Origin of the sequence: Intrasporangium calvum DSM 43043 (genome assembly GCF_000184685.1) — a bacterium.
Taxonomy (GTDB): domain Bacteria; phylum Actinomycetota; class Actinomycetes; order Actinomycetales; family Dermatophilaceae; genus Intrasporangium; species Intrasporangium calvum.
Map to the genome: position 1 here is coordinate 113,905 of NC_014830.1, position 56,553 is coordinate 170,457.

Below are 56,553 nucleotides of genomic sequence, written 5' to 3' on the forward strand. Positions count from 1 at the left end.
CGGTCCCGACGGGGAGCGCCGCGGCGAGGGGATGCGCGTCTTCGTCCAGAGCCATGCGCCCAAGCCCCGGATGCTCGTCTTCGGTGCGATCGACTTCGCCGCGGCCGTCGCACGGGTCGGGAGCTTCCTCGGCTACCACGTCACCGTCTGCGACGCACGACCGGTGTTCGCCACGAGGTCCCGCTTCCCCGACGCCGACGAGGTCATCGTCCGCTGGCCGCACGACTACCTCACCGAGGAGGTCGAGGGCGGCCGGGTCGACCCACGGACCGTCGTCGCGGTGCTGACCCACGACCCGAAGTTCGACGTGCCGGTCCTCGAGGTCGCGCTGCGCCTCCCGGAGGTCGCCTACATCGGCGCGATGGGATCCCGTCGCACGCATGAGGACCGCCTGCGACGGCTGCGCGAGGCCGGCCTGACGGACGAGGAGCTGGCGCGCATGTCGTCACCGATCGGGCTCGACCTCGGCGCGCGGACCCCGGAGGAGACGGCCATCTCCATCGCGGCCGAGATCATCGCACTGCGCTGGGGTGGTCAGGGTGAGCGGCTGAGTGAGCTCGGCGGTCCCATCCACCACCACGAGCACCTCGATGTCCACGCCGACCACCCTGACGTGCCGTCACCCTGACCACCCGAGTCCGCAGCAGGCATCTGTCCCGTAGGTGTCGGTGGGCCCGGACCCGGCGTGTGCGTCAGAGGCCCGTCGCGAAGCCGACCCGCCACGTCGGGTACTGCAGCGTCCAGGCGAGCTCACGCTTGGCCTTGGCATTGGAGGAGCCGCGGATCTTGGTCATCAGGTTGACGCCGTGCTCGCCGAGCAGCGGGCGGGACAGGCACAACGGCAGGCGTCTCGGAGGTGTGGCCCCGAGAGCCTCGGCGAGGGCCGGCAGCCACTTCGAGACGAGGGTCTGACGCGCCTCGGGCGCAGGATCAGGGTCGTACCCGCTGGTCTCGTCGGCGAGGCCGGGCCCCGTGCGCGGGTTGGTGAAACCGGTGAAGCTCTGCGCGAGCACCCGCCCCACTCCGAAGGTGCGTGCCGCCTCGAGGGGGTGGTCCGTGCCTTCGGTGCGCAGGCGGTTCGTCGTCGCGAAGCCCGTGTCGAAGTGCTTGGGATCGATCCCGGTGCGCAGTGCGGTGAGCTGGTGGATGATGACGTCCGGCTTGGCCTCTTCCACCGCCTGCAGGACCGAGGTCCGGTCGAGGCCGTCCATGGTCAGCGGGGTCGCCCCGGCGGCCGTGATCGGGCCGGGGTTGCCCGTCCGGGTCGTGCCGAAGACGTCGTGACCCGCCGCGACCAGGGCGGGCGTCAGGGTGCGGCCGAGGGCGCCGCTGGCGCCGGCGCTCGCGAGGCCGCTGCACGGAGCGGTGGCCGGGGCGCGGTTCAGGGCCGGGCTGGCGCGCCGGGGCGGGCCTCTGGGCATCCGTCTGGAACAGGTGGCGGTCAACGGCGAGCCCGGCCTCCTCACCTTCGGCCGGTCCGGTGAGCTGCTGGGCGCACTCTCCATCGAGCTCGACGACGAGGGCGGGATCACCGGGCTGCGCAACCAGATCAACCCCGACAAGCTCCGCCACCTCGGTGAGGTGGGAGACCTGGGCGCCCTTCTGCGCGGGGACGCCTGATCGGTTCGTATGCCGCTGGGCTGGGTCCCCCCGCTCAGCCGGCCAGGCGGTCGGTCAGGAGCTGCTCGAGCGGGCTGAGGGGCTCGTCGAGGTGGGCGAGGTCGAGCGCGCTCCCCTCGGTGGGCTCGCGGTGTGCGGGGAGGACGGGAGGAGCCACCGAGGTGTGCTGGTGCCCGGTCGGTGTCGTCAGGCGGACCGTGTGCGCAGGGACCGGGTGCGCAGGGACCGGCATCGGCAGCGGTCCGGGGTGGACGACCCGGGCTCTCCAGCCCGGTTGCTCCTTGACCTGGTTGCACCGCACGCACAGTCCCTGGCCGTTCTCGGCCGTCGTCGGACCGCCCACGGCGAAGGGGGTCACGTGGTCGGCGTGCCGGATGGGCGCATCGCACCACGGCATCCGGCACACGCCGTCGCGGGCGACGAGAAAGCGTCGCAGACCTGGTGGGAACAGGCGGCGCTTCGAGTCCATCGCGACCAGGGTCCCGCTCGCCGGATGGGTGTAGAGCCGGCGGAGCCAGGTCCGCGCCCGCGGAGACCATTCGGGGCCGTGGGCGCCCGACCGGTCCCCGCCAGGCGGACCGAGGTCAGCGGTGAGCAGCTCGCGGACCCAGCCGGCGGGCACCGGCCCGTAGCCCGGGACCTGCGCCGGAGTGTCGTCACCGTCGAACAGTGCGCGGTCGGTGATGACGACCTGCACCTCCACGGGCACGTCGCCGAGGATGCCCGGCTCACCCGCGGCGCCGGACAGGACCCGGTCGACCAGGGTGTCGGCCATGACCTGTCCCTTGCTCCGGACGTCACCCGTTGCCTGCGCGGTCGAGGCCGCAGCCGTGAGCGCCGCGTAGAGGGCGACGGCCTGCCTGACCGGCAGGACCGCGGTCACCAGTGCCATGGTGTCGGGGATCGGCCGGATCGTGACGCGGCGCTCGGACTCCGCCGTCCTGGCCCGCGCGACCGCCCCTGCCGCGTCGATCCGGTCGGCGGCAGCGCGCACGGCACCTTCGAGCTGGCGGTCCCCCCACGTCGCGATACCGGTCAGCCCGGGGTCGGTCGGGTCGCTGCGGTGGGCGCCGACGACCTCGGCGTCGACCGCGGTGCGGTCCTCGGCAGTCAGGTGGCTCGTGAGGCGGGCGACCAGCTCGGCCCGACGCTCGTTGAGCTCGCCAGTCGTCAGCGCGTCGAGCGTGTGCGGAAGGTCGCGGACCAGAGCCAGCGCGGTCGTGGCGAGTCGCGCACCGCGGTGCGGTGACTCGTGCCGGGCCAGGCCGACCTGTGCGGCGATGCCTGCCTTGTCGTGGGCGCCCGTGCGGCGGCCGCGTGACGTCGAAGCCCGCTCGTCCCCAGGCCCGCGCCCGTTGAGAGCCGCAGGGGTGAAGTCACGGCGCCGCACCTCGTCCTTCGCAGCGCGGTAACCCTCGAAGTCGTTCGCGTCCAAGCACTCTCGCGCGCGGTCCGTCCAGTGAGCGGCCTCAACGGCCTGGGCGTCGACGAACGCCGCGGTCACCTTGGCCTGCGCTGCCGCACAGGCCGCCTTGGCCCGCTCCAGCGTGTCGAGCAGGTCGACGAGCTCGCTCGCGCCGAGGCCGCTCCCGTCCGTCTCCGAGAGCCGCGGCAACAAGGCCACCACGTCGCAGGCAGCCAGGGCCGCAGGCACCCGAACGGAGCCGGCGGACGCCGGCTCCGGGAGCACGCGAGGACCCTCGATCACGTGTTCGAGTCTACCTCGTCCAGCCTCGCCTCGCAGGAGATATCCCCAGCGAGTCTGGTTGATCGACAAACGAATTGGCGGTCCTGAGGCAGTGTCACCAGCACGCCGTAGAGTGCCGTCGGGGAGCTCGTGGGCACCCGCCTCCGCGAACTCGGAGAGCGAGCCCAGCGGCATACGGAAGGGTCGGACGCCGCTGGGCTGGGACCGAGCTCGACGCTCAGTGGGTGCTCGAGCGCTTCCAGAGGTTGATGCCCGCCTCGACCGCGTGCTCGTCGATGCGGTCGAGCTCCTCCTGAGTGAACTCGAGGCGGTCCAGGGCGCCGAGGCTGTTCTCCAGCTGGGCGACGCTCGACGCGCCGATGAGGACCGAGGTGACCCGGTCGTCACGCAACGCCCAGGCCAGCGCGAGCTGGGCCAGCGACTGGCCGCGGGACTGCGCGACCTCGTTGAGGGCCCGGACGTGCCGGAGCGACTCGTCCGTCAGCAGGTCCGGGCTGAGCGACTTGCCCTGGCTGGCGCGCGATCCGTCGGGGATGCCGCCGAGGTACTTGTCCGTCAGCATGCCCTGGGCCAGCGGCGAGAAGGCGATGCACCCGACGCCCTCCTCGCCGAGCGTGTCGAGCAGGTCCTCCTCGATCCACCGGTTGAGCATCGAGTAGCTCGGCTGGTGGATGAGCATGGGCGTCCCCATCTCGCCGAGGATCTCGATCGCCTCCTGGGTCCGCTGCGGCGAGTAGGACGAGATGCCGGCATAGAGGGCCTTGCCGCTCCGGACCGCCGTGTCGAGCGCCCCCATCGTCTCCTCGAGCGGGGTCGTGTCGTCGAAGCGATGGCTGTAGAAGATGTCGACGTAGTCGACGCCCATCCGCTCGAGCGACTGGTCGAGCGACGCCAGCAGGTACTTGCGGGAGCCACCGCCCTGGCCGTAGGGGCCCGGCCACATGTCGTAGCCGGCCTTCGTCGAGAGGATCAGCTCGTCGCGGTAGCGCCTGAGGTCCTGGGCGAAGATCGTGCCGAAGTTGCGCTCGGCGCTGCCGTAGGGCGGGCCGTAGTTGTTGGCGAGGTCGAAGTGCGTCACGCCGAGGTCGAAGGCCCGGCGGAGGATGGCCCGCTGCCGGTCCATGGGGACGTCGTCGCCGAAGTTGTGCCACAGCCCGAGAGAGACCGCGGGCAGGTCGAGGCCGCTCGCTCCGCAGCGACGGTAGGTCATCGAGTCGTAGCGGGTGCGGGCAGCCTGGTAGTCGTCCACGTGGTGCGTCATGGGCCCAGTCTGCCGCGCGGCGCCGACCGGAACGGAGCCTGGGGGCGTCCGTCACGCCGCCGGCTCCACCGCTCCGACCTCGGTGACGCCGGGCGACGCGTCGGCTGGTTCGCCGTGTCCGGCCCAGGCTCGCCGTCCCCGAGCCAGCAGGAGCACCGGCGCGACCGTGACGGTGAGCAGCCCGGCGCCGACGAAGACCGCCCGCGGTCCGTACCAGCCGGCCGCCACCCCGGCGACGAGGAGGGAGACCACCGACCCGCCGCGGATCGTCCCCATGGCGGCAGCCAGCACCCGGCCCCGCGCCGCGTCGGCGGTGCGCCCCACGACGAGCGCGAACCCGAGTCCGTTGATGAAGCCGTTGGCGAGACCGGCGACGACGAAGAGCGGGTAGAGCCACGCCACCGAACCCACCAGCCCCGCCGCCGCGATCGTCAGGCCCAACGTGCCGGCGGCGGCGGACAGGACCGCGATCCGCCGGCGGTCCCCGTCGATCCTGGTGCACAGCACGGAGCCGACGGTCACGCCCGTGCCGAGGCAGAGGCCGAGCAACCCGTACGCCGCGGGTCCGGCGCCGAGGACGTCGATGACGAGGAAGGCCTCGACGACGTTGGTCCCCTCGAGGGCGACGACGAACAGCACGAGCCCGGCCACGACGAGGCCCGAGACCCGGTCGCGATGCAGGATCCGCCAGCCCGACTCGAGTGCGGGCGCCGGGGTGGGCGCCGGGGTGGGCGCGGGGCAGCCGGCGCCGGCGCCGGCCCGGTGGGTCCGGACGGCCAGCGCCGCGCCGACGAGCGAGCCGAAGGCCAGCGTGTCGATGAGGATGACGCCGTGGAAGCCGACGGCCGCGAAGGCGAGTCCCCCGAGGGCCGTGCCGGCGAGCCAGGCTGCGGAGCCAAGGGCCTGCTGCAGCCCGATCGCCCGCCCGACCTTCTCCTCGCCGACGATCCGCGGCAACAAGGCCCCCCACCCCGGTCCCGCCACCGCCTGGCCGGACTGGATGACGAGGATGCAGCCGACCTGCCAGCCGAGGGAGGTCGAGGCGAGCAGGCCCGCGGACCCGGCCACCTGCACGAGCGCCGCCGCAGTGAGGAGGTGCCGCGAGTCTCGGGTGTCGACGAGCCGACCGGCCCACGAGGAGAGGGCGACGACCGGTGCCGCGAAGGCGACGAGGAGCACGGTGAGGTCGAGGGGCTGCCCGGTCTGGGCGATGAGGATCGACAGGGCGATCAGCGTCATGGCGTCGCCCAGCTGCGACAGAGCCCGCGCACCGAGAGCGATGCGCGCGTCCCGGATCCGAAGCAGTTCCTTCATAAATCGTGAAGATAGTGCTTCACAACTCCTGAAGTCAATCCTTCACGTCCGTCCTAGGATGAGGGTCATGGCCACCCTGCGCCGTCCCACCGAGGCACTCGAGGTCGACGACCCCCGGGCCCTACGGGCTCTCGCCCATCCCGCGCGACAGCGGATCATCAACGAGCTGCTCGCCGGCCGCGTCATGACGGCGACCGAGGCAGCCGAGCTCGTCGGACTGTCCCCCTCCGCCGTGAGCCACCACCTGCGGGCGCTCGAGCGGTACGGGATCGCTGAGCGGGCGGAGACGGGCGGAGACGCACGGACGAGGCCGTGGCGCTCGCGGTTCACGGAGCTGAGCTACGTGCCCAGGTCCCCGGGCGGCGTCCAGGTCGCCAACGCCGTGGTCCGGGGCGAGCTGGCCAAGCTGGCGCGCAACATCGCCGTCGTCGTCGAGGCCAACGAGGCCGCGCAGCAGGCGGGCGAGCGCCCAGCCCCGAGGGACAGCGTCGGGATCAGCGTGAGCGAGAGATGGCTGACCGACGAGGAGCGCCGCGACGTCGTTGCCCGGATCGAGGAACTGCTCCGCACCCTGCCCGAGCGACACTCCGGGAACGCGCCGGAGGGTTCGGTCCGGATGTCCCTCGTCCTGTCGTTCGTGCCTGTCGCGGGCGACTGACCCGGCCCGGGCGATCCTCTGAGCCACTCACCCCTTGCCTCCGGAGGCAAGGTCGGACAAGACTCCGGTGGGGGACCCCCAGACCAAGCCACGTTTCTCACTGCAGTGCGGCAGGAGGCCGAGGAATGACCCGTATCACCGTGAAGGTCGACGGAGTCGAGTACTCCGACGACATCGAGCCCCGGACCTTGTTGGTCCACTACCTGAGGGAGACCGTCGGCAAGACGGGCACCGTCGTCGGTTGCGACACGAGCAACTGCGGCGCCTGCACCGTCCACCTCGACGGTCGCAGCGTCAAGTCCTGCAACGTCCTCGCGGTCCAGGTGGACGGCCATGAGGTGACGACCATCGAGGGGCTGGCCGACACGGCCGGGACCGACGGGACGCTCCACCCGATGCAGGTCGCCTTCCACGAGGCCCACGGGCTCCAGTGCGGCTACTGCACGCCCGGCATGATCATGCAGGCCTGCGACCTGCTCAAGGAGAACCCCGACCCGACCGAGGCAGAGATCCGGGAGGGGCTCGAGGGCAACCTCTGTCGCTGCACCGGCTACCACAACATCGTCAAGGCGGTGCAGCAGGCGGCGGCCGCGATGGCGGGCAGCCGGCCCGAGCCCACCCGCGAGGAGGTGACGTCGTGACCATGACCGAGGACACCCCCACGACCGAGGCGCCGACGGGCGAGGTCGGTCGGGCCCGCAAGCGCAAGGAGGACCAGCGTCTCATCACCGGTCGCACCCGGTGGACGGACAACATCACCCTGCCCGGCATGCTCCACATCGCGATGGTCCGCAGTCCCTTCGCGCACGCACGGGTCACGGCCATCGCCACCGCCGAGGCCAAGGCCGCCCGCAACGTCGTGGCCGTCCTCACCGGCGAGGACCTCAAGGAGGTCCAGGGGGTCAACGCCAACGCGTGGCCGATCGCCACCGACCAGGTGACGCCCACGCACCTGCCGATGGCGGTCGACCACGTCGCCTGCGCCGGCGAGATCGTCGCCTGTGTCGTCGCCCGGTCTGCCGCGGAGGCGCGCGACGCGGCCGAGCTGGTCGACGTCGACTACGACGAGCTGCCCGCGGTCCTCGACATGAAGGAAGCCCTCAAGGACGAGGTCCTCGCACACCCCGACCTGGGCACGAACAAGTCCGCCTTCTGGCAGCTCGACTCCAAGGAGGCGGGCAGCGGCGACGACGTCGACGAGGCCATCGAGGCGGCCCGGTCCGACGGCATCGTCATCGAGCGCGAGTTCCGCCAGCAACGGCTCATCCCGGCCTTCATGGAGCCGCGCTCCGTGGTCGTCGACCCGACCGGCGAGCAGATCACCATGTGGTCCGCGACCCAGATCCCCCACATCCTGCGCTTCCTGCTCGCGGCGACCACGGGCGTCTCCGAGTCGAAGATCCGGGTGATCGCGCCCGACGTCGGCGGCGGCTTCGGCGGCAAGCTCCAGACGACGCCCGAGGAGTTCGTCGCGTTCGCGGCGGCGCGCCGGCTCGGCAAGCCGGTCAAGTACACCGAGACCCGCTCCGAGTCGCTCGTGTCCGGACACCACGGTCGCGACCAGTGGCAGAAGCTGACGCTGTCGGCCCGAAGGGACGGGACGGTCACCGGGCTCAAGGTCGAACTGCTCGCGGACCTCGGCGCCTACGTCGCGCTCGTCGGCGGGGGCGTCCCCGTCCTCGGAGCCTGGATGTTCAACTCGATCTACAAGTTCCCGGCCTACCGGTTCAACGTCCAGACCATCCTGACGAACAAGACCTGGGTCGACGCCTACCGCGGGGCCGGCCGTCCCGAGGCGACCTTCGGCATCGAGCGGATGATGGACGAGCTCGCGGCCGAGCTCGGCCGGGACCCCCTCGAGGTCCGCGAGCAGAACTGGATCACGCACGAGGAGTTCCCGTTCACCACGGTCGCCGGGATGACGTACGACTCCGGCAACTACGAGGCGGCGACAGCCCGGGCCCGTGAGCTCTTCGACTACGACGCGCTGCGCGCCGAGCAGCAGCGCCGCCGTGAGGCGAACGACCCGGTCCAGCTCGGCATCGGGGTCTCGACCTTCACCGAGATGTGCGGCCTGGCGCCCTCCCGGGTGCTCGGCTCGCTCAGCTACGGCGCCGGCGGCTGGGAGCACGCGAGCATCCGGATGCTCCCGACCGGCAAGGTCGAGGTCGTCACCGGCACGTCACCGCACGGCCAGGGCCACGAGACGGCGTGGAGCCAGATCGTCGCCGACCGGCTCGGGGTCCCCTTCGAGGATGTCGAGGTCCTCCACGGCGACACCCAGATCAGCCACAAGGGCCTCGACACCTACGGGTCCCGCTCGCTCGTCGTGGGGGGTGAGGCGCTCGTGCTCGCCGCCGACAAGGTCATCGAGAAGGCCCGCCCCATCGCGGCGCACCTGCTCGAGGCGAGCGCCGACGACCTCGAGTTCTCGGCGGGCCGCTTCGGGGTCAAGGGCACCGACCAGGGTCTGACGATGGCGGAGATCGCCCTCGCCAGCTTCGCCGCGCACAACCTTCCGGACGGGGTCGAGCCGGGCCTCGACTCGGACGCGACCTACGACCCGGTCAACTTCTCCTTCCCGCACGGCACGCACCTGTGCGCGATGGAGGTCGACACCGAGACCGGCGCGTCGAGGATGCGCTCCTACGTCTGCGTCGACGACATCGGCGTCGTGGTCAACCCGCTCATCGCCGATGGTCAAATCCACGGCGGGTTGGTCCAAGGCATCGCCCAGGCGCTCTGGGAGGGCGCGGAGTACGACGAGAACGGCACGCTGGTCACCGGCTCGTTCGTCGACTACACCCTCCCGACCGCGGCTGACACGATCAGCTTCGTCACCGACTACACCGTCTCCCCGTCGACGACGAACACCTTGGGCACCAAGGGAGTCGGCGAGGCAGGCACCATCGCCTCGACCCCTGCGGTCGTCAACGCGATCGTCGACGCGCTGCGGCCGATGGGCGTGCACGACGTGCCGATGCCGTGCACTCCGGAGCGGGTGTGGCGCGCCATCCAGTCCGGTGGGTCCGACCGTCAGGTCGAGTCGTCCGGGGACGCGCAGCCGCACTTCGACCCGGCGGCTCCCAACCAAGACACCCCCGAGACGGAAGGCGGTGCCCGGTGATCCCCGCATCGTTCGACTACGTGGCACCGACCACCGTTGCCGAGGCGCTCGCGGCGCTCGCGGAGCACGGGGACGAGGCCAAGGTCCTCGCCGGCGGTCAGTCCCTGCTGCCGATCCTGCGGATGCGCCTCAACGCCCCGAGCGTCGTGATCGACCTCGGGCGGATCGCCGAGCTCCAGGGGATCTCGGAGGAGGGTGACGTCATCGTCATCGGTGCCATGACGCCGTATGCCGCTGTGCTCGCTTCCGAGGTCGTGTCCACTCACGCCGGGCTGCTGTCCAAGGCGGTCGCCACGGTGGCCGACCCGCAGATCCGGCACCGGGGGACCGTCGGTGGGGCGCTCGTCCACGCCGACCCGGCCGGTGACGTCGGCGCGCCCGTGCTCGCGCTGGGGGCGCAGGTGGTCGTGGCCGGAGCCGGCGGGCAGACCCGCACGGTCGCCGCGGACGACTTCTTCGAGGACCTGTTCACGACGGCGGTCGGTGAGGGTGAGCTGCTGACCCAGATCCGGATCCCGAAGCACACGGGCTGGGGCTCCCACTACGAGAAGTTCGTCCGGGTCAGCCACCAGTGGTCCATCGTCGCGGTCGCGGCCGCGGTGCGGGTCGAGGGTGGCTCCATCGCCGAGGCCCGCGTCGGTCTGACCAACATGGGCGCGACCCCGTTGCGGGCCCGGTCCGTGGAGGCCGCGCTGGTCGGCCAGGCGCCCACCGACGAGGCCGTCCGGGCGGCGGTGGCTCAGGTGGCCGACGGCACGAACCCGCCGTCCGACCTCAACGGCGGCGCGGACTACCGTCGCCACCTCGCGACGGTGTTGACCCGCCGCGCGGTCCTCGCGGCGGCAGGGGCGTGATCGTCGGATGGAGCTCACCCACTCGTTCACCGTGCCGACCTCCGTCGACGAGGCGTGGGTGCTCCTCACCGACCTGAGACGCGTCGGTGACTGCTTCCCGGGGGCCACCGTCACCGAGGTCACCGGCGACGAGTTCACCGGAACCGTCAAAGTCAAGCTGGGCCCGATCTCCCTCGTCTACGGGGGCTCGGGCTCGTTCGTCGCCAGGGACGACGAGAACCACCGGGCGGTGATCGAGGCGAAGGGGAAGGACAAACGGGGCAACGGCACTGCGGGGGCCACGGTCACGGTCGAGCTGACGCCCGACGGTGACGGCGCCCGGGCCGACGTCGTCACCGACCTCGCCGTGACGGGCAAGCCGGCTCAGTTCGGCCGGGGAGTGATGCAGGACGTCTCCGACAAGCTCCTGGGCCAGTTCATCGCCTGTATCGAGAAGCAGCTCGGCGGCGGCGCGCCCGTGGTCACCGAGGCGGACGCGGCGCCGGTTCCGCAGGCGACGGTCCAGGACGCCGGGGAGGCCGCCCAGCGACCCGAGATCGTCACGGACGCGGTGCCCGACCAGGTGCACGACACCGGCGAGCCGCTGACCTTGCCCGAGGAGGTGGAACGGTCGAAGTCCGCTGCGGCCGAGGCCGCAGCGGCGGCTGCCGCACTGCGAGGTCCCACCCCGGGCGCTCGGTCGGCCGCTCCGTCGGGCGGTGAATCTGCCGATGATGCGCTCGACCTCGGTGCGACCGTGCTGCCCGTCCTCATCCAGCGTTACTCGGGCTTCGCGGTCGCCGCGGTCGCGGGAGCTGTCGTGGGCTGGCTCCTCGGACGACGGCAGTCCCACCGCTGACCGAGAGAGCAGTTCGCGCCATGCACGGTGTCGCGAACTGCTCTCCCGATCGGTCAGGCGCGCGCCACCCCGGCCGCGATGACGAGGTCCTCCCAGGACATGCCGACGCTCTTGAAGACGTTCGGGCGGTCGGTGGCGCGCCCGACGGCACCGGTGACCAGGTCCTTCAGCGGATGCAGGTCCGCGGTGCTGAGCACTCCTTCCCCCATCGCCAGCACGACGTCGCCCGCCTCGCGCAGGGCCGTGCCGATGTCCTCGACGACGACGAGCGAGCGACCCAGCAGCGCTGCGTCGAGCTCGCGGCGGTCCGGCTCATGCGAGCCGATCGCGACGACGCACGCGCCGTCGGCGACCCAGGAGCCGTCCAGGACGGGAGTGCCTGCGGACGTCGCTGTGACGACGACCTCGGAGCCGCCGACGGCGGTGCGCACCCGCACGTCCTCGGCGGCGAGAGCCGTCGTCTCGACTCCGAGCTCGTCGATCCGTCGGGCCGTGGCCCGGGCCCCGTCGAGGTGGCGCGTGACGATCACGACCCGCTCCGGCTGCCGGACGGCGAGCACGGCCTCGACGTGACCCAGTGCCTGCGGCCCGCCTCCGAAGACGGTCAACGTCCGAGTTGTCGGCGGGGCCAACGCGTCCACGGCCACCGCTGACACCGCCGGAGTCCGGAGCGACGTGATGGCGCTGCCGTCCAGGATGACCGACGGGGCGAGGGTGTCGGCGTCGAAGAGGACGTAGAGGGCCTGGATGCGCTCGAGCCCCCGCACCGGGTTGCCCGGAGCCACCGACAGGACCTTGACGCCGACCGAGTCCCCCGTCGACGAAGGCATGATGAGCAGCTGGCCGCCCGGGACCACGGGTGCCAGTCGAGCCGGGTCCCCAGCAGGGTCGAAGTCGCCCTCCAGCGCCTCGCGGATGAGGCGCCGAGCCTGCTCCGGTGAGAGGGCCCGGCGGATGTGCGCCGCATCGATCCAGCGGGGCGCCTCCATCACGCGTCCCGGACGCGAGATCGGGCGACCTCCGCGAGCCGTTCCACCTGGCGCACTGCCTGGTGGCGCAACAGCCACTGCGTCGGCTCGTGAGCGAGCCGGGCCAGCCAAGCCGGCCCAGCGGCATACGAGATGGTGTGGATGGCGAGCGCTCCGGCACCTTCGGGACGGAATCGCCACGCTGCTCGCACTGATCGGACGTGCGGGGGAACGCGTGGCCTCGCCGGGGGGAACGACTCGGCGACGGCCGCGGCCGCGTCGGGCGGCAGGGGGACGTGGGCGTCGGCGCTGACCTGCGGCATGAGTCGACCCTATGCCGTCAGCCCCGGCGGACCGGGGTCGCGACGAGCAGGCTGATGTCGTCGTAGTTCTGCGTGACGCTGTTCCAGCTGCCCCCACACGTCGTCAGGAAGAGCCGCTCCGGGCCCTCGAAGTCATAGAGGTGCTCCGAGACGACGATGCGCGGGTAGTCCCGCGCCGCATCGACCTCGCGCCACACGCGCGAGACCGAGTAGGAGCACGTCGACCCGTTCCGCTGCCGGACGTGGATCAGCTGGCCCACCGCGATGCGCTCGGCGAAGTCCTCCTTGAAGATGGCCGAGTTGTCGCGGTAGGTGTGCCCGTTGGTCAGGACCGTACCGGTCCCGGTGCCGGGGCGGGGTCCGTCGGCGTACCAGCCGGCCCTGGTGCGGTCCTTCGGGTTGCCGAGGGGACGGCGGCCCTCGGTGTCGGGCTCGGCGGTCTGGTCGAGCCCGATCCGCTCGAAGGGCGCGTCGACGCCGAGGGCGGGGATGACGAGGCGGGCGGGTTCGCCCGCGCGGCACGTCGACGCGCGCGAGGGCGTGCTCGACGGGGAGCCGGCGCGGGACGACGGTGGGGCCCGGTCGGCCGGTGCGACATCAGCTGCTCCGGTCGTCCCGGCCACGCGAGCGCCGGTGCCGCCCTGGGCGGGCTCCGGCTGGAACGGCTGAGCGAGGAAGACCCAAGCGGCGACGACCAGCACGAGTGCGGCCGCGACGAGGGCGGTCACACTCCGCGGGGTGGGCGTCACGGTCCCTCCTGCTCGACTCGTTGGCGGATCGGGCCGCCGGCATGACGCAGGGGCCGACGGTCATCCGACCGGCGGCCCCTGACGATGACTCAGCCGTCGGCGACCACGCGGCGGCGGCGGACCGCCTCGGAGGTCAGGATGCCCGCGGCGCCCAGCAGCAGGCCCGTGCCGATGAGGCCGTTGACCGGGACGGAGTCGCCTGCGCCACCCGCCGGGCCGCCGCCGGTGTCCGGCGCGCCCGGTCCGGGCGTCACGCCGCCACCCGCACCCGGAGGGGTCGTCCCCGGCGGCTGCTCAGGCGGGGTGGTGCCCGTCGTCGTCTCGGTGGTTGGAGGTGTGGTCGTCTCCGTGGTCGGCGGGGTCGTGGTCTCGGTGGTTGGAGGTGTGGTCGTCTCCGTGGTCGGCGGGGTCGTGGTCTCGGTGGGAGGCGGGGTCGTGGTCTCGGTGGGAGGCGGCGGGAGCTCCGGCGGGCACACCGGCTCGGGCTCGCCCTCCTGGCCGCCGCCCGGCTCGCCGTACCCGATCACCACGGAGCGGCCCTGAGCATCCTGGAACGGCGCTCCGATGACCGGGGGCCCGTCGATCGCGTTGACCGACACGAGGATGGGGTTCTGCCCGGTCTGCAGACGCTCATCCACCCCCGGTGTGCCCACGTACTTGCAGACGTAGACCCACTGGTTGTGCTCGTCGGCCGTGGCCGACGTAGCGCTCGAGAGGGCGAGTGCACCCGTTGCGGCGAAGGCGACGGACGTGATGAGCCAGACCGCTCTTCGACGCATACCGATCGTGGTCGTCATGACAGATCCCCTAACTCCAAGTTTTCAGCGCCTGTTGGCACCCCCGACGGCGCCGGTCGCGTGAGCCCCGTCCGTGGAGGGAGGGCACAGGTCAGTCCTACCCACTTTCGGGGAGCGGCACCACCCGCGGGCGCCGGACGTCACCCGGTCGTTACGTGGCACGCGGTCGCGGGCGCTGCGGGGACGGCGGAACGGGCCCGCACTCGTCAGGCGAGCGACCGCCCGCGCCACTCCGGCAGGGCGAGCGACGCCACGGCGGCGAGGGCGAAGGCGACGCCGAAGACGGTGAAGACGAGACCGGAACCACCGAGGTCGAGCAGCCACGGGACGGAGAGCGGCGCGAGGATCGAGGCGATCCGGCCGAAGGCGGCCGCGGAGCCGGAGCCGGTGCCGCGCAGGAAGGTCGGGTAGACCTCCGGGGTCACGGCGTACAGCGCTCCCCACGCGCCGAGGTTGAAGAAGGACAGCGCGCACCCGGCGGCGATGATCGCGCCCTCGCTGCCGGCCTGACCGAAGGCGTAGGCGGACACGGCCGACCCGACGAGGAAGGTGGCCAGGGTGGCGCGTCGGCCCCAGGCCTCGATGAGGAACGCTGCGACGCCGTAGCCGGGCAGCTGGGCCAGCGTGATGATGAGCGTGAAGCCGAAGGACCGCGTCAGGGAGAAGCCTTGGGACACCAAGAGGCTGGGGATCCAGATGAAGGCCCCGTAGTAGGAGAAGTTGATCCCGAACCACGCCGCCCAGAGCGCCGCGGTGCGGGTGCGCAGGCCGTCGGACCAGAGGTCGGACCAGCGCGGCCTGGGGGCGGGTGGTGCCTCCGGCGACTCGACCGCCGCCACCCCGGACGGGGCCTCGAAGGTGCGCACGGCCTGTTCCGCCTCCGCGGTGCGCCCCCGGCCCTCGAGGAACCGCACGGACTCCGGCAGCCGGGCCCGGACGTAGAGCGCGTAGAGGGCAGGCACGATGCCGATGAAGAGAGCCCACCGCCACCCGTCGTCGGAGGCGGGGACGACGAAGTAGCCGACCAGGGCAGCGAGGATCCACCCCACGGCCCAGAACGCCTCGAGGATCACGACGACACGGCCGCGGATCCGAGCCGGCGCGTACTCGCTGACGAGGGTGGAGGCGACGGGCAGCTCCGCCCCGAGACCGAGCCCCACGACGAAGCGCAGGCCGATGAGCATGGCCAGGCCGGTGGAGAGACCGGCGGCTCCGGTCGCGAGACCGTAGACGAGCAGGGTGAGCGCGAAGACGTTGCGCCGGCCGATGCGGTCAGCGAGCAGGCCGCCGAGCGAGGCGCCGATCGCCATCCCGACGAAGCCGATCGACGCGACCCAGGACAGCTCGGTCGGGCTGATCAGCCACTGCTTGGCCAGGGCCGCCATGACGAAGGAGATGAGACCGACGTCCATCGCATCGAGGGCCCAGCCGATGCCGGAGCCGACGAGGAGCCGTCGGTGCTGCGCGTTGAACGGGAGCCGGTCGAGGCGCTCGCTGCGCGTGGGACGGGGGCCGACCTCAGTGGGTGTCGTCATGGGGCTCGTCATGAGTGTGGGGTCCCTCATCCGGGGTGAGCTGGATCGCTTCGACCCAGTCTGGCCCATCCATCTCGATGGCGGCAGCGGGGAAGAGCCCGTTGTCCTCCTTGTCGATGTGGTCGCGCAGCTCGTCGTAGAAGGTGTTGACCAGCGCGGTGTCGCCGCCTCGGATGCGCTCGGCGAGGTCGTCAAGCCGGGCGTGCTCGGCGCAGAGACCATCGATGTGCTCGGTGAAGTCGGGGTTGCGCCGGAGAACGGCGAAGAGCCCCCGCTCCTCCGCCGTCGTGTGCGGGTGCAGGTGCGCGAGCGTGTGCCCGAGGGCCTCAGCGACGGAGTCCGGGCCGTGGCCCTCGACGGCACGGTGGAGGACCCCGGCGACGTTGACGATCTCCTCGTGCTCGGTCATGAACCGGCCGATCAGGGAGATGTCGCGACACCCGCAGTAGCTGCACATCGCCGGGGGCTCCTCTCGTGCGTCGCGGCCCGTCAGGCCGGGCGCGTCAGCCGCAGCGTCCAGGCCTCCGGGCCCTCAACAAGGTACTCGATCCCGATCTCGCCGAACTGCTGCTGCAGCTGGGCGAGCAGCGGGAGCGGGTTGTGGGGTGCCACGAGGTCCATCGCCCCGCCGGCCGGGATGGCGCTGAAGGCCCCGAAGACGGTGGCGTGCCGGATCGCGTGGGGGATGACGGTGACGTCGAGCGTCGGCACGCCCTCGTCGCTGCAGCCGCAGCCGCAGGAGTGCTGGCTCTTCTCGGTGAGGGACAGTTCGGTCACGGGATGCTCCTGGTTGAGTGGGTTCCAGTCGATGGTCGACAGGCCTGGTGGTGGCCGGCGTTTGGCGGACCGGCCGGCCGCGAGATACATTTTAGACGGTGATCAACGTGGAAAAGGACGAGGGGTGGGGCCCGAGGCCCTCCCGGCGCAGCGCAGCAGACGCTGTCGCCGGTCTCTCCGCGCAGCGCAGACGCGTCTTCGAGGTCCTCGAGGCCGAGCCGAGATCCATCGCCACGGTCGCCCAGACCCTCGACCTCCACGTCAACACGGTGCGTGAGCACCTCGACGGGCTCGTCGACGCCGGGCTCGCGCAGCGCTCGCGACTGACGCCGGCCGGTCGCGGTCGCCCCGGGTGGGGCTACTCGTCGCGGCCCGGTGTGGCCGCCCCCTCGATCGGTGAGTACGCCTCTCTCGCAGCCGTCCTCGCTGACCACGTCGCGGCCCAGGGTGGCGACGTGGCCGCCGACATGGCCAAGCTCGGCGTCGGCTGGGGGCGTGGGCTCGTCGAGTCGCACGGCGAGGTCGACGACCCCAACCGCGCCATGCTGGGCGTCCTCGAGACGCTCGGGTTCGATCCCGACGAGCGCGGGGACGTCGTGCGGCTGCGCCAGTGCCCCATGCTCGACGTGGCCCGCCGCCACCCGGAGGTCGTCTGCCAGGTGCACCTCGGACTCGTCCGGGGCGCCCTGGAGGCCGCGGGTGGCACCGCGGAAGGCGTCGGCCTCGAGGCCTTCGCCGAGCCGGATGCGTGCGTCCTCCACCTCAGTCGCGGCGCCGAGGCGGTCCGGGGTGCCCGCGCCGACGTCACGACCGGGAACTGAGGGCACCGCGCACTCCCCCGATGGGCGTGGGCCAGAATGAGCCCGTGCCCCACACCTCCGTCGCCGAGCACCGCATTGCCCTCCGCCACGTCATCGGGGCCGCGGCGACCGAGGTGATCCCCGTCGACCGGCACGCCCTCGGTCGGCGGCTGGCGGAACCGCTCCTCGCTATCGACGACCTGCCTCGCTTCGACAGCTCGGCGATGGACGGCTACGCAGCGGTCCCCGAGACGCCTGACCAGCGGGTCTTCCTCGTGGTGGGTGACGTCGCGGCCGGTGACGCGGCCGGTTTCGTCCTCGAGCCCGGCCAGGCCGCCCGCGTCATGACCGGCGCCCGGCTGCCGACGGGTGCGGTGGGCGTCGTGCCCGTCGAGCAGACCGACGCGGAGCGGACCGGACCCGCCCCCCGGCAGGTGACTTTCGCGGCGCCGGTCGCGCCGGGTCGTCACGTTCGGAAGCAGGCCGAGGACATCGCGGCCGGAGTCCCGGTCGCGGGGACCGGGGCCCCGCTCACTGCTGCGGTCATCGCGCTGGCCCGCTCCGCCGGCTGCACCGAGGCGGTCGTCCACGTCCCGACCCGGGTCGCGGTCGTCGCCACCGGTGCCGAGCTGACGGTCCCCGGCGTGGACCCCGGCCGGGGCGGCATCCACGAGTCGAACTCCGAGATGGTCGCCGCTCTGGCGTCCGCCGCCGGGTGCAGCGTGACCCGGGTCGCCACCTGCACCGACGACCCGGGTGCCCTGGAGGGTCTGCTCACCGAGCTCAGCGCAGCCCCCGACGTCGACCTCGTCATCACGACGGGCGGTGTCAGCGCGGGCGCCTACGAGGTGGTGCGCCAGGTCTGCGAGCCGCGCGAGTCGTTCAGCTTCGTCCACCTCGCCATGCAGCCGGGTGGACCGCAAGGTCTGGGCCGCTGGGATGGCATGCCGGTGGTCTGCCTGCCCGGCACACCGGTGGGCGCCTTCGTCTCCTTCGAGATGCTGGTGCGACCGGCGCTCGACGAACGCCATGGTGCCCCGGCGCGCGGAGCCAGCTCAGCGGCATACGTCGGAAGGCCCCGGCACACCCGGGCCGGCATGGTCCAGTTCATCTCCGGAGTCGTCGCTCCCGACGGGACCGTCAGCGCACCCGACGCGCGTCACCTGTCGGCGCTCGCGGGCTCCAACGCGCTCATCGAGGTGCCTGAGACGGTCGAGCAGATCGTCCCGGGAGACATCGTCACCGTCCACCCGCTCTGACCGCAACACACCCGCTTACCGCCTGACCCTGACGCCTGCAGACGGCAAGGTCACGCGGTAGGCGGGTGTGTTGCGGAAGGGGTGCGACGGAGGGCGCAGCGGTCAGGCGTTGCCCTGGCTCGCGTCGGCGACCCACGGCCCCAACGGCGGGTTCCACTCGCGCACGACCCGGCGCAGCACGTAGCCGCCGGCCCAGTACGGGTCCTCCTCGAACGTCGCCAGCACGTCGGCGAGCGAGTCCGCCTCCACGATGATGAGCGCGCCGTTGGGTGGCTCCTCGACCGTCACCTCACCCTCGGAGAACTCGTCGTGCCCGGCCTGGTACATCCCCGCGGCGCGGAGCCCCGGCAGCCCGGTCAGCCAGTCGCGGTGGTCGGGCCGGATCTTGAGCTGCTCAGTCATGTCCTCGGGATAGGTGTACTGGATCGCGAAGATGGCCATGGCTGGACTGTAGTCAGGGAAACCGCAATCGGTCACCGCGGGAGTACACGTTGAGCGTCGCCCCGCGGACGAAGCCCAGCAGCGTCATCCCCGCGTCGGACGCCGTCTCGACGGCAAGGGACGACGGCGCGGACACCGCGGCCAGGCACGGCACCCCGCCCATCAGGGCCTTCTGCGTCAGCTCGAAGGACGCCCGGCCGGAGACCATGAGCACGCACCCGGTGGCCGGGAGGCGCCCGGAGAGCAGGGCCCACCCGAGGACCTTGTCGACGGCGTTGTGCCGGCCGACGTCCTCGCGCACCGCGAGGAGCTCTCCGCCCGGGCCGAAGAGGCCTGCTGCGTGCAGCCCCCCCGTCTTGTCGAACGACCGCTGCTCGGACCGCATCCGCTCGGGCATGGCCGTGATCACGGCGGCCGGCCAACGGGTGGCGTCGTCCCGGACCGGCCACTGAGTGCGCGCGCGGAGCTGCTCGATGGAGGCCTTGCCGCAGACTCCGCAGGACGACGACGTGAAGAAGTTCCGCGCCAGCTCCGCGGCCGGTTGGGCCACCCCTGGAGCGAGGGTGACGTCGATGACGTTGTAGGTGTTCTCCTCGAAGCCGCTCTCCCCGGAGACGACGGCTCCCTCGCAGTAGCGGGCGAGGCTGACGTCGGCGGCGTCTCGGATGATGCCCTCGGTGAGGAGGAAGCCGTGGACGAGCTCGATGTCGTGGCCGGGGGTGCGCATGGTGACCGTGAGCGGTGTGCCCCCGACGCGCAGCTCGAGCGGCTCCTCCACGGTGACGGTGTCGGTGCGCGACCGGCTCGTCGGTCGGTCGCCCGACACGTCAACGACCGTGACCTTGGTGCGCTGCGTGACACGTCCCATGCGGCAAGCGTGCCAGACTCCGACCGTGCAGCCGTCCCTCGCCCGAGCCGCCGCCGTCGTCCTCACTGGTGGGGCGTCGTCGCGGATGGGCCGCCACAAGCCGGCCATCCACGTCGCGGGCCGCGCCATCGTCGAACGGGTCGTCGGGGCGGTGGGCGGGTGGCCCCTCGTCGTCGTGGGCAGCGGTGCCGCCGTTCCCGAAGGGACGCGAGTCGTCTCGGAGGAGCCCCCGGGTGGGGGGCCGGTCGCCGGGATCGCCGCTGGGTGGGCTGCCCTCACCACCGGGACGGATGCCGCTGGGCTCGCTCCCAGCGGACCGGACGTCGTCCTCGTGCTCGCTGGGGATCTGCCCTTCCTCACCCGGGCCCACCTCGAGGCCCTGGTGGCCGCTGCCGAGGGCTCGGTCGCCGTGACGTGGTCGTCGACCGGCCCCAACTGGCTGTGTGCCGCCTGGCCCGCCGAGCTGCTCAGGGAGCGGCTGGCGGCCGTCGGCTCGCCCGCCGGGGTGAGTGTGCGGCGCCTCCTGGGTGACGTCCCGCGGGTCGAGGTGCGGGACGAGGCGGACGTCGCCACGGACGTCGACACCCCGGAGGACCTGGAGGCGGCGCGACGCCGCGCTGACGGGTCGGAGGCGCCCGGGTCCTGACGGGGGACGTGTCCTGAGGCTCAGGGGTCGACCCGGGCGGTGGACCGCCTCAGGTGGCGGGTGCGGGGACCGGGCTGGTCGGAGTCGTGCACCGGGTGGTGGCGGGCGACGACAGGGTCACGTCGGCGACGAGCGCCCCGACGAGACCGGCCACCTCACCGAGCGAGGGGTCGCGCAGGTCGAGGGGGCGCAGCTTGTGGTCGGTGATGTTGATGAGGATGGCGTCGTTGGACGTCTGGTCGTCGCCCTCCGGCGGGAGGGGGACCGTGGCCGCCGTGGAGCCGGCGGTCGGAACGCTCGCGTCGACGAGCCGCAGCGTGTTGAGGAGCGAGAGGAGGTGCTTCTGCTCGGGACCGGTCAGCTGGCAGACCCTGCCGTGCACGGAGCGGGTGTCGACGAGCACCTTCCCGTCGGCGTGGAGCACGACGGTGTCGTCGTAGCCCGCGATGCCGCCGGTGCGGCGCAGGGTGAGCGGGAAGAGCGGCGTGGTCAGCGGCTCGGTCGAGTCGCCGATCGGCCCTCCGGCGAAGGTGCGCGTGGCGGGCTGCGAGTCGATCGGCGCGGGAGTGCCGCTGCTGCCGCGGTCGGCCCCGGCGCACCCGCCCAGACCGACGGCGAGACTCATCGCGACGACCGCGAGTCCCGTCCTCCCCATGCCGACCACTATGCGCCCTTCAGGTGCCAGGATGCGCGCCGACGTGCGCGCAGGATTGCAACACTACGGTGAACTTTTCCCGCGCCACCTCGCCACCGGCGTCCAGCTGGTGGGCGGGTCAGCCGGCGTCCTCGGCGTCGTAGGACCTGAGGAAGTCGATGATGAAGGGCGCCGCATGGGTCGTCCCGCTCGGCCCCTCCTCGTGGTACGCCGCGATGGCGAGGTCACCCCGACCGGCCACCATCCACGCATGGGTCCGGGGCGGGTTCGTCGTCCCGAACTCGGCGGTGCCGGTCTTGGCATACTCGACGCCGACCGTCCGGAGCACCGTGCCGCTGCCCTCCGTGACCACGGCTCGCAGGGCGCGGCGCAGCACCTCGGCCTCCTCCTGCCGCAGCGGGGTCGCCGGGGCCGGGAGCGCCGTGTCGGTGACGACCAGCCGCGGCCGGACCGTCTCTCCCCGCATCACGGAGGCGATGACGAGCGCCATGGTGAGCGGCGAGGCCTCGACGCGTCCCTGGCCGATGAACGACGCCGCGCGCTCGACGACGTCGTCGGTCGGCGGCACTGACCCGAGGAAGCCGGTGAAGGGCAGGTCGAGCTCCTCGCCCATGCCGAGGGACTCCGCCGCGGCGATGAGCTCGTCCTGGGAGACCTTCTCGTGCTGGCTGATGAAGGCGGTGTTGCAGGAGTATGCGACGGCCCGCTCGAGCGGGATGTCGCCGAGCTGGGAGGACGGGTACCTGCTGTAGTTGCCGAAGACGCGCCCGTTGACCGTCAGGGTGTCCGTGCACGGGAGCTTCGTCTCGGCGGTCGCCCCCTTCCGGATGAGGGCGAGCGCGCTGGCGATCTTGAAGGTGGAGCCCGGCGCCTCCTTGCCGGCCAGGGCGAGCGGGGCCTGCTCGGCCCCGGGGCCGACCGCGGCGGCGAGGACCTCGCCGGTCGAGACCTTGACCGCGACGAGGGCGGTCGGGCGCTTCGTCTGCTCCGCGAGTGCTGCCTCGGCCGCCGTCTGGGCCTTCGCGTCGAGCGTCACGGCGAGCGGCTCCGCCTTCTCCGAGGGCTCGGCGAAGAGCTCGCGTTTGTCGATGGCCGACCCGTCCTTGCCGCGCTGGACCGCGTGGACGGCGACGCCCGGCTTGCCCCGGAGCCGCTCGTCGTAGCGCAGCTGCAGGCCGTTCTGCCCGACGACGTCGCCGACCTCGAGCACGCCGCCGGACTTCTCGATCTGCTCGGCGGTCGCCTCGGCCACCCGCCCCAGGATCGGCGCGGCCCAGGTGCGGGTGGGGGCCAGCACCTGCATCGCCGGCACCCGGAGGGCTCCGTCCACGGAATCGATCCGGTCGACGTTGTCGGCGAGCGTGGGGTCCGTGACCCGGAGGGTGATGGCGGCGACGAAGGCCTTCGGCCCCGCCGCTGCGACCCGGTCGGCGAAGGCGGTGCCGTCGACACCGACGACCTCCGCCAGCGCACGCGCGGATCGCGTGGCGGTGGCTCCGGAGACCTTCGTCTTGTCGATCCCGATGTGGGCGACCTCCCGCTCGGTCATCAGCCTGCCACCGCGGCGGTCGACGATGTCGGCGCGCCGCGGCCACGTCCGGACGATGTCGAGGGTCTCGTCCGCGGCGAGCTCGGGGGCCACGACCGACGGGGCCCAGCGCACCTGCCAGGTGTTCTCGGCCAGGGTGAGTGGGACCTGGGTCTCGTAGGTCCAGTCCTGCGCGCTCGCCGACACGTCCCACGTCGTGCGGAGCGTCGCCGTCGCGCTCGTGCCCTCCTCGTCGGGCACGACGCCGGCGACCGCCACCGACGGCCGCAGGTCGCCGAGGTCCTCGTAGACCCCTTTGAGGAAGGCGGTCGCCTGTTGGGCGGTCGTGCCGCTCAGCGTCACTCCCGTCAGGTCGCCCCTGGCGAGACCGCGGGCGAGCGCCGTTGCGGTGTCGGCCGGATCCGGGTCGGACTCGAAGAGCGAGCAGCCTGCCGTGAGGCTGGTGGCCAGGACGAGACTGACGGCTGCGGAGATGGTGCGACGTGTGGAGGTGCCCCTGCGCATGGGGTCCACCGTACGTCGTGGTCCGGACGTCCTCGTGAAGTAGGTTGGGCGACATGTCCCGACCGCACGCGGCCGCCATCATCGAGGACGCCTTCAACGAGCAGGTCGAGCGGCTCCTGCGTGGGCGCGGTTGGGGCAACCGCGTCGTCACGCACATCGGCTACGGCACGAGCACCTACGTCCGCGTCTTCGCCCGGATCGTCCTCGGCCGCCGGGGTGAGGCGGGACCGCCGGAGCGACAGGACGCGACCGGCGCGCTGGTCCCGCGTCGGTACGACCGGGGGTGGCGCGTGTTCGTCACGGCGCCCGCCGCGGGCGTCCCCGTCGTCGTGACCATCGGGGACCGGGAGGTCTACGGCCGCTCGGACCGGGGCGGCTACATCGATGTCGTCGCCCACGACCACGGTCTGGGGCCGGGCTGGCAGCAGGTCGTCGTCGCGGCACAGGGCACCGACCCGGTGCCGGCCGACATCTTCGTCGTCGGCGACGACGTCACCTTCGGCATCGTCAGCGACATCGACGACACCGTCATCACGACGATGCTGCCGCGTCCGATGATCGCCGCGTGGAACACCTTCGTCCGCAGCGGCAAGTCGCGCCGGGCGGTGGCCGGGATGGCGCCGATGTACCGGCGGCTGCTCGCCGCCCACCGCGGGGCCCCGATCGTCTACCTCTCGACGGGCGCGTGGAACACGACACCCACACTGACCCGGTTCCTCGTCGAGGCGGGCTATCCACTGGGACCGTTCCTCATGACGGACTGGGGTGCGACCAACACGGGCTGGTTCCGGAGCGGGCAGGAGCACAAGCGCAGCGCGCTCCACCGGCTGGCCCGCGACTTCCCGCACATCACTTGGCTCCTCGTCGGTGACGACGGCCAGCACGATCCGCAGATCTACGCCGAGTTCGCGGAGGCGCGGCCCGACCGGGTCGGTGCCGTCTGCATCCGTCAGCTGACGCCCACCGAGCAGGTCCTCTCGCACCCGATGGGGCGAGCGGAGGGGCCGCACCGCGGGTGGGCGAGCCGGACCGCGCCCACCTTCCTCGCCCCGGACGGCGACGGGCTGCTGCGGATGCTCGACGAGGCGGGGATGGTCGGCGAGCCGGTCGCGGCCGACGAGCAGCCCTCCCGCCCGCCGGTGACCTGACGAGCACGTCGAGTGCGCAGTTCCTGCCCGGCAGGTTCTGCACACTCGACGGGGTGGGCGGGAGGGCTGGGACGCCCCGTGGCCCCTGGGAGCGAGCTCAGCGGCATGCGGGCGCGTGCTTTGGCAGGATGGGGGCATGCCTGAGCTGCCCGAGGTGCAGGCGCTCGTCGACTTCCTCGCCGAGCGGACGGCCGGCCTGGCCGTGACGAAGGTCGAGCTGGCCTCGATCAGCGCGCTCAAGACGTTCAACCCGCCGCCCCAGTCGCTCGAGGGGGCACCCATCGACGGGGTGCACAGGCACGGGAAGTTCCTCGACATCGACTGCGACGGCACCCATCTCGTCTTCCACCTCGCCCGGGCCGGCTGGCTGCGGTGGAGCGACCAGCTGCCGACGACCGTGCTGAGACCCGGCAAGTCCCCGATCGCCTTGCGCGTCAGGCTCTCCGATGGCAGCGGCTTCGACCTGACCGAGGCCGGCACGAAGAAGTCGCTCGCCGCCTACATCGTCCGCGACCCCAAGGAGGTGCCCGGTGTCGCCCGGCTCGGGCCGGACCCCCTCGCCGACGACTTCACGCTGGAGCGCTTCCGGGAGCTGCTCACCGGTCGGCGGACCCAGATCAAGGGCCTGCTCCGCGACCAGGAGGTCATCGCCGGGGTCGGGAACGCCTACAGCGACGAGATCCTCCACGTGGCGAAGGTCAGCCCCTTCGCCATCGCCGGGAGCCTGCCCCCGGACGTGGTGGACCGCCTCTACGCAGCGCTCCGCGAGACGCTGTCGAGCGCCGTGCACGCTGCTTCGGGCAAGCCGGCCAAGGAGCTCAAGGATGCCAAGCGGGCAGGCATGCGCGTCCATGCCCGCACGGGCCAGGCCTGCCCCGAGTGTGGCGACGTCGTGCGGGAGGTGAGCTTCGCCGACACCTCGCTGCAGTACTGCGCCACCTGCCAGACCGGTGGCAAGCCGCTCGCCGACCGGCGGATGTCCCGGCTGCTCAAGTAGGTCCCGCCGTCAGGGGACGATGCGGTTCGCAGGGCCGCCACTATCGTGACGAGCGTGAAGATCCTGTCGATCCAGTCCCACGTCGCCTACGGCCACGCCGGCAACTCGGCGGCCGTCTTCCCGCTCCAGCGGCTCGGGCACGATGTCTACCCCGTGCTGACGGTCACCTTCTCCAACCACACGGGCTACGGTGCGACCCGCGGACCGCTGATCGCACCGGATGACATCGCCGAGGTGCTCCTGGGCATCGAGGAGCGTGGCGCGTTCCCGCACATCGACGCGGTCCTGTCCGGCTACCAGGGTGCGGAGTCGGTCGGTGCGGTCATCCTCGACGCGGTCGCGCGGGTCAAGGCCGCGAACCCCTCGGCGCTCTACTGCTGCGACCCCGTCATGGGTGATGTCGGGCGGGGGTTCTTCGTCCGCGAGGGGATCCCCGAGTTCATCCGCGACGAGGTGGTCCCTCGAGCCGACATCATCACCCCCAACCACTTCGAGCTGGAGTTCCTCGTCGGGCGCCCGCTCGCGACCCAGCAGGCCGTCGTGGCGGCGGCCGAGGAGCTGGGCGCTCGCGGTCCGCAGGTCGTCCTCGTCACCTCGACCCTGACCGAGGACACTCCCGGCGACTGCATCCAGATGACCTGTGTCGCCCATGCCGGTGCCTGGGTCGTGACGACTCCGCTGCTGCCGATGACGGTCAAGGGTGGTGGCGACGTCACGGCGGCGCTGTTCCTCGCGCACTACCTGACCGATGGGCCACGGCTCGCGCTGGTGCGCACGGCGGCGACGATGCACGCGATCCTCGAGGGCACCCACGCCGCGGGCAGCGAGGAGATGCTCCTCGTCGCGGGGCAGGACGCCATCGCCCAACCTGGGGAAACCGTGGAGATTTCGCAGATTCGTTGACGGGGTCCGATCACATCGCGTTATGCTCGCTTCGCGCCGTTCCGCATGACCACCCCTGACCGTGCGGAACGGCGCCTTTTCATGCCCACCCCCACCGGGCCGTATGCCGCTGCGCTCGGTCGGGCGCCGGTGGCGCGCTCCTCGGGTGGCTGGGTGGCTGGCTGCGACACGATCGGCCCGTCTGCCGATGTCTCAGGTTTTCCCTAGAGGCCCGTATAGCCTCCGATCGTGGACCCCATCACGAACCCGTACGCCCCGGGCGCGGGGCAGCGTCCCCCCGAGCTCGCCGGCCGCGACGAGCAGCTGCGGACCTTCGACGTCGTGCTCGAGCGCATCGCCCGCGGGAGGTCGGAGCGGTCGATCGTCCTCACCGGCCTGCGCGGAGTGGGCAAGACCGTCCTGCTCAACGCGCTGCGATCCTCGGCCGTGCGAGCGGACTGGGGCACCGGCAAGCTGGAGGCGCGGCCCGACCAGCGGCTGCGTCGGCCCCTCGCCGCCGCCGCGCACCAGGCGGTGCGCGAGCTCGGACACCCTCGGGGCGACGAGGTCGACCAGGTGCTCGGCATCATCAAGTCCTTCGCGCTGCGTGACGCCGCGAGCGGGAGCAAGCTGCGGGACAAGTGGCAACCGGGCATCGACGTGCCCGCCGTGCCCGGCCGGGCCGACTCCGGCGACATCGAGATCGACCTCGTCGAGCTCTTCACCGACATCGGCGGGCTCGCCGCCGACCTCGGCAAGGGGGTGGCCTTCTTCGTCGACGAGATGCAGGACCTCGGGCCCGAGGACGTCTCCGCCGTCTGCGCGGCGTGCCACGAGATCTCCCAGTCCGGTCTGCCCGTCATCGTCGTCGGGGCCGGGCTGCCGCACCTGCCGGCCGTGCTGTCGGCCTCCAAGTCCTACTCCGAGCGGCTCTTCCGCTACCAGCGCATCGACCGGCTGCCCCGCGACGCCGCCGACCAGGCCCTCGTGGGCCCCGCCGCAGAGGAGGGGTGCGCGTTCACCGACGAGGCGCTCGAGGCGATGTACTCCGTGACCGCCGGCTACCCCTACTTCATCCAGGCCTACGGCAAGGTCGTCTGGGACGTGTCCCCCTCCTCGCCCATCTCGGCGCAGGACATCCGGGTCGCCGCACCGGAGGCCGAGTCCGAGCTCGCGGTCGGCTTCTTCGGCTCCCGGTTCGAGCGGGCCACGCCCGCCGAGCGCGAGTACCTCCGGGCCATGGCGGACGCCGCGCTCGTCCGGGGGCCCGGCGACCAGGCCACCACGGAAGGCCACGGTGACGCGGGAGCGAGCCCAGCGGCATACGGCATCGTCGACGAGCTCGACGCCGTCGCGACCTCCGCGGTGGCTGACCTCCTGGGGCGCAAGCCCCAGTCCCTCTCTCCCGCACGGGATGCGCTGATCAAGAAGGGACTCATCTACTCCGGCGAACGCGGGCAGATCGCGTTCACGGTGCCGCACTTCGGGCGGTACCTGCGCACTCAGGCCTGAGGCGCAACCAGCGGGCCAGGGCGGCGGCCAGGAGCAACCACCGCAGCCACTGCGGGCGTCAGACCCAGGCGCAGGAGCTGGGGGGTGACGGGTCAGTGGAGGTGGTCGCCCCAGTCCGGGGGAACCCGGTCGCGCGGCCCGGGGACGCCTTGGTCCTCGGGATGGTGGTCGGGAGGAGCCAGCGGCGGACCCTCGACGAACTCCTGGGTGCGGTAGTCGTAGAACCACGTCTCGCCCGGCTCGAAGCTGCGCACCACCGGGTGCCCGGTCATGCGGAAGTGGCGAGTCGCGTGCTGGGCGGGCGAGGTGTCGCAGCAGCCGACGTGTCCGCACGCGGCGCAGCGCCGCAGGTGGACCCACCATCCGCCGGCGGCCACGCAGTCCGCGCAGCCGGTCCCGCTCGGGGGCGCCGTCGGGTCGATGTCGGGGAGGTCTCCGGGAGGGACGGCCATGACGGCAGCCTAAGCCGCGCGCCGGCATCCTGCGCCTTCTCGACGCGGTCTGGCTAGGCTGAGAGGGTCCGGACTCGCCTCGCCTGAATGGATGTGTCGATGAACGCTGAGCTCCACGACCGACCGGAGACCGTGGTCCCCGGCTTCTGGATGACCATCCTCGGATCCATCCTGGCCGTGATCGCACCGCTCGCCGGCTTCCTCGGAGGAAGCAGCACCGGAGCGGTGGCCCGAGAAGGCCAGCTGGGCACATGGCTGCTCGTCGGCCTCGTCATCGGGGGCCTCGGGGTGCTCGTCGCGTTCGTGGGCGCCCAGCGGTGGTGGCGGGCCACCCACTGACCGGATCCGCGTCCCCTGCCGGATTTGTCCGGCTCTGGCCTAGCGAATTCGTCTCGGACGCGACAGACTGTCCGGCGTGATCGGCGCAGACTTCCAGACGGTCCTCGCTGACGCCCAGGGCGGTGACGAGTACGCGTTCGCCCGACTCTGGCGTGACCTCAACCCCGCGCTCCTGCGCTACCTGAGTCTCGGTGGCGAGATGGCCGAGGAGGTCGCGGCCGAGACCTGGACCACGGTGGTCCGTGGTCTGGCCCGCTTCGAGGGGGATGAGACCGCCTGGCGCGCGTGGGTGTTCACCACGGCTCGACGACGTGCGGTGGATGCAGGACGCAAGCGCGCCCGCGAGGCCGGCCTCGGCTGGCGCGCGAACACGTGGGCGGCCGAGGTGTCGCCGGACAGCGCCGAGGCGGTCATCGAGGCGGCGACCACCGAGGACATGCTGCGACTGGTCCGGACCCTCCCCGCGAGTCAGGCTGAGGCGGTGCTCCTCCGGGTCGTCGCCGGCCTGCCCGTGGCTGAGGTGGCGGAGCTGCTCGGACGCAGCCCGGGTTCGGTTCGGGTGGCGTGCCATCGGGGTCTGGAGAGCCTGGCGAAGAAATTGTCGAAGCAGGACGTAACGGATGGCGCCCTGCGGGCGCTTCGGGGGTGACATGAGCAACGAAAAGCAGAGCGAGGGGTTCCCCGACCGGGCCGGGTCGCACGACGACCTGCTCGATGAGGTCGCGGCGAACCCTGAGCTGGCTCGGGTGGCCTTCCTCCTCTCCGCCCGGCCCAGCGATCGGGAGCTGTCCGGTCTCGACGGTCCCCTCGATGCGTTCCGGGCTCAGGTCACCGCCCCGAAACCCCAACGACGGAGACCCTCCATGATCTCAACGCTCGCCGGCGCGAAGCTCGGCGCGACCATCGCCGGTATCGCCGTGGGCCTCGGTGGTGCAGCCACCGTGGCCTACGTCTCAGCCAGCACCCCGGCCACGCCCGAGACCCACGCCACCGCCGCCACCACGCCCTCCCAGGCGGATGCTGCAGCAGACGCGAGAGAGAACGGAAAGGGCGAGGGCAAGAAGGACAAGGCCACCCCCGTCGGCCCCGACGCGACTGGTTGGGCCGCTTTCGGCCTCGGCACTGCCTGGAAGGGCGTCGCCGGCAATGGCAAGGCCATGGAGTCGGTCGCCTTCCAGAACCTCGTCACCGCTGCCGGGGGCGAGGACGAGGTCGAGGCCTTCTGCGCCGAGGTGGACGCACCAGGCAGCTCGGGCGACCACGCCACCGGCAAGCCCGAGATCGCTCCCACGGGCAAGCCCGACTCGGTTCCGAGCGCCACGCCGTCGCAGCGACCCGAGATGACCCCCACACCTCCGGCCAAGCCGGACACAGTTCCGACCGCCTCACCCTCCCACCCGACCGGGCGGTCGTGAAGGCGCGGTAGCTAGCACCGCGCAGCCCCCAAAACCCAGCCGTATGCCGCTGAGCCCCACTCACCGGCATACGGCTGGGTCGCGTTCGGCCCTCCTTCCCCCGACGGACGCCCGACCCGCCCCGCTGACGGGGGCAGGGCCAGAGCACGTCGTCAGGGGGTGAGCCCCGCCTCCAGCGCGGAGATGATCCGGGGCCGGAGGTCGCTCGCCTCGATCACCTCGTCGACCGACCCCACGGCCACGGCACGATGGATGCTGTGGACGCTGTCGAACTCGGCGGCGACCGCTCCGAGCTTCTCGGCGCGCACCGTGGCCCGCAGGTCGGCCAGCTCGGTGGCCAGCTGGGCGCGTTCCACTCCCTCGGACGCGTCGACCCGGGCGGCGAGCTCGGCGACGCGCGAGTCCGCGGCCGTGCGCGCGTCGACGTCTCGGGCGAACACGACGGCGGCCGCCGGTGCGCCCCCGATGACGGAGGCGAAGGAGCCTTCGATCGCGAGGACCGTCATCCTGGGGTTGAGCGCCTTGGAGAAGACGACGAAGGCGCCGCCGTGGTAGCGGGAGACGACGGTGAAGACGATCGGCCCGTCGAAGTTGACGATGGCCCGGCCGATCTCCGCGCCGTACTCGAGCTGGAGGCTGCGCATCGACTCCGGTGACCCGTCGAAGCCGGACAGGTTGGCGAGGATGACCACGGGCCGGTTGCCGCTGGCCGCGTTGATGGCTCGCGCGACCTTCTTCGACGACCGGGGGAAGAGCGTTCCCGCGGTGTAGGTGTCGGGACCGTCGGTGGGCGGGAACCCGCGGCGCGGGACGGACTTCGACTCGATGCCGATGAGGCACACCGGGATGCCACCGAGGTGCGCGTCCTGGACCACGGCGGTCTCGGCGTCCGCCATGCCGGCCCAGCGCTCGAGCGTCGCGTGGTCCTGGTCGGTGAGGGCCCGCATCAGGGTCCGGATGTCGAAGGGCTTCTTGCGGTCGGGGTTCTTCTCGGCTGAGAAGATGTCGCCCACCGTCGTGAAGCCCGAGTCGGGCAGCGAGTGGGGGTATGACGTGACGTCGCGGTCGATCGGGTCACTCGTGGCGACCCGGCGCGGACCGCCTTCGCCGGGAGCGACGTAGGCGTGGTCGTAGTGGGTCATCAGGATGTCCCTGGCCGCAGCGAGGTCCTTCGCCCAGTACTGCGCCTGGCCGTTCGGGCCCATCACCCGGTCGTAGCCGCCGATGCCGAAGTTGTCCTCGGCCGAGACGCCACCGGAGAAGTCGAGCGACTGCTTTCCCGTCAGGACCATGGCGCTGTCGGGCGTCATGACGAGGATGCCCTTGGTGTGCATGAGCATCGTCGCCTCGGCGTTCCAGTAGGGCTGCGCGCCGACGTTGATGCCGGCCACGACGATGTTGATCTCCTGCCCCGCCTGGGTGAACTCGATGATCCGTTTGAGCGCCCGGGCGACCCAGTCCATGTTCTCCGTGCCGGAGTCCATCGAGATCCGTGCGCCGGCCGAGAGCGAGTACCACTCGACCGGGATGCCGCGCTCCTCTGCGAGGTCGAGTGCCGCGATGACGCGGGCGCACTCCGCCTCGGCCACCGATCCGAGGGAGCGGAGCGGGTCGCCGCTGAGCACGACGCGCTGGACCCCTTGGGGGTGGCGCTCGGTCGGCGACGTGACGAGAGCGACGATGATGCCGGCCTTGTTGAGGCCGAACGGCCGGTCCACCGGGACGAGGCGACCCGCGTCGTCGAGGTCGTGCTCGACCACGGTCCCACCGTCGCCGGCGATCATCGACTGCAGCTCGTAGGGGTAGACGAGGCCACGGCGACGGGCGCGGACGACCTTCGAGGCGTAGTCATCGAGCGGTTTGAGCGGCTCAGCCGGCGGCTGTCCCACTGTCCCGACGACACCTGAGCCCGGCTGGTAGGAGAACCGGCCGGCGATGGTGACGGGCCCCTCCTCGGGATCGAGGACGACCCGGGCCTGGACGAGGACCTCCTCCACGCCCGCGCCGACGGTCAGTGGGGCGATCTTGGCCTGGAGGGCGGTCAGCTGCTCGAGGTCGGCCTCGATGATCGGCCAGATGGTCACCCAGACGTAGTTCATGTCGAGCCGGGAGCCCGCCGAGCCGCGGGACGCTCGCACGCGTCGGATGGCGTCGAGGCAGTTGGCGATGGCCCGCTCGGCCTGCGGGAGCCCGGACACGCGACCGTCGTCGTCACGGACGACGACGAGCTGGCGGACCTGCGCCGAGGCGACGATCCGTCGGTCGTCCGCGTTGTCCCGGGCGACGCACTCGTAGAGGAAGACGTCCTCCGGGGCCTCGAGCCGAGTGACCTCGAAGTCACGCAGCCGCCACAGCTGGAGGCGGCGCCCGACCATCGGGTGCACGCCCCGGACGAGGCGGTCCTCGACGAGCTCCTCACCCTGGGGTCGGAAGGTGAAGTAGCCGACGGGCTGGTCGTGGTTGCCGGTGACCGCGACGGCCACGCGGCGCACGTCCCTGGTCCAGTCGAGGGCCTTGAGGCGCGTGGCGAGGGTCGCGCTCACCTCCTCCGGGTCAGCGGGCTGGTCGCGCCAGCGGAGGTAGAGGTCGACCACGGCGTGGTGCTGCTCGGCGCGGCTCCACACGTCGTTGCCGACCGACACGTCGAGGTCGCTGCCCGGAGCGAGCTCCGCGACGTCGCCGATCGTCGAGGTGAGATGGGTGGGTCTGCCGTCGAGCGTGTAGTCGGCCACGGCGAAGGGCCGGTCACCCGCGTGGAAGCGGTGCGGTCCGTGCAGGTCGTGCTCGTGGTAGTGCCGCTTGATCAGCACCTCGATCATCGGCTCGTGTCGCGGGATGCTGTCATCCGGCCGGTCGAGACGCTCGGCGAGGAAGCGGACGATCTGTTCGGGGATGGCGGCGAGCTCGTCGATCCCTGCCGCGTAGTCCGGGCTGACGGTCTCGGGAGTCGCGCCACCCTCGTCGCCCACCCGCTCGGCCTCGGCAGTCAGGGACTCGAGCTGGTCCCGGACCCCGGCGAGGACGCTCTGACGCTCCGCATCGACCATCGGCTGTTCGAACCAGCGGAAGCGCACGCTACGGGCGAGGTCGCCGATCACGGGGAACCGCAGCTGGGTGGCGAGCACGAGCCGGTCGAGGGTGTCGCGGGCGGCGGCGGCGTTCCGCGCCTCCGGTGTCGGCTCGCCGAGCCAGCGCTGGAGGAGCGAGGTCGCCAGCGCGATCTCCGGGGAGGTGCGCTGCTGGGCGAGGAAGATCCGGAAGACCGCCTCCTCCAGGTCCGGCGTGCGGTCGAGCTCAGTGACGCCGTAGTGCCGCAGCACGCGGGCGAGCTTGTCCCGGAAGGCGGCCGGCAACCCGGCCCGGTCGGCGTCGAGACTCTGCAGGTAGGTGTGGAAGTGCTCCCTGGGCGTGTGGACGAGCAGCTCGGTGTGCCGCTCCTCCTCCGCGGGTCGGTTGCGGCTCAGCTCGGCGAAGTCGGCGACGAGCTCGAGGAGGATGATCTCCTCGGCGATCGGGCTGGTCCCGTCCGCTGCGGCCTCGTCCCGAGCGGACAGGTAGGCGGTGAGGCTGCGGTGGGTGCCGTTGTCGTCGTTGTCGAAGCCGAGGACGCCGGCGGACAGCTCGGACACGCCGCGGGCGATCCGGTCGCGAAGGGTCTCGTCGGCCACGGTGCAGTCCGGCAGGTCGAGGTCGACCGTGGGGGCGGGGCTCGCGCCGGCGCCGGGCTCGTCCTCGTCACCCGTCGGCTCGAGTCGCACGAGGGCCGCACCGGTCTCGACCTGGCCGCCGACCCCGACGAGGATCTCCTTGACCCGTGCGGCGAAGGGAGCCGCCAGCACGGTCTCCATCTTCATCGACTCGAGGACGAGGACCGGGGCGCCCGCCGCCACCTCGTCGCCCACCTGCACGGGGGCAGCGACGACGAGGGCAGGGGCGGGGGAGCGGAGCACGCCGCCCTCGTCGCGGGACACCCGGTGGGTGACGCCGTCGACCTCGACGAGGAGCACCGGACCGTGCAGGGCGGTGATGAGGCGGTGGTTCTGGCCACCGACGACGATGCGGCTCTGGTAGTCGTCGATCCGGTCGAGCTGGGCCTCGACGACCTGGCCGTCGTCTCCGCTCGCCCCCGACCCGACCGTGACCCGGTACCGGTGCGGGGCGATGCGCAGGACGTTGACCTTGTGGATCGTGCCCCGCAGCTTGAGGTCCACGCCCCGGCCGACCTGGTGGTGCGCCTGCGGGCGGCCGCCGCGAGCGGTCTCGAGCAGGCGGGCGCGCTCGATCGCCTCGGCCTCCTCGTAGGCCTCGATGCCGGCTGCCACGAGGGCGATCCCGGAGTGGCGCTGGGACATGAGGCGCCCCTCGCCGCGCACCCGGTCGATCCAGCCGGTGTCGGCGGAGCCGTCGATGACCTCCGGCTGGTCGAGGAGGTCGAGGATGAAGCTCTTGTTCGTCGCCCCGCCCTCGATGACCACCGTCGTCTCGGCCATCGCCCGGCGCAGCCGCGCCAGGGCCTCGTCACGGTCGCGGCCGTAGGCGATGATCTTGGCGATCATCGAGTCGAAGTCGGCGGGGATCGAGTCGCCCTCTCCGACGCCCGTGTCGACCCGGATGCCCGGACCGGAGGGGAAGTCGAGCAGCGCGATACGTCCCGGGGCGGGGGCGAAGTCACGGTCGGGGTCCTCGGCGTTGAGCCGCGCCTCGACGGCGTGGCCCCGCTCGACCGGACGCGCTCCCTCCAGGCGACCGCCGTTCGCGACGTGGATCTGCAGCTTGACGAGGTCCGTGTCGGTCGTCGCCTCGGTGATCGGGTGCTCCACCTGGAGGCGGGTGTTCACCTCGAGGAAGGCGAAGAACTTCTCGGCCGGGTGGTAGAGGAACTCGACGGTCCCGGCCCCCGCGTAGCCGACCGCCACCGCGAGCCGTTCGGCCGCCGTGCGCACCTCGGCTGCCTCGTCGGCCGAGAGCACGGGGGATGCGGACTCCTCGATGACCTTCTGGTTGCGGCGCTGGACGGAGCAGTCCCGGACGCCGACGGCCCACGCCGTGCCCTGCCCGTCGCCGATGACCTGGACCTCGATGTGGCGGGCACCGGTGACGAGCTTCTCGAGGAAGACGACGCCGGAGCCGAAGGCGCGCGCCGCCTCGTCACGAGTCCGCTCGTAGGCCTCGGTCAGCTCGGCGTCCGACTCGACCTTGCGGATCCCGCGCCCACCCCCGCCGGCGGTGGCCTTGAGCATGAGGGGGTAGCCGATCCGGGCCGCGGCCTCCGTCGCCTCCTCGAGCGTGTCGACGCCGCCGCGCGACCACGGGGCCACGGGGACGCCGACCTCCTCGGCGATGAGCTTGGAGCCGATCTTGTCGCCGAGCTGGCGCATCGCCTCGGCGCTCGGACCGATGAAGATGACCCCGATCCGCTCGCACAGCTCGGCGAAGGCCGGGTCCTCGGCGACGAAGCCCCAGCCGACCCACGCGGCGTCCGCTCCTGTCTCGCGGAGCGCGCGCTCGAGGACGGCATGGTCGATGTAGGGCCGGTTCGCGGCCGGGCCGAGGTCGTAGGCGTGGTCGCTCTCGCGGACGAACATGGCACGACGCTCACCCTCGGTGTGCAGCGCGATCGTCTCGATCCTCTGGTCGCTGCGCCCCTCCACCGCGTGCTGGGCGTTGAGGTCGCGGACGGCGTGGATGAGGCGCATGGCGGCCTCGCCGCGGTTGACGATCGCGATGCGCGAGATCATGGGGCGGTTCTCCTTCGGTCACCCGGTCGGGCTGTGACGCGAGACACGTCACGACGCAGCCTTTCACCAGGAGCAGGTTACGGGCGAGTGCACCAGCCGACTTTCGGGGGGCCGCCGCAGAGGAGGCCGTATGCCGCTGAGCCGGCTCAGCGGCATCCGTGACCTTTGGCGGGTGGCTCGGCGCTCAGGGCAGGTCCGGCAGGTCGACCCCGTGGCCCCGCAGGACCGTCCGGACCGCCGCTTCATCGCGGTTGGCATAGACGAGCGACGCGGTGGGCTCAGGGTCCGCGGGCGAGTCGATCCGGTCCCACCACGGCTGCTCGTACCGGGGGTCGGGGCGCACGGCCGCGGCGACGCCGTAAGCCCGGAGCTCCTCCACCATCCTGGACACGTCCGCGACGGAGCCGCCCCAGCCGTAGCTCGTCTCCATCGCGGCCCACCGCCGCCGGTCGACGAGGATGACCGCGCCGAGCGGCAGCAGGGCAAGGGGGGAGCCCGCCCAGGCGGGCACGTCGATCGCCCGGGCCAGCAGGGTGCCGGCAAGGCCCGCAAGGGCGCACAGGCCGATGAGCGCGGACCAGCCCCGGACGTTGAGCTGGGCGGTGCGCAGCCAGGGCCGCCGGCGACCAGGACCCTCGCCCAACGGCTCGTACGGGCCGTACCCTCGGCGGCGGCTGCGTGGCATGCGCAACAGCGTGCCACGCCGGTCGCTGACCTCAGGGGGAGGGGACGGGTTGAACGGGGCTCCAGGGCAGCTGGTCGGCGAGGATCATGCTGCTGCTCGGCCGGCCGTATCGGGCCAGCCGGTCGATCAGGTCCTCGAAGGCGTCCATCGACGCCGTCGCCACGACGAGCACCGAGCATCCGGGTCCGGTCACCCGGTAGAGCTCCTGCACCTCCGGCCATGCGGCGACCTCGGGGTCGCGCAGGAGGCAGGTGGGTCCGTAGCAGTCCATGACGACGACGGCCCGGACCGGGCGACCGGCCCGCTCGAGGTCCACCTGTGCGTGGTAACCGACGATGACGCCGGCCTCCTCGAGCCGGCGCACGCGGTCGGCCACTGCAGGGGCGGACAGCTTCACCCGTCGGGACAGCTCGTTGAACGACAGCCGGGCATCCGCCTGGAGCTCGGAGAGGATGTGCCAGTCGACGCGGTCCACGGCACCCATCATGGCCGAACCCCTGGTGGCAGCGGGGCGGATGCCCGACTGGTCAAACCCGGGTCAGGCGGCAGGTCGCCCGATGCGGACCCGCCAGACGTCCGGGCCCTCCTCGAGGTAGTCCCAGGTGAACTGGTCCTTGTACTCGGCGTCGAACTGGTAGTAGAGCGGCTTGGGGTCGTGGTCGTTGACGAGCTCGAAGCCAGCGCCCGGGGTGAGGGCGTGGTAGGTGTCGAGGATCAACGTGTGGCGACGTGCCGGCGGCTCGGAGCGGACGTCGAGCTGGGGGTCGGTGGTCATGCGTTCTCCTTGGATAATCACGGAACAGGCCGTATTAAACCTCTGGAGCGTATCCCATGGCTCGCCGTCGCGGCGCGGGCACCTCGCCCTGCTTCCGGACCGGACCGTTCTTCCGATCATGAGGTGCCGTGGCCCATCCCGACATGATCGGAAGGCGACCACGACGAAACGGTCCGTGACGGGCCTTCCGAGCCCAGCGGCATACGGCCAATCTGTCGGTATGGACGACGCCCCCTTCACGACGATCATCGAGCCCTTCCGGATCCACTCCGTGGAGCCGCTGACGATGACCACCCGAGCCGAGCGGCAGGACCACCTGCGGACGGCCGGGTACAACCTCTTCCAGCTGCGCGCCCAGCACGTCCTCATCGACCTGCTGACCGACTCGGGCACCGGTGCGATGAGCCGCGACCAGTGGGCGGCCATCCAGCACGGCGACGAGTCCTATGCCGGCTCACCCTCGTACTACGTCTTCGTCGACGCCGTCCGGGAGCTGTTCCCCTTCGAGCACGTCATCCCGGTGCACCAGGGCCGGGCCGCGGAGAAGATCCTCTTCTCCGCCCTCGGTGGGGCCGGGAAGGTCGTGCCCAACAACACCCACTTCGACACGACGCGCGCCAACGTCGAGGCGAGCGGCGCGAGCGCCGTCGACCTCGTCATCGCCGAGGGACGCGACCCGGTGAGCGACCACCCCTTCAAGGGGAACATGGACCTCGCCGCCCTCGAGGCGCTCCTCGCCGCACGCGCCGACGACGTCCCGTGCGTCATGGTGACGATCACGAACAACAGCGGCGGCGGGCAGCCGGTCTCCCTCGAGAACCTTCGCGGCGTCCGGGAGATCTGCGACCGCTACGGCAAGCCGCTGTACCTCGACGCGTGCCGGTTCGCCGAGAACGCGTGGTTCATCCGCGAGCGCGAGGAGGGCCAGGGCGACCGCGACGTCAGCGACATCGTCCGCGAGATCTCCGGACTCGCCGACGGCATGACGATGAGCGCGAAGAAGGACCCGATGGGCAACATCGGCGGCTGGCTCGCGATGAACGACGACGACCTGGCGCAGCGGTGCCGCAACACCCTCATCCTCACCGAGGGCTTCCCGACCTACGGCGGGCTCGCCGGGCGCGACCTCGAGGCCCTCGCCCAGGGGCTGCGCGAGGTGGTGCAGCACGACTACCTCCGCTACCGGATCCGCTCGACCGCCTACCTCGGCGAGGCGCTCGTCAAGCTCGGCGTGCCGGTGCTGACCCCGATCGGTGGGCACGCCGTCTACATCGACGCCCGAGCCCTCGCCCCGCACCTCTCGCCGCTCGAGTACCCGGGTCAGGCCGTGGCCGTGGCGCTCTACGAGCTGGGCGGGATCCGGTCCTGCGAGATCGGGACCGTCATGTTCGGCCGACAGGCCGACGGCACCGAGCAGCCCGCGTCGATGGAGCTCGTCCGGCTCGCCATCCCGCGGCGGACCTACACGCAGAGCCACATCGACTACGTCATCGAGGTGTGTGAACGGCTGGCCGCGGTGGCGCCGTCGCTGCCCGGCTACCGGATCACGTCGGAGCCGCCGGTCCTGCGCCACTTCACGGCGTCCTTCGAACCCCTGAGGTGAGGGTGGGGCATGCCGAAGGGCCCGGAAGTGGTGTGGCGACGCCCGGGCCCTCGGTCAACTGGTTGTCAGGCGCCCGCGAGCGCCGGTTCGGGCCTCCCTTCCTCCAGGGCAGCCTCGGCCGCGAGCGGTTCGAAGCGTGAGGTGAAGAAGCGGAGCGTGGGGGACTCGTAGACGAACGTCAGGCCCTGGATCTCCCGGCGCCGCTGGAAGACCCGGATCACGGAGTCGGCGACGACGTCCATGTGGGAGTTCGTGTAGACGCGCCGGGGGATCGTGAGCCGGACCAGCTCGAGCTTGGGGTAGCGGTTGTTGCCGTCGGCGTCGCGGCCGGCGGACACGATGCCGCGCTCCATGCTGCGAACGCCGGAGTCGAGGAAGATCTCGGCGGCGAGGGTCTGTGCGGGGAGCTCGTCCTGCGACAGGTGGTCGAGGAACGCTGCCGCGTCGATGAACACTGCGTGACCGCCGATGGGCTCGACGATCGGCACGCCGGCCGCCTGGAGCCGCTCACCGAGGTAGCGGACCTGGCCGATGCGGTGGGTCAGGTAGTCGTCGTCGAGCGCCTCGCGGAGCCCGACGGCCATCGCGTCGAGATCCCGACCAGCCAGGCCGCCGTACGTCGGCATGCCCTCGTAGACGACGACGAGCTCCCGGGCCTTGGTGAGGATCGCCTCGTCGCGCATGGCGAGGAAGCCGCCGATGTTGACGAGGCAGTCCTTCTTGCCGGACATCGTGATGCCGTCGAAATGGGAGAGCATCTCGCGGACGATCTCGGCGACCGGCCGGCCGGCGTAGCCGTCCTCGCGCTCCTGGATGAACCAGGCGTTCTCGGCGAGACGGGTCGCGTCGGACCACAGGATGATGCCGTAGCGGTCGCAGATCTCGCGGACGGCCCGGATGTTGGCCATCGAGACCGGCTGGCCCCCAGCCATGTTCACGGTCACGGCGACGTTGATGTAGGCGATCTGGTCGGCACCGACCTCGTCGATGAGCGCCTGGAACTTGTCGAGGTCGACGTTCCCCTTGAACGGGTGGCGCGAGGCGGGGTCGTGGGCCTCGTCGATGATCACGTCGTGGAAGGTGCCGCCGGCGAGCTCCTGGTGGACGCGGGTGGTGGTGAAGTACATGTTGCCGGGGACGTGCTGGCCGGGCGTGATGAGGATCTTGGAGATCAGGTGCTCCGCGCCCCGGCCCTGGTGCGTCGGGCACACCAGGGGGAAGCCGTAGTTCTCGCGCACCGACTCGACGAGGTGGTCGAACGAGCGTGCGCCGGCGTAGGCCTCGTCGCCCATCATCATCGCGCTCCACTGGCGGTCGCTCATCGCCGAGGTGCCGGAGTCCGTCAGCAGGTCGATGTAGACGTCGTCGCTGCGGAGCAGGAAGGTGTTGTATCCCGCCGCGCGGATGGCGGCCTCGCGCTGCTCCCGGGTCGTCATCGTGATCGGTTCGACCATCTTGATCCGGTACGGCTCGGCAATGGCTGGCATGGGGAGGGGCCCTCTCTGTGCAGGACCGGCCTGGGCGCCGGGTCTTCTGCCGCCACTGTGCGCTCTGGCCCACCCGGTGCGCAATCGGTCCAGTAATCGATGGTCAGACTGCCCATCCTGACCAGCGAGACAGCGATTTAGCGGAACATATTGCCCAGTCGCGTCAGGGCACGAGGGCCCGGTCGCGCGCAATGGCGGCCGCCTCGGTGCGGCCCGAGGCCCCGAGCTTGGCGAGCAGGTTGGAGACGTGGACGCTCACCGTCTTGGTGCTGATGTAGAGCTGCTTGCCGATCTGGCCGTTGGACAGCCCTCGTGCGACCAGGGCGAGGACCTCGAGCTCGCGCGGGGTCAGCTCGACGGCCGTGGCAGCGGCCGGTGCGCGGGGGGCCAGGGCGTCGAGCTCGGCCAGGAGCGGTCGTGCCCGAAGCCGCACCGCGACCTCGCGGGCCGACCCGGCGACCTGCCGCGAATCGACGTCACGACCCGCGGCGTGGAGCGCCGCGGCGAGCCGCCCGCGGGACCGGGCTGCCTCGAAGACGTGCCCCAGGCGGTCGAAGGCCTCCACCGACGCCCGCCACGCGACGAGCATCTCCTCCACAGGCGGGGGGTCCTCCTGCCCCAGCACCCAAGCGAGGCGCAGCCGTTCGGCGCGGAGCCGCCTGGCCCACGCCCAGGTCTCGGTGCTGGACTCGCCGAGCACATCGACGTCGGTCGGGTCCCAGCCCGTGCCCTGGGAGGTGCGGATCACCTTGGCCACGAGCTGGTCGGCCCGCCTCCCCAGGTCGTCGACCGTGCGTGCGGCCCGCTCCCGGAGCTCGGGAGCGGCGCGCGGAGCGAGTGTCGCCACCTGCCCGGCGACCAGGGCGGCCAGCCGCACGCTCGCGTGGTACTTGCCCCACGCCGTGTCGAGGGTCTGCGCCGCCTCACAGGCGATCTCCAGCATGCCGGTCAGATCGCCGGCATCGCCGAGCAGGTCGATTCCGGGCATGACCGTGAGCACCACCGCGAGCCCGTCGACGTACCACCACTCGCGCAGGGACGACAGGCGGCTCGGTGGGACCGGCTCCCCTCGACCCACCGCCACGCCGAGCGCCGCGGCCTCGAAGAGGGCCCGAGCTGGTTGCGGGGTCACCTTCGAGGCGAGGGCCAGCCGGCTCGGGACGTCGTCCCAGTCACCCAGCTCGTAGGCGGTGAGCCCGCTGAGCAGGCGACAGTCGAGGCCCCAGGGAGCCCACTCCTGGTGCAGGCGGCGGGCGATGCGGGTGCCCTCGTCGTAGTGGGCGAGGGCGCCACGGAGGTCGCCACGGCGGTGGGCCACCGCGGCGAGCTGGTGAGTCAGCCGCAGCTGGATCGGGTTGTCCGTGCCCCGCACGTCAGCGAACAGCCCCCGCAGATGGGCCTCGACGGCGTCCAGGTCCTGCTGAGCCTCGATGACCCGGGTGAGGATCGTGCGGATCTCGAGGAGCGACTCGCGCAGTCCGAGGCGCTCGGCCGTCGCCATCACCTCGTCTCCCGTGCGGACCGCATCGTCCAGCTCGCCCGCATCGACGAGCTGCTGGACGTGCGCGATGAGCACGAGCACCTGTCGCGGCGTCTCCTCGTCCGGGAGCAGGTCCACGGCCCGGGAGGTCAGGGCGAGGCCCTCCACCGGCAGGTCGAGCATCCGCGAGAGCGTGGCGTAGCGCGCCAGGAGCTCGGCGCGGACCTCGTCCCGCTGCCGCGGCCCGGGATGGTCGATGCCGTCCTTGAGCAACCGGACCGCGCGCAGGATGTCACCCGCCGCAGTGGCCGCCTCCGACGCCCGGATCGTCACCTCGTCGCGCTCGGCAGCATCGTCCTCCAGCCAGCTCAGCGCCTGCTCGAGGTGGAACAGCGCATCCTGCGGCCCGCCGACCTCCATCGCCGACTCGGCGGCAGCGCGGCTCGCGGCCACCGCGGCAGGGAGGTCCCCGCTCGCGGCGGCGTGGCGAGCCAGCTCCGACGCCGGAGCCAGGTGTGGGCACTCGGCGAGCACAGCGGCATACGCCTTGTGGAGCCGGAGACGCTCCCCCGGGAGGAGGGACTCGGCCGCGGTCTCACCGAGGAGCGCATGGCGGAAGGTGTAGGCGGGAGGCCAGCTCGTCTCGAGGACGTGGTGCTCGACCGCCTGGGCGATCGCCGCCTCGAGCACCGGCTCGGGCAGGCCCATGATCCGGGACAGCAGCTCGTGGCCGATGAACCGGCCACCCTTGAGGGAGACCGCTCGCACGACTGCTTGGGACGTCTCGTCGAGGCGCTCGACGCGGGCGCGCAGGACCCGGCCCAGCCCGCCGCTCACCTGCTGGCCCGCCACGGCGCTCGCCGCGAGCTCCTCGGCGAAGAACGGGTTGCCCTCTGCCCGCCGGGTGATCTCTCGCATGGTGCGCGGGTCGTCCGGGACCCCCTCGATCCCCTCGACGATCTCGTCCACGGCGGCGTCGGGGAGCGGCGCGAGGCTGACATGCGTCACGTGCGGGATGCGGTCCCACACGGCCAGCGTCTCGTGCAGCGGGTGCTTGCGGTGGAGGTCGTCGGAGCGGTAGCTGGCGACCAGGGCGACCGGAGTCGTGAAGGAGCGGGTGAGCAGGAGGGTGAGCAGGTCGCGCGACGAGTGGTCCGCCCAGTGCACGTCCTCGATGACGACGAGAGTCGGCCGGACGGCCCCGAAGGCCGTGAGGAGGGCATGGACCGACTCGGCGACGAGGCCGGGGCTGGCCTCCTTCGCCGAGTCGGCGCCTCCCCCTGTTCCCGTGACGCCGTCCCTGCGTGGGAGGAGCCGGGCCAGGCTCGGGTGTGAGCCGAGGACCTGGGTGACGACGTCAGGGGTCATGCGGTCGAGCAGGCCGATGAGCTCCACGAACGGGAGGTAGGCGAGGGCACTACCGGCCTGCCCGACACAGTGGCCCGTCGCGGTGAGCCACCCGGCCCGGTCCGCGTCCGTGGTCAGCTGCAGGAGCAGCCGCGACTTGCCGATGCCGGCATCCCCGGAGACGATGGCCACGCCGCCGCGGGTGCCGTCGAGCGAGTCGACGAGCCCGACGGCACCCGCGAGGCGGGCCAGCTCCGAGCCCCGGCCGACCAGGGCCCCGGTGGTGAACGGCATACGCCGGATTATCCGTGATGGGTCCGACAACGTCTCGTCCGTTTTCGGGACGGCAGTCGAGGCCGGCTGGTCAGTGCGCCCGGGCCGGCACTGCCAGACGGGCCGCCTCGTCGGTCCGCTGACGGTGCGCCCGTGCCTCGACGGCGAGCGACGAGGCGGGCCTGCGTCGCCAGCTGCGGCGAGGCCGCGGGCCGTACCTGGCCTCGAGCTCCGCCTTCATGAACTCGGGAGTGATCAAGGTGATCGAGCTGGTCATGATGGTTCCCTGTCGTGGTCCTCTTCTGCTGACCTCTCCAGAGTCGGCTCGTGAGGTAGGCCGCCACATCGGGCGACCTCCCTATCTCTGCATTGCGGCGCCTTGGCCCCGGTACCTCAGACGCGGTTGCGAGGGCTGAGGCGCGTCGGGTACCTCAGCCGACCGGGCGTACCGCAGCGTGGAACGCCGGTTTGCATTAGGTAAGGCTTACCTATTCAATGACTCCGTGACTGTGCTGACCGGCGACCTCACCCGGGCGCCTTGCGGACTGCCATGGGTGCGCGACCTCGCCGCCCACGGCTCGGCGCGCGCCGTGGTGACGGAGCACGACACGCTCACCTATGCCGAGCTCGCCCGGCGCGTGGACGCGGTGGCTGAGTCCCTCGGCACGACGCGACGCCTCGTCCTCGTCGAGGGGGCCAACCACCTCGAGAGCCTGATCGGCTACCTGGGGGCTCTTGCGGGGGGCCACGTCGTGCTCCTCGTCCCCAGCGACAGCGAGCCGGCGCGCGAGACGCTCCGAGCGGCATACGACCCGGATGTCGTCATCGGCGCCAGCGGGGCACTCGACGTCGTCCGGGAGGGATCGGCGCACGAGCTGCACCCCGACCTCGCCCTCCTGCTCAGCACCAGCGGCTCGACGGGCTCGCCCAAGCTCGTCCGGCTCTCCTGGGACAACCTCGCGGCCAACGCCGACCAGATCGCGACCTACCTGAACATCCGGGAAACCGACTGCGCAGCGACAACCCTCCCGCTGCACTACTGCTACGGGCTGTCCGTGGTGCACTCTCACCTGAGCCGGGGTGCCAGCATCGCGCTCACCGACCTCTCGGTCGTCGACGAGTGCTTCTGGAACCTCTTCCGGGCCGCGAGAGCCACCACGCTGGCCGGCGTCCCCTACACGTTCGAGCTCCTCGAGCGCGTGCGTTTCGGCTCGATGGACCTCCCCAGCCTGCGCTACGTCACCCAGGCCGGGGGTCGGCTCGACCCCGAGCAGGTCCGCCACTGGGCCGAGGTGGGCCAGGCCCGCGGCTGGGACCTCTTCGTCATGTACGGCCAGACCGAGGCAACGGCCCGGATGGCCTACCTCCCTCCGCGGCTGGCACTCGAGCAGCCGGCGTCCATCGGGGTGCCCGTCCCCGGGGGGTCCCTCGAGGTGGTCGACGGGGAGCTCGTGTACTCCGGCCCGAACGTGATGCTCGGCTATGCCGACTCCCCTGCGGACCTCGCCCTGCCCCGCACGGTCGAGCGACTCCGGACGGGCGACCTCGGCCGACGGACGGAGGCCGGCGTCTACGAGGTGACTGGGCGGAGCAGCCGCTTCACCAAGGTCCTCGGCCACCGCATCGACCTCGACCAGGTCGAGCGCGGGCTGCGACTCGGTGGCCACGACGTCCGGTGCGCCGGCCGCGAGGGGCTGCTCGCGGTCACGGTCGCCGCCGGTGAGGTTGGCCCGGGGTTGGTGGACCACGGGGCGCTGCGCCGGTCGGCCGCCCGCCTGAGCGGCGCCCCGCCCTCGGCGATCGCCGTCGTCGCGGTCCCGGAGCAGCCGGTCCGAGCCAACGGCAAGACGGACTACGCGGCGGTGCTGTCGCTGGTCGAGCAGCTTCGGGACCGAACCGACGGCTCCGCGACGGCGCGGACGGACACGGTCGCTGCCCTCTACGCGGCAGCCCTCGGCCGGTCTCAGGTCGCGCCGTCCTCGACGTTCGTCACGCTGGGGGGCGACTCCTTGTCCTACGTCGAGGTGTCCATCCGCCTCGAGCAGCTGCTCGGGACCCTGCCTCCGTCGTGGCACGTCACGCCAGTTGCAGAGCTCGAGGAGGCCGCCGCGCGACGGCCCGCGGCGACGCACCGAACCGTCGAGACCAACGTGTGGCTCAGGGCCTTGGCCATCGTGCTCATCGTCGGCACCCACGCCGACGTCTTCGTCCTCCAGGGCACGGCGCACGCGCTCCTCGTGCTCGTCGGCTACAACGTCGTGCGCTTCGCCCTCGCCTCGGAGCGCGCGCGCGACCGCCTGCGTTCGCTGGCCCGCGGCGCAACCCGGGTCGTCCTGCCGACCCTGGCCGTCGTCGTGCCGGCGCATCTGTTCGGTGGCTACTACGAGACGCGCAACCTCTTCCTCGCCAACTGGCTCCTCGGCGAGGAGCGCCTGGGCCCGCCGTGGCGGTTCTGGTTCATCGAGGCCCTCGTCGTGGCGCTCGTCGTGGCCATGGGCCTCGTGGCCGTCCCGGCGGTGGCTCGCGCCGAGCGGCGCTGGCCCCTCGGACTGCCGCTGGCGCTCACCGCCCTGGCCTTCACGCTGCGCCTGCCGCTCTTCCCCCTTCCCGGTCCGCGCATGCAGGGCTCGGCCCTCGTCGTCCTCTTCCTCTTCTTCCTCGGCTGGTCGATCGCGCGGGCCAGCACCCGGCGCCAGCAGTGGATCGTCACGGCGGTCGCAGTGGTCAGCGTCGGCACGTTCTCCGGCAACCCGGCGCGCGACCTGCTCTCGCTCGCCTTCGTGCTGCTTCTCATCTGGAAGCCGCTCTCGCGGATCCCGGTTGCACTCGTGCCGGTCGTCCAGGTCCTCGCGGCAAGCTCGCTCTACGTCTATGTCATCCACTGGCAGGTGCTCGAGCACCTCTGGGGCGCCCCCGTTCCCGCCTTCGTCGCCTCTCTCGCCGTCGGTGTCGGCTACTGGTGGGTGTGGACGAACGGCGTGGACGCCGTCAGGCGGGGTGTGTCCGGCCTTTCCGCCGGCCGGTCCGCCGCGGGCCGAGAGCCGACGATCGGCCTCTCTGCGGATCTATTGCGCTCATACTAGATAGTCATAGACGAGTTCATCGACGGTTGCGTCGTTCGATCGCCGCGCTGAGCACCGTGGCGAAGCCGCACCACGCCACGTAGGGCACGAGGGCCCGGCCGGCGACCGGGTTGACCGCAGCGGAACGGCGCGCCAGGTCCGCTCCGCTCGCGGTCAGGACGGCCGACTCGAGGGCGGCGGCCCCAGGCCTCCGGGCCCGCCAGAAGACGACGCTCCACCCCGCGTTGAGGGCGAGGTTGGCGCCCACCGCGGCGAGGTACGTCCGGCGCTTCCGTGCCGCCCCCTCGCCCTCGCGGTCGAGGCCGGTGAGCGTCGCCGCGGTGGAGGCGGCGAGGTCCGCGTAGAGGAGACTCCAGACGATGGGGAAGGTCGCCTTCGGCGGTTGCCAGGCCGGCAGGTCGAGACTGCGATACCACCGTGAGTCGGGCTGGGTGGCGAGCGAACCCACGACCGCGGCAGCCGTGACAGCCGCACCGGTGAGTGCGAGGTTGCGCAGTGCCGTGTCCGGCGTGGTCCCCTCCATCGCCCGTCGCACCGCGTCGTCGAAGCCGGTGAGCCCTCCGGGCACGGGGACGAGCTCGAGCAGGTCCGACTCCTTGGCGACGACCTCGTGGACGAGGCTGCCGACGAGGGGTTTGGCGATGCCGGCGCCGATCGGGGTGACGAGGCCGACCCAGTGGCTGGCGAGGCGTGGGGTGAGGACGGGGATCGTCACGACGACCCGCTGACGCATTCCTGTCACGGCGGCGAAGCGCTGGATCATCTCCCGATAGGTCAGCACGTCCGGGCCGCCGATGTCGAAGGTCCGGTTCGCGTCAGCGGGCAGGTCGGCCGCGCCGGCCAGCAGCGTGATGACGTCGTCGACGGCGATGGGCTGGATCCGGTTGTCGAGCCACTTCGGCGCCACCATCGCGGGAAGGCGGGTGGTCAGGTGGCGCAGCATGTCGAAGGAGACCGACCCGTCGCCGAGGACGACGGCCGCCTGCAGCACGGCCGTGGGCACCCCTGACTCGAGCAGGATGCGCCCCACCTCGACGCGGGAGGCGAGATGCGGTGACAGCTCCTCGCCGGCGGGGTGGAGCCCGCCGAGGTAGACGATGCGTTGCACGCCGGCGTCCCGCGCCGCGGAGCCGAAGGTGTCCGCCGCCTCCCGGTCGCGCTCGGCGAAGTCCGGCTCGTCGTCCATCGAGTGCACGAGGTAGTACGCCGTCCGTATGCCGCTGAGCGCCTTCCCGAGGTCGCCGCGGTCCGCGACGTCCCCCACGACGACCTCGACGTCCCTCGCCCACGGGCGGGCGTCGAGCGACCCGGCCCGTCGGGTCAGGACCCGGACCTGCCAGCCCTCGGCGAGCAGCCGGGGGACGAGCTGGCCGCCGATGTAGCCGGAGGCGCCGGTCACCAGCGCGGTTCGGCCGTCGTTCGGCTCGGCCGGGCCGTTCTGCGAGCGGATGGTCGGGCTGCGTGTCGGGCTGGGAGTGGGCTGGGTGGTCAAGGGTTCACCTCACGAGGTCGAGGACGGGTGGGAGGAGCAGGAGCATCCCGGTCGACCACGTGACATGCGTGATGACCGGTCCGAGGATCCCGCCGGTGACGCGTCGCTGCAGGGCGGTGACGAGGCCCACGACGACGGCCGCGAGGACGAGCAGGGGCACGCCGCTGCCGACCGTGGTCAGCGCGTAGAGCACGGTGGTCACGGCCACGGCATGCTTGGGGAGGGCCGCGTAGAGGGCGCCGCGGAAGTACAGCTCCTCGGCGATCCCGTTGAGCACGGTGATGCCGAGCACCACGGGCAGGGACCCGAAGCGGGCGTGGTCGAGCAGGTCGTCGACCGGGGCCCGGAGCACCGGGATGCGGGCGACGACGAGGGCGCCGGCGAGGAAGGCCCCGAGGAGGAGTCCGCCCAGGGCCAGGGACTGGAGGACGGGGCGTTCCCGAGCACCCCGGCGGGTGTGCCCGAGACCGAGGCGGAGCGGCCCGGAGAGGACCGCGCCCAGGCACCACACTCCGGCGAGGCCGAGGGTGGCGGCGTAGAAGAGGGCGTCACCGGGCCGGATCCGCAAAGCCCAGGCGAGCAGGGCCGCGCCGACCACGAGACTGAGCGCGACGACGACCCGGCGCCGGAGCCGCATCTCGGGCGGGTCGGGTCGGGCGTCGACGACGGGTCGCACGAGGGCGGCGTCGAGGAACGCCCTCAGCTCGGCCACCGGGCCTCGCACCAGGTCACCTCCTCGACAGCTCGTAGCGGGCCAGGGCCTCCCTGCGCTCGGCGTCGTGGTCGACGACGCGGCCCGGATACCCGTGCGCATACCCGTTCGGGTGGTCCCAGGGCTCGTGCACGGCCGGACCCGCCAGGTGCCCGAGCTCCGGCACCCACCGTCGCACGTAGTCGCCCTCGGGGTCGAAGCGGTGGGCCTGCCGGAGCGGGTTGAGGACGCGGAAGTACGGTGCGGCGTCGGTGCCGGTCCCGGCCACCCACTGCCAGCCGTGGCTGTTCGAGGCGATGTCGCCGTCGAGGAGCTGGTCGAGGAAGTAGCGGGCGCCGACGGGCCACCAGACGTGGAGGTCCTTGGTGAGGAAGCTCGCGGTGATCATGCGCAGCCGGTTGTGCATCCAGCCCTCTCCGAGCAGCTGGCGCATCCCGGCGTCGACGATGGGGTAGCCGGTGCGCCCCTCCCGCCAGGCGGCGACGAGCCGGTCGGTCTCCGGGCCGTCGTCGTACGACATCCGGCCGAGATCGGGCCGCAGGTCCTCCCACGCCGACTCGGGCCGGTGCCAGAGGACGTCGGCGTAGAACTCCCGCCAGGCCAGCTCGGTGACGAAGGTGGCTGCCCCGCCCGTGCGACCGTCCGGGTGGGAGGCGATGTCCGCGAGCAGGGTCCGAGGATGGATCTCCCCGTACTTCAACGGGACGGACATCCGGCTCGTGGCGTCGAGGTCCGGTCGGTCGCGGTCCTCGGCGTACCGGCCCAGCCGCCCCTCGGCGAGGAAGTCGAGCCAGCGGGTGCGTGCCGCCGCCTCGCCGGCGATGCCCCCGGGTCCGCCGGCCGCCGCGACGGCCGGCAGCGCCAGGCCCCCTACGTCGCCGTCGAACCAGGGGATCCGCAGCGGTGGCGCAGCCGGCGGCGGAGAGCCGTGGGCCCGCCACGCCCTGGCGAACGGGGTGAAGACGCGGTAGGGCGCGCCGCTCTGGGTGACCACGAGACCGGGCCCAGCGGCATACGGCGTGCCGGTCGCGACGAGGCGACGACCCTCCGACTGCAGGGCGACCTCGACGGCAGCGTCCCTCGTGCGCCCGAAGGGCGTCGTCTCCCGGGTGACGTGGACCGACTCCGCGCCGACCTCCCGGGCGACCTGCGGGATCACGTCGACCGGGTTGCCGGTGCGGACGACCAGGTGCCCGTCGAGGGAGTCGGCGAGCGCCCGCAGGGAGGTGATGAGCCGCCGTGACCGTGGCTGCCCGGTCTCGAGCAGCCTCGGGTCGAGCACGAAGACCGGCAGCACCGACGTCCCCGAGTCCAGCGCGGCGAGCAGGGCGGGGTGGTCCGACACCCGCAGGTCGCGCCGGAACCAGAGGACCGAGACGGTCACGCCCGGCCACCCCGGGAGGTGAGTGTCGTCCACAGCCGGCCGGGGACGAGACGGGCGACCGCCATCGCGACCGCCATCCGCTTGGGAAAGACGATGGTGTCGTCACCGCGCTCGAGGCCGTCGGCGATGGTGCGCCCCGCCTCGTCGGCGTCGATGAGGAACGGCATGGGGAACTCGTTGACCGAGGTCATCTCGGTGCGGACGAAGCCCGGCGCCACCGTCGTCACCCGGACCCCGTGGGGTGGCAGGGACGCGCGCATGGCCTCGAGGAGGTTGAGCTGCGCCGCCTTGGTCGCACCGTAGGCCTCGGACCCGGCGAGGCCGCGGTAGCCCGCGACCGACGCGATGCCGACGACGTGGCCGCGGCCCTGCTCCACGAACCCGGGCACGACCGAGGCGAGGACGTTGTTGAGGCCGAGCAGGTTGACCTCGACGTGGCGGGCGAAGACCTCGCGGTCCCAGCTGGCCGCGTCGAACTGCTTCCAGTAGCCGGCGCTGTGGATGACCATGTCGAGGCCGCCCAGGCCGTCCCGGACGGCGTCGGCCGCCTCGGCCACGGCGTCGGCGTCCGTGACGTCGACCGGGACGCTGCGCATGCGCCCCCCCGACACCGCCTCCAGCTCGCTCGCCCGGCGTCCGCTGACCGCTACCGAGGCGCCCCGCCGGACGAGCTCGTCGGCCAGCTGCGCCCCGATCCCGCTGGACGCGCCGACGACCCAGACCCGCTGGCCGCTGAGCGCCGTCCTCACGCTGCGTCCTGCGCCACGCCCGCGGACGGCGAAGCACCGCGGACCGTGTCGGGACCCTGCCGCTCGAAGCGGATCTGGGCGACGTCGAGGTAGCCGGAGTCGAAGCCGGCCTCGCAGTAGGCCAGGTAGAACTCCCACTTGCGGCGGAAGGTCTCGTCGAAGCCGAGCCGCTCGACCTGCGGCCACTGCGCCATGAAGGTCGCCCGCCAGCGGCGGAGCGTCTCGGCGTAGTCGAGCCCGAACCGGTGGACTCCCGTCACCCGCAGCTCGGTGCCGCGCTGGGTGACGTCGGTGATCGCGCGCAGGCTGGGGATGAGCCCGCCGGGGAAGATGTGCTTCTGGATCCAGCCGTAGGAGCGCCGCGTCACGAGGTAGCGGTCGTGGGCCATCAGGATCGCCTGGATCGCCGCGACCCCGCCCGGCGCGAGGAGGCTGTCGATGGCGCGGAAGTAGGTGGGCCAGTACTCCTCGCCGACCGCCTCGATCATCTCGACCGAGACGATCGCGTCGTAGCTGCCGCGTGCCTCGCGGTAGTCCTCGAGGCGGACGTCGACGCGGTCCGCGACGCCGGCGGCCGCGGCGCGGTCGCGGGCCAGGGCCGCCTGCTCGCGGGAGAGCGTCAGGGTCGTCACGTGAGCCCCCCTGCGGGCCGCCTCGATCGCGAGGGTCCCCCAGCCCGTGCCGATCTCGAGGACGGTGGTGCCGTCGCCGACGCGTGCCTCGTCGAGGATCGCGTGGACCTTGCGCAGTTGGGCGTCCTCGAGCGACTGCCCCTCGAGCGGGGCCGTCCGGTCGAAGAGAGCCGAGCTGTACGTCAGTGTCTCGTCGAGGAAGGCGGCGAAGAGGTCGTTGGACAGGTCGTAGTGCGCCTCGATGTTGCGGCGGGACCCCGTCAACGTGTTGCGCTGGTCGTGCGGGATGGCACGGTCGACGACCTGCCGGAGGGCGACCCACCTGCGTGGGATCGCCGTCGTGAGCCGCGCGGCGAAGGGTCGCAACACGTCCGCGAGGTCGGTGCCCGGCGCGGCGCGCCAGTCGCCGGCCATGTAGGCCTCGCCGATGCCGATCTTCGGGTGGTGGGCGAGGCGCTCGAAGAAGGCTGAGGGCCGTCGCAGCTCGACGGTCGGCCGGATGCCGCTGGGCTCGCTCCCGCTCGCGGCGGACCTTCGCAGCGGGGAGCCGTCGGGGAGGACGACGTCGACGGGCACCCGGTCGAGGACCTGCTCGAAGATGGTGCGTGCGAGCTTGGCCTGCAGACGGACCGGTGCGAGCGTCGGGACGATGGGGCGGGGCTGGATCGTGGTCATCGGGCTGCCTCCTCCAGGCGGTGTGGGCGGGGGACCACGGGCAGGCGTCGCATCCACAGTCGCACGCCGTGCCACCGGATGAGGGCCGTGACGCGGTACGTCATGAGGGCGTGGCGGGCGGTGGTCGAGAGGATCGTGCGGAGCGTGGCGGGTCTCGGCCGACCCGACACGGAGGCGTCGAGGATCGGCTGACCGTCCCGGGTGAGCCGGATGGCCACGGCGACGCGCTGCTCGTCGAGGACGAGCCGGACGTGGTATTCGCCGGAGACGTCGTTGAACGGAGAGACGTAGAACGCCTTGTCGACCACTGCGCGGCCATGGTCGTCGACGTCCACGAGGTAGGCGTGCCGGCCTCCGTAGGTGTTGTGCACCTCGAGGACCGTCGCGACGAGCCGTCCGTCGGGGGCAATGCACCAGAAGACGCTCAGGGGGTCGAAGACGTGCCCGACGGAGCGGGCGTGCGCGAGCATGAGGACCCGCGCGCCGGCTGGCAGGGCGACCCCTCGGCTCGCGAGGAACCGGTCGAGGTCGCCCCTGATCCCGCCTTCCTCGTGTCCGCCGTCGAGGTGGTCGGCGGGGTCGAACCGGGCGAGGACGGACAGCGGCCACGGCAGGCGGGGCAGGTCGTCCAGGTCGACGAGCCACTGGTGGTGGCGGTGGCGGAAACGGTGCGTCACCGGGGTCCGGCGGGTGTGGGACACGACCCCTTCGACGAGGCTCGGGACCCGGGGCGGCCTGATGGACGGGCTCACCAGGACACCCCGAACGACTGGGCCGCCTCGACGCCGGAGCGGCAGCCGTCCTCGTGGAAGCCCCAGCCGAGATGCGCTCCCGCGAAGGCGAGCCGCTCACCCCCGGCCGAGCGGAGCCGGCCGGCCGCGGCGACGGCAGGTGCGGTGAAGACGGGGTGCTCGTAGGAGAGGTCCGCCGTGACCGTGTCCGGGTCGACGTGGTCGCCGGGGTCGAGGGTGACGATGTGGTCCTCGGTGCCGGGGAGGCCCTGGAGCCGGTTCATCCAGTAGCTGACGGCGACCTGGGGGCTGGGCGCGTCGCAGGACTGCATCCGGTAGTTCCATGCCGCGCGGGCCTGCTTCGCGGCCGGCAGCACGGACGAGTCGCGGTGCAGCCACACGGTGTTGCGCGAGTACCGGATCGCGGCGAGGTCCTCTTTCTCCTGGGGCAGTGCGTCGGCGAGAAGGTCGAGGGCCTGGTTGGCGTGGGTGGCGATGACCACCCGGTCGAACCGCTCTGGGGCGGCGTCGCCGACCCGGACGTCGACCCCGTCGTCGTGCCGCTCGACCGCGGTGACCGGGGCCGACCGACGCACGTCGGCCAGCCTGGCGACGAGGCGGTCCACATACGTCGCCGAGCCGCCGACGACGGTGCGCCACTCCGGGGACCCGCTGACGGTGAGCATGCCGTGGTGGTCGAGGAACTGGAAGAGGTGTCGTGCCGGGTAGGTCTCGGCGTCGAGGTCACCACAGGACCAGACGGTGGCGACGAGCGGGATGGCGAAGTGGCGCACGAAGTAGGTCGAGAAGCGGCCCTCACGGAGGAACTCTCCCCAGGTCGGCTCGGCTGACGGGTCGGCGAGCAGGCGCCTGGCGGCGCGGTGGAACCGGGGGACCTCGGTCAGCAGCCGGACGAACCGCGGGTCGGCAGCCCGCCAGGGCTGGGCGAGGATGCCGGCCAGACCGCGACCCCCGGCGTAGGAGAGCCCGCACTGCTCGCAGGTGATGCTCATGCTCATCTCCGTCGGGCGGGTCTCGACGTCGAGCTCGGCGAAGAGGCGCAGCAGGTGCGGGTACGTCCGCTCGTTGTGGACGATGAACCCGCTGTCGATCCGGAGCGGGCTCGCGCCGGCGGTGGACCCGCCGGCCGGCACCGTGTGCGTGTGGGCGTGCCCGCCGACTCGCTGGTCCGCCTCGAAGAGGGTCACCGCGTCGGTCCGGGACAGCACGTGCGCGGCGGTCAGGCCCGCGACGCCCGCGCCGATGACTGCGGTGGTCTGTGGCCGGCTCTGGTTCATGGTGCTCCCTCGGGGGCGTGCGGTCGCGTCGACGACCAGCCATTCGGAGCCGACGGGCGGCTGGATGGGACTTTCCCTGGCGTGGAACTCAATGTAGAGTCGATGTATAAGGTTTGTCAAAGGTTCGTTCAGGAGGAAGCCATGCAGTTCGTCCGCACGCTCACCGTCCCCGTTCCGGCCGACCGGGTGTTCGCGTACCTGGCCGACTTCACGACCACGACCGAGTGGGACCCGGCCACGGTCCGCACGGAACGCATCTCCGGCACCGGGGGGGTCGGCACGCGCTATCGCAACCGCTCCCGGTTCATGGGGCGCGAGGCCGAGGTGGACTACGTCGTGACCGAGCTCGACCCGGGGCGCCACATCCTCCTTCGCGGGGAGAACCAGAGCCTCGTCGCGCACGACGACATGACGGTCGAGGGGGATGCGTCCGGGGCCACGGTGACCTACTCGGCGTCGTTCGACCTCAAGGGGCTGTGGAAGCTCGCCACCCCCGTCCTCGCGCCGGCCCTGAAGCGCCTGGTCGACCAGGGTGCCGACGGTCTGCGACGCACGCTGCACACGCTGTGAGCTCTGGACCTAGACTCGACAAACCATGTACACCATCAAGCGCGCTGCCGAGCTGACCGGCATCAGCCTGTCCACCCTGCGGGCCTGGGAGCGGCGCTACGGCGTCGTCAGCCCGGTGCGCTCGGACGGCCGTTACCGCCTCTACTCCGCCGACGACCTGCGCGCCCTCGGCATCATGGCGGCGCTCGTCAACGAGGGCTGGTCGGCTCGGGAGGCGGCCGCCGAGACCAAGGCTCGCATCGAGGGCTCCGCACAGCGTGGCGGCCCACTGTCGCAGGTCGACGGCGGCCCGGGCCCTCGACCGGAGGCCTCGGTCCTCCCGCGCGTCGACGAGCTCGTCGCCGCAGCCGGGCGACTCGACACGGTCGCTGTCTCCGACATTCTCGACGAGGCCTTCAGCCGCGCAGGTTTCGAGAGGGTCGTCGACGACTGGCTCATGCCTGCCCTCAGCGTCATCGGCGAGTCCTGGGCTGACGGGAGGATCTCCATCGCGGGCGAGCACCTGCTCAGCCATGCGATCCAGCGTCGGCTGGCGGCGGCCTACGAGGCGGCCGGGGCCAGGACCTCTGGCCCGATCGTGACGCTGGGTCTCCCGCCCGGTGCGCGGCACGAGCTGGGGGTCCTCGCCTTCGCCGTGGCCCTTCGCCGGGCCGGCTACTCCACTGCGTACCTCGGAGCGGACCTGCCGGCGGGGGACTGGGGTGAGGCTGTGGCGGCCCGCGGCGCCACCGCGGTCGTGCTCGCGGTGCCGCGAGCCGCGGATGTCGTCCCGGCCCGCCAGGTGTGCGAGGAGCTGCTCGCTGCCCATCCTGATCTCGTCGTCTTCGTCGGGGGCGGAAGGCAGGACGAGGTCGGTGCTGGGTCCGTCCCCCTCGGGCACGACATGCGCACTGCGGTCGAGGCCGTGGACTCGGCGCTGAACGCGCGCCGCCCGGCGTAGGAGCCGCGACGGCGGGGGCCCGACATCTATCGGGCCGGGAACGTCGCCGGGAACGACTCAGGGCGCAGATCCCAGAACGGCCTGCAGGGTGACGAACCCGTAGCCGCGCGCCCGGAGCGCGTCGATCATCCGGGGGAGCGCGTCGGCGTCGAGCGTCGAGCCGTCCTTCGGGTGGGCGCCGACGTGCATCAGCACGATCTCGCCCGGCACCGCGGCGTCGAGGACCCGGTTCACCACGGTTCCGACCGACTGGCCGCCCGAGGTGCCCTTCCACCCGAGCGTGTCGACGGTCCACCGGAACGGCACGTAGCACTCCGCGTTCACGACCGCGATCGTGCGCGTCGTCACCGCGCCGAACGGGAAGCGGAAGTACGGTCGCGGGTCCTGACCCGTGACCGCCTTGATGCGGCTCTCCGCGCTGTTGATCTCGGTGCGGATCCCGCTGTCGGACAGGGTCGTCAGGTCGGGGTGGTTGTACGTGTGGTTGCCGATCGGGTACTTGGCCATCGCCCGGGCGCTGCTCGGGAACGCGTCGACGAAGTCACCAGTGAGGAAGAACGTCCTCGGAACGCCCTTGTCCGCCAAGGTCGCCAGAATCGAGGCGACGCCGTCGTTGCTCGCCCCGGCGTCGAAGGTCAGGGCGACGACCTTGCGATCGGTCGGGACCCTGGTGAGGTCCCGGCCGAGCAGCCCGCTCGGGACCGTGCACGCCACCGGCCGGGGAGATGTCGTGGTCGGGGTCGTGCGGGGCGTGGTGGCAGGGGTGGTGGTCGACGCTCTCGAGGTCGTCGGAGGCGGCGCGGTCGGGGTGCGCGTGGGGGGCCGGGGCGGGGTCGTCACCGGCCGGGACGTGGGCGGTCGCGACGTGGCGCTGGTCGAGGACGGGCTCGTCGAGGCCCTGGG

The 56,553-nt window shown here is 72.1% G+C and carries 53 protein-coding genes (2 of these 53 cut by a window edge); 22 read left to right on the top strand and 31 right to left on the bottom strand.

All coding sequences use genetic code 11. The annotated features are described in order from the left end of the window. On the top strand, positions 1-628 hold the end of the coding sequence (locus INTCA_RS00535; RefSeq protein WP_013490988.1) for an XdhC family protein. 629 nt of this gene lie to the left of the window's left edge; the window shows 628 of its 1,257 coding nt (coding positions 630-1,257); its start codon lies beyond the left edge, outside the window; it ends in the stop codon at positions 626-628. A 64-nt stretch (positions 629-692) separates the two neighbouring features. Here the strand turns inward: INTCA_RS00535 and INTCA_RS00540 are convergent, their stop codons facing one another. Beyond that, entirely contained in the window at positions 693-1,421 is a 729-nt protein-coding gene (locus tag INTCA_RS00540; protein ID WP_013490989.1) for an NAD-dependent epimerase/dehydratase family protein, read from the bottom strand. Positions 1,422-1,434: 13 nt separating this feature from the next. Here INTCA_RS00540 and INTCA_RS00545 point away from each other — a divergent pair, with 13 nt between their 5' ends. Then, a complete protein-coding gene (locus INTCA_RS00545; protein ID WP_041307058.1) occupies positions 1,435-1,620 on the top strand; it encodes a hypothetical protein in 186 nt (61 codons plus the stop codon). A 34-nt stretch (positions 1,621-1,654) separates the two neighbouring features. Here the strand turns inward: INTCA_RS00545 and INTCA_RS00550 are convergent, their stop codons facing one another. The 3 genes from INTCA_RS00550 to INTCA_RS18425 form a co-directional block, all read right to left on the bottom strand. Continuing rightward, positions 1,655-3,328, bottom strand: coding sequence for an HNH endonuclease (locus tag INTCA_RS00550; RefSeq protein ID WP_052337934.1), 1,674 nt, complete (start codon positions 3,326-3,328; stop codon positions 1,655-1,657). A 217-nt stretch (positions 3,329-3,545) separates the two neighbouring features. Next, positions 3,546-4,589, bottom strand: a complete 1,044-nt coding sequence (gene mgrA, locus INTCA_RS00555) for an L-glyceraldehyde 3-phosphate reductase (protein ID WP_013490991.1) — start codon at positions 4,587-4,589, stop codon at positions 3,546-3,548. 51 nt (positions 4,590-4,640) lie between these two features. Next, positions 4,641-5,903 (bottom strand): MFS transporter, encoded by a 1,263-nt coding sequence (locus tag INTCA_RS18425; protein WP_013490992.1) that lies wholly within the window; start codon positions 5,901-5,903, stop codon positions 4,641-4,643. 67 nt (positions 5,904-5,970) lie between these two features. On the opposite strand from INTCA_RS18425, the gene INTCA_RS18430 reads away from it, so the two are divergent. From INTCA_RS18430 to INTCA_RS00585, 5 genes are all read left to right on the top strand, one after another. Then, positions 5,971-6,561 carry a winged helix-turn-helix domain-containing protein gene (locus tag INTCA_RS18430; RefSeq protein WP_013490993.1) on the top strand — a complete coding sequence of 197 codons (591 nt, stop codon included), beginning with the start codon at positions 5,971-5,973 and terminating at the stop codon, positions 6,559-6,561. A 125-nt stretch (positions 6,562-6,686) separates the two neighbouring features. Further along, positions 6,687-7,202 carry a (2Fe-2S)-binding protein gene (locus INTCA_RS00570; RefSeq protein WP_013490994.1) on the top strand — a complete coding sequence of 172 codons (516 nt, stop codon included), beginning with the start codon at positions 6,687-6,689 and terminating at the stop codon, positions 7,200-7,202. Then, entirely contained in the window at positions 7,199-9,688 is a 2,490-nt protein-coding gene (locus INTCA_RS00575; protein WP_013490995.1) for a xanthine dehydrogenase family protein molybdopterin-binding subunit, read from the top strand. The genes INTCA_RS00570 and INTCA_RS00575 overlap by 4 nt, the downstream gene beginning before the upstream one ends. After that, positions 9,685-10,542, top strand: coding sequence for an FAD binding domain-containing protein (locus tag INTCA_RS00580; RefSeq protein ID WP_013490996.1), 858 nt, complete (start codon positions 9,685-9,687; stop codon positions 10,540-10,542). The genes INTCA_RS00575 and INTCA_RS00580 overlap by 4 nt, the downstream gene beginning before the upstream one ends. Positions 10,543-10,549: 7 nt before the next feature. Further along, the gene (locus tag INTCA_RS00585; protein WP_013490997.1) at positions 10,550-11,380 is read left to right on the top strand and encodes an SRPBCC family protein; all 831 of its coding nucleotides are present in this window, start codon (positions 10,550-10,552) and stop codon (positions 11,378-11,380) included. A gap of 53 nt (positions 11,381-11,433) precedes the next feature. Here INTCA_RS00585 and INTCA_RS00590 read toward each other — a convergent pair whose 3' ends face one another. The 7 genes from INTCA_RS00590 to INTCA_RS00615 all read right to left on the bottom strand — a co-directional run bounded on the left by INTCA_RS00590 (position 11,434) and on the right by INTCA_RS00615 (position 16,529). Next, positions 11,434-12,369, bottom strand: coding sequence for an ornithine cyclodeaminase family protein (locus INTCA_RS00590; protein ID WP_013490998.1), 936 nt, complete (start codon positions 12,367-12,369; stop codon positions 11,434-11,436). Then, the gene (locus tag INTCA_RS18435; RefSeq protein WP_013490999.1) at positions 12,369-12,671 is read right to left on the bottom strand and encodes a hypothetical protein; all 303 of its coding nucleotides are present in this window, start codon (positions 12,669-12,671) and stop codon (positions 12,369-12,371) included. Before INTCA_RS18435 ends, INTCA_RS00590 begins: the two co-directional genes overlap by 1 nt. A 17-nt stretch (positions 12,672-12,688) precedes the next feature. Further along, positions 12,689-13,420, bottom strand: coding sequence for a class F sortase (locus INTCA_RS18440; RefSeq protein WP_013491000.1), 732 nt, complete (start codon positions 13,418-13,420; stop codon positions 12,689-12,691). Between the two features lie 89 nt (positions 13,421-13,509). Next, entirely contained in the window at positions 13,510-14,217 is a 708-nt protein-coding gene (locus tag INTCA_RS18445) for a hypothetical protein (RefSeq protein ID WP_013491001.1), read from the bottom strand. A 206-nt stretch (positions 14,218-14,423) separates the two neighbouring features. Continuing rightward, a complete protein-coding gene (locus tag INTCA_RS00605) occupies positions 14,424-15,752 on the bottom strand; it encodes an MFS transporter (RefSeq protein ID WP_041307063.1) in 1,329 nt (442 codons plus the stop codon). Next, positions 15,736-16,209, bottom strand: a complete 474-nt coding sequence (locus INTCA_RS00610; protein WP_013491003.1) for a hemerythrin domain-containing protein — start codon at positions 16,207-16,209, stop codon at positions 15,736-15,738. The genes INTCA_RS00605 and INTCA_RS00610 overlap by 17 nt, the downstream gene beginning before the upstream one ends. Before the next feature lie 32 nt (positions 16,210-16,241). Next, positions 16,242-16,529 carry a DUF2249 domain-containing protein gene (locus tag INTCA_RS00615; protein ID WP_234423856.1) on the bottom strand — a complete coding sequence of 96 codons (288 nt, stop codon included), beginning with the start codon at positions 16,527-16,529 and terminating at the stop codon, positions 16,242-16,244. 98 nt (positions 16,530-16,627) lie between these two features. On the opposite strand from INTCA_RS00615, the gene INTCA_RS00620 reads away from it, so the two are divergent. Together INTCA_RS00620 and INTCA_RS00625 are read left to right on the top strand one after the other, a co-directional pair. After that, on the top strand, positions 16,628-17,350 hold the full coding sequence (locus INTCA_RS00620) for a helix-turn-helix transcriptional regulator (protein ID WP_013491005.1): 723 nt from the start codon (positions 16,628-16,630) through the stop codon (positions 17,348-17,350). 44 nt (positions 17,351-17,394) lie between these two features. Then, positions 17,395-18,588: a molybdopterin molybdotransferase MoeA gene (locus INTCA_RS00625; RefSeq protein ID WP_041307067.1), complete on the top strand. Its 1,194-nt coding sequence runs from the start codon at positions 17,395-17,397 to the stop codon at positions 18,586-18,588. Positions 18,589-18,690: 102 nt separating this feature from the next. Here the strand turns inward: INTCA_RS00625 and INTCA_RS00630 are convergent, their stop codons facing one another. Together INTCA_RS00630 and fdhD are read right to left on the bottom strand one after the other, a co-directional pair. Further along, on the bottom strand, positions 18,691-19,029 hold the full coding sequence (locus INTCA_RS00630; RefSeq protein ID WP_013491007.1) for a YciI family protein: 339 nt from the start codon (positions 19,027-19,029) through the stop codon (positions 18,691-18,693). A 13-nt stretch (positions 19,030-19,042) separates the two neighbouring features. Further along, complete coding sequence (fdhD, locus tag INTCA_RS00635) at positions 19,043-19,897, bottom strand: formate dehydrogenase accessory sulfurtransferase FdhD (RefSeq protein ID WP_013491008.1); 855 nt, start codon at positions 19,895-19,897, stop codon at positions 19,043-19,045. Positions 19,898-19,922: 25 nt separating this feature from the next. Between fdhD and mobA the strand changes: the two genes are divergently transcribed. After that, positions 19,923-20,543, top strand: coding sequence for a molybdenum cofactor guanylyltransferase (gene mobA, locus INTCA_RS00640; RefSeq protein ID WP_013491009.1), 621 nt, complete (start codon positions 19,923-19,925; stop codon positions 20,541-20,543). Positions 20,544-20,592: 49 nt separating this feature from the next. On the opposite strand, the gene INTCA_RS18450 is transcribed toward mobA, so the two are convergent. Together INTCA_RS18450 and INTCA_RS00650 are read right to left on the bottom strand one after the other, a co-directional pair. Beyond that, positions 20,593-21,198: a hypothetical protein gene (locus INTCA_RS18450; protein WP_013491010.1), complete on the bottom strand. Its 606-nt coding sequence runs from the start codon at positions 21,196-21,198 to the stop codon at positions 20,593-20,595. A gap of 118 nt (positions 21,199-21,316) precedes the next feature. Further along, positions 21,317-23,251 (bottom strand): penicillin-binding transpeptidase domain-containing protein, encoded by a 1,935-nt coding sequence (locus INTCA_RS00650; protein WP_013491011.1) that lies wholly within the window; start codon positions 23,249-23,251, stop codon positions 21,317-21,319. 53 nt (positions 23,252-23,304) lie between these two features. Between INTCA_RS00650 and INTCA_RS00655 the strand changes: the two genes are divergently transcribed. From INTCA_RS00655 to INTCA_RS00670, 4 genes are all read left to right on the top strand, one after another. Beyond that, a complete protein-coding gene (locus INTCA_RS00655) occupies positions 23,305-24,399 on the top strand; it encodes an App1 family protein phosphatidate phosphatase (RefSeq protein ID WP_013491012.1) in 1,095 nt (364 codons plus the stop codon). 136 nt (positions 24,400-24,535) lie between these two features. Next, positions 24,536-25,396, top strand: coding sequence for an Fpg/Nei family DNA glycosylase (locus INTCA_RS00660; protein ID WP_013491013.1), 861 nt, complete (start codon positions 24,536-24,538; stop codon positions 25,394-25,396). 54 nt (positions 25,397-25,450) lie between these two features. Further along, positions 25,451-26,299 (top strand): pyridoxal kinase PdxY, encoded by an 849-nt coding sequence (pdxY, locus tag INTCA_RS00665; protein ID WP_041308048.1) that lies wholly within the window; start codon positions 25,451-25,453, stop codon positions 26,297-26,299. Positions 26,300-26,527: 228 nt separating this feature from the next. Then, complete coding sequence (locus tag INTCA_RS00670; RefSeq protein WP_013491015.1) at positions 26,528-27,790, top strand: ATP-binding protein; 1,263 nt, start codon at positions 26,528-26,530, stop codon at positions 27,788-27,790. Positions 27,791-27,882: 92 nt separating this feature from the next. On the opposite strand, the gene INTCA_RS00675 is transcribed toward INTCA_RS00670, so the two are convergent. After that, positions 27,883-28,242 (bottom strand): UBP-type zinc finger domain-containing protein, encoded by a 360-nt coding sequence (locus INTCA_RS00675; protein WP_013491016.1) that lies wholly within the window; start codon positions 28,240-28,242, stop codon positions 27,883-27,885. A 99-nt stretch (positions 28,243-28,341) separates the two neighbouring features. Between INTCA_RS00675 and INTCA_RS00680 the strand changes: the two genes are divergently transcribed. From INTCA_RS00680 to INTCA_RS19730, 3 genes are all read left to right on the top strand, one after another. Beyond that, the gene (locus INTCA_RS00680; protein WP_013491017.1) at positions 28,342-28,581 is read left to right on the top strand and encodes a hypothetical protein; all 240 of its coding nucleotides are present in this window, start codon (positions 28,342-28,344) and stop codon (positions 28,579-28,581) included. 76 nt (positions 28,582-28,657) lie between these two features. After that, entirely contained in the window at positions 28,658-29,230 is a 573-nt protein-coding gene (locus INTCA_RS00685) for an RNA polymerase sigma factor (RefSeq protein WP_013491018.1), read from the top strand. A 1-nt stretch (position 29,231) separates the two neighbouring features. Beyond that, entirely contained in the window at positions 29,232-29,996 is a 765-nt protein-coding gene (locus INTCA_RS19730; RefSeq protein WP_169312898.1) for a hypothetical protein, read from the top strand. Positions 29,997-30,148: 152 nt separating this feature from the next. Here the strand turns inward: INTCA_RS19730 and INTCA_RS00695 are convergent, their stop codons facing one another. The 4 genes from INTCA_RS00695 to INTCA_RS00710 form a co-directional block, all read right to left on the bottom strand. Continuing rightward, positions 30,149-35,734, bottom strand: coding sequence for an ATP-binding protein (locus INTCA_RS00695; RefSeq protein ID WP_013491020.1), 5,586 nt, complete (start codon positions 35,732-35,734; stop codon positions 30,149-30,151). 184 nt (positions 35,735-35,918) lie between these two features. Next, positions 35,919-36,419, bottom strand: a complete 501-nt coding sequence (locus INTCA_RS00700) for a hypothetical protein (RefSeq protein WP_013491021.1) — start codon at positions 36,417-36,419, stop codon at positions 35,919-35,921. Between the two features lie 31 nt (positions 36,420-36,450). Beyond that, complete coding sequence (locus tag INTCA_RS00705; protein WP_013491022.1) at positions 36,451-36,906, bottom strand: Lrp/AsnC family transcriptional regulator; 456 nt, start codon at positions 36,904-36,906, stop codon at positions 36,451-36,453. A 51-nt stretch (positions 36,907-36,957) separates the two neighbouring features. After that, positions 36,958-37,194 carry a DUF2249 domain-containing protein gene (locus tag INTCA_RS00710; protein ID WP_013491023.1) on the bottom strand — a complete coding sequence of 79 codons (237 nt, stop codon included), beginning with the start codon at positions 37,192-37,194 and terminating at the stop codon, positions 36,958-36,960. A gap of 220 nt (positions 37,195-37,414) precedes the next feature. On the opposite strand from INTCA_RS00710, the gene INTCA_RS00715 reads away from it, so the two are divergent. Next, a complete protein-coding gene (locus tag INTCA_RS00715; protein WP_013491024.1) occupies positions 37,415-38,797 on the top strand; it encodes a tryptophanase in 1,383 nt (460 codons plus the stop codon). A gap of 65 nt (positions 38,798-38,862) precedes the next feature. On the opposite strand, the gene INTCA_RS00720 is transcribed toward INTCA_RS00715, so the two are convergent. The 3 genes from INTCA_RS00720 to INTCA_RS00730 all read right to left on the bottom strand — a co-directional run bounded on the left by INTCA_RS00720 (position 38,863) and on the right by INTCA_RS00730 (position 43,661). Next, on the bottom strand, positions 38,863-40,284 hold the full coding sequence (locus INTCA_RS00720; RefSeq protein WP_013491025.1) for a tyrosine phenol-lyase: 1,422 nt from the start codon (positions 40,282-40,284) through the stop codon (positions 38,863-38,865). A 163-nt stretch (positions 40,285-40,447) separates the two neighbouring features. After that, positions 40,448-43,405, bottom strand: coding sequence for a helix-turn-helix transcriptional regulator (locus INTCA_RS00725; protein ID WP_013491026.1), 2,958 nt, complete (start codon positions 43,403-43,405; stop codon positions 40,448-40,450). 70 nt (positions 43,406-43,475) lie between these two features. After that, positions 43,476-43,661 (bottom strand): hypothetical protein, encoded by a 186-nt coding sequence (locus tag INTCA_RS00730; protein ID WP_013491027.1) that lies wholly within the window; start codon positions 43,659-43,661, stop codon positions 43,476-43,478. Between the two features lie 226 nt (positions 43,662-43,887). On the opposite strand from INTCA_RS00730, the gene INTCA_RS00735 reads away from it, so the two are divergent. Then, positions 43,888-46,467, top strand: coding sequence for an AMP-binding protein (locus INTCA_RS00735; RefSeq protein ID WP_244859858.1), 2,580 nt, complete (start codon positions 43,888-43,890; stop codon positions 46,465-46,467). A gap of 16 nt (positions 46,468-46,483) precedes the next feature. On the opposite strand, the gene INTCA_RS00740 is transcribed toward INTCA_RS00735, so the two are convergent. Genes INTCA_RS00740 through INTCA_RS00770 form a run of 7 tightly spaced genes read right to left on the bottom strand, consistent with a single transcriptional unit; the run spans position 46,484 to position 54,140 of the window. Continuing rightward, a complete protein-coding gene (locus INTCA_RS00740) occupies positions 46,484-47,959 on the bottom strand; it encodes a tryptophan-rich sensory protein (RefSeq protein WP_013491029.1) in 1,476 nt (491 codons plus the stop codon). A 4-nt stretch (positions 47,960-47,963) separates the two neighbouring features. After that, positions 47,964-48,683 (bottom strand): CPBP family intramembrane glutamic endopeptidase, encoded by a 720-nt coding sequence (locus INTCA_RS00745; RefSeq protein ID WP_013491030.1) that lies wholly within the window; start codon positions 48,681-48,683, stop codon positions 47,964-47,966. 4 nt (positions 48,684-48,687) lie between these two features. Beyond that, on the bottom strand, positions 48,688-50,055 hold the full coding sequence (locus tag INTCA_RS00750) for a cryptochrome/photolyase family protein (protein ID WP_013491031.1): 1,368 nt from the start codon (positions 50,053-50,055) through the stop codon (positions 48,688-48,690). Then, complete coding sequence (locus INTCA_RS00755) at positions 50,052-50,804, bottom strand: SDR family NAD(P)-dependent oxidoreductase (protein WP_013491032.1); 753 nt, start codon at positions 50,802-50,804, stop codon at positions 50,052-50,054. Before INTCA_RS00755 ends, INTCA_RS00750 begins: the two co-directional genes overlap by 4 nt. After that, the gene (locus tag INTCA_RS00760; RefSeq protein WP_013491033.1) at positions 50,801-52,111 is read right to left on the bottom strand and encodes an SAM-dependent methyltransferase; all 1,311 of its coding nucleotides are present in this window, start codon (positions 52,109-52,111) and stop codon (positions 50,801-50,803) included. Before INTCA_RS00760 ends, INTCA_RS00755 begins: the two co-directional genes overlap by 4 nt. Further along, complete coding sequence (locus INTCA_RS00765) at positions 52,108-52,863, bottom strand: DUF1365 domain-containing protein (protein WP_013491034.1); 756 nt, start codon at positions 52,861-52,863, stop codon at positions 52,108-52,110. Before INTCA_RS00765 ends, INTCA_RS00760 begins: the two co-directional genes overlap by 4 nt. Continuing rightward, entirely contained in the window at positions 52,860-54,140 is a 1,281-nt protein-coding gene (locus INTCA_RS00770) for an NAD(P)/FAD-dependent oxidoreductase (protein WP_013491035.1), read from the bottom strand. The genes INTCA_RS00765 and INTCA_RS00770 overlap by 4 nt, the downstream gene beginning before the upstream one ends. Positions 54,141-54,281: 141 nt before the next feature. On the opposite strand from INTCA_RS00770, the gene INTCA_RS00775 reads away from it, so the two are divergent. Continuing rightward, on the top strand, positions 54,282-54,710 hold the full coding sequence (locus tag INTCA_RS00775; RefSeq protein WP_013491036.1) for an SRPBCC family protein: 429 nt from the start codon (positions 54,282-54,284) through the stop codon (positions 54,708-54,710). A gap of 25 nt (positions 54,711-54,735) precedes the next feature. Then, a complete protein-coding gene (locus INTCA_RS00780) occupies positions 54,736-55,650 on the top strand; it encodes a MerR family transcriptional regulator (protein WP_013491037.1) in 915 nt (304 codons plus the stop codon). Positions 55,651-55,707: 57 nt separating this feature from the next. On the opposite strand, the gene INTCA_RS20035 is transcribed toward INTCA_RS00780, so the two are convergent. Next, entirely contained in the window at positions 55,708-56,364 is a 657-nt protein-coding gene (locus INTCA_RS20035) for a polysaccharide deacetylase family protein (protein WP_218916280.1), read from the bottom strand. Here INTCA_RS20035 and INTCA_RS20165 point away from each other — a divergent pair. Further along, positions 56,354-56,553, top strand: partial view of a hypothetical protein gene (locus INTCA_RS20165; protein WP_244859859.1) — the 5' end (the start) only. It continues 232 nt past the right edge of the window; only the first 200 of its 432 coding nucleotides appear in the window; the start codon lies at positions 56,354-56,356; its stop codon lies beyond the right edge, outside the window. The two genes, INTCA_RS20035 and INTCA_RS20165, sit on opposite strands and share 11 nt — an antisense overlap.

Coding starts and splice junctions, on each gene's coding strand:
- fdhD (WP_013491008.1), bottom strand. CDS start 19,897: ATGGGACGTGTCACGCAGCGCACCAAGGTCACGGTCGTTGACGTGTCG.
- INTCA_RS00725 (WP_013491026.1), bottom strand. CDS start 43,405: ATGCCGTTCACCACCGGGGCCCTGGTCGGCCGGGGCTCGGAGCTGGCC.
- INTCA_RS00570 (WP_013490994.1), top strand. CDS start 6,687: ATGACCCGTATCACCGTGAAGGTCGACGGAGTCGAGTACTCCGACGAC.
- INTCA_RS00650 (WP_013491011.1), bottom strand. CDS start 23,251: ATGCGCAGGGGCACCTCCACACGTCGCACCATCTCCGCAGCCGTCAGT.
- INTCA_RS00540 (WP_013490989.1), bottom strand. CDS start 1,421: ATGCCCAGAGGCCCGCCCCGGCGCGCCAGCCCGGCCCTGAACCGCGCC.
- INTCA_RS00770 (WP_013491035.1), bottom strand. CDS start 54,140: ATGAACCAGAGCCGGCCACAGACCACCGCAGTCATCGGCGCGGGCGTC.
- INTCA_RS00590 (WP_013490998.1), bottom strand. CDS start 12,369: ATGGAGGCGCCCCGCTGGATCGATGCGGCGCACATCCGCCGGGCCCTC.
- INTCA_RS00680 (WP_013491017.1), top strand. CDS start 28,342: ATGAACGCTGAGCTCCACGACCGACCGGAGACCGTGGTCCCCGGCTTC.
- INTCA_RS18435 (WP_013490999.1), bottom strand. CDS start 12,671: ATGCCGCAGGTCAGCGCCGACGCCCACGTCCCCCTGCCGCCCGACGCG.
- INTCA_RS00775 (WP_013491036.1), top strand. CDS start 54,282: ATGCAGTTCGTCCGCACGCTCACCGTCCCCGTTCCGGCCGACCGGGTG.
- INTCA_RS00780 (WP_013491037.1), top strand. CDS start 54,736: ATGTACACCATCAAGCGCGCTGCCGAGCTGACCGGCATCAGCCTGTCC.
- INTCA_RS00695 (WP_013491020.1), bottom strand. CDS start 35,734: ATGATCTCGCGCATCGCGATCGTCAACCGCGGCGAGGCCGCCATGCGC.
- INTCA_RS18450 (WP_013491010.1), bottom strand. CDS start 21,198: ATGGGGAGGACGGGACTCGCGGTCGTCGCGATGAGTCTCGCCGTCGGT.
- INTCA_RS00730 (WP_013491027.1), bottom strand. CDS start 43,661: ATGACCAGCTCGATCACCTTGATCACTCCCGAGTTCATGAAGGCGGAG.
- INTCA_RS00610 (WP_013491003.1), bottom strand. CDS start 16,209: ATGTGCAGCTACTGCGGGTGTCGCGACATCTCCCTGATCGGCCGGTTC.
- INTCA_RS00675 (WP_013491016.1), bottom strand. CDS start 28,242: ATGGCCGTCCCTCCCGGAGACCTCCCCGACATCGACCCGACGGCGCCC.
- INTCA_RS00705 (WP_013491022.1), bottom strand. CDS start 36,906: ATGATGGGTGCCGTGGACCGCGTCGACTGGCACATCCTCTCCGAGCTC.
- INTCA_RS00715 (WP_013491024.1), top strand. CDS start 37,415: ATGGACGACGCCCCCTTCACGACGATCATCGAGCCCTTCCGGATCCAC.
- INTCA_RS00630 (WP_013491007.1), bottom strand. CDS start 19,029: ATGGCCATCTTCGCGATCCAGTACACCTATCCCGAGGACATGACTGAG.
- INTCA_RS18425 (WP_013490992.1), bottom strand. CDS start 5,903: ATGAAGGAACTGCTTCGGATCCGGGACGCGCGCATCGCTCTCGGTGCG.
- INTCA_RS00760 (WP_013491033.1), bottom strand. CDS start 52,111: ATGACCACGATCCAGCCCCGCCCCATCGTCCCGACGCTCGCACCGGTC.
- INTCA_RS19730 (WP_169312898.1), top strand. CDS start 29,232: ATGAGCAACGAAAAGCAGAGCGAGGGGTTCCCCGACCGGGCCGGGTCG.
- INTCA_RS00655 (WP_013491012.1), top strand. CDS start 23,305: ATGTCCCGACCGCACGCGGCCGCCATCATCGAGGACGCCTTCAACGAG.
- INTCA_RS00660 (WP_013491013.1), top strand. CDS start 24,536: ATGCCTGAGCTGCCCGAGGTGCAGGCGCTCGTCGACTTCCTCGCCGAG.
- INTCA_RS00700 (WP_013491021.1), bottom strand. CDS start 36,419: ATGCCACGCAGCCGCCGCCGAGGGTACGGCCCGTACGAGCCGTTGGGC.
- INTCA_RS00605 (WP_041307063.1), bottom strand. CDS start 15,752: ATGACGACACCCACTGAGGTCGGCCCCCGTCCCACGCGCAGCGAGCGC.
- INTCA_RS00720 (WP_013491025.1), bottom strand. CDS start 40,284: ATGCCAGCCATTGCCGAGCCGTACCGGATCAAGATGGTCGAACCGATC.
- mgrA (WP_013490991.1), bottom strand. CDS start 4,589: ATGACGCACCACGTGGACGACTACCAGGCTGCCCGCACCCGCTACGAC.
- INTCA_RS18430 (WP_013490993.1), top strand. CDS start 5,971: ATGGCCACCCTGCGCCGTCCCACCGAGGCACTCGAGGTCGACGACCCC.
- INTCA_RS18445 (WP_013491001.1), bottom strand. CDS start 14,217: ATGACGACCACGATCGGTATGCGTCGAAGAGCGGTCTGGCTCATCACG.
- INTCA_RS00585 (WP_013490997.1), top strand. CDS start 10,550: ATGGAGCTCACCCACTCGTTCACCGTGCCGACCTCCGTCGACGAGGCG.
- INTCA_RS00710 (WP_013491023.1), bottom strand. CDS start 37,194: ATGACCACCGACCCCCAGCTCGACGTCCGCTCCGAGCCGCCGGCACGT.